The organism is Kitasatospora sp. NPDC088548 (genome assembly GCF_044753005.1).
GTDB lineage: Bacteria > Actinomycetota > Actinomycetes > Streptomycetales > Streptomycetaceae > Kitasatospora.
The window spans coordinates 287873-345543 of record NZ_JBIVMI010000002.1 but is presented as its reverse complement, the minus strand read 5'-3'; the positions used below and the strand labels follow the sequence as shown (position 1 = coordinate 345543).

General features: G+C 73.8%; 38 protein-coding genes and 1 pseudogene (2 of these 39 running past the window's edge). 19 read left to right on the top strand and 20 right to left on the bottom strand.

Features of this window, described 5'->3' with window-relative positions:
• From ACIP82_RS04520 to ACIP82_RS04495, 6 genes are all read left to right on the top strand, one after another.
• Positions 1–390 carry the 3' portion of an acyl-CoA dehydrogenase family protein gene (locus ACIP82_RS04520; protein ID WP_363608453.1) on the top strand. The gene continues 819 nt to the left of window position 1, outside the view, so 390 of the gene's 1209 nt are visible here — the last part of the coding sequence; the start codon falls outside the window, past its left edge; its stop codon occupies positions 388–390.
• Positions 391–527: 137 nt separating this feature from the next.
• Complete coding sequence (locus ACIP82_RS04515) at positions 528–1595, top strand: zinc-binding dehydrogenase (RefSeq protein WP_400650762.1); 1068 nt, start codon at positions 528–530, stop codon at positions 1593–1595.
• Positions 1596–1660: 65 nt separating this feature from the next.
• Positions 1661–3235 carry a trehalose-6-phosphate synthase gene (locus ACIP82_RS04510; protein WP_400650759.1) on the top strand — a complete coding sequence of 525 codons (1575 nt, stop codon included), beginning with the start codon at positions 1661–1663 and terminating at the stop codon, positions 3233–3235.
• 72 nt (positions 3236–3307) lie between these two features.
• Entirely contained in the window at positions 3308–3808 is a 501-nt protein-coding gene (locus ACIP82_RS04505; protein ID WP_400650756.1) for a flavin reductase family protein, read from the top strand.
• Between the two features lie 67 nt (positions 3809–3875).
• Complete coding sequence (locus ACIP82_RS04500; protein WP_400650754.1) at positions 3876–4871, top strand: Gfo/Idh/MocA family protein; 996 nt, start codon at positions 3876–3878, stop codon at positions 4869–4871.
• A gap of 88 nt (positions 4872–4959) precedes the next feature.
• A complete protein-coding gene (locus tag ACIP82_RS04495; RefSeq protein ID WP_363608463.1) occupies positions 4960–5955 on the top strand; it encodes a methyltransferase in 996 nt (331 codons plus the stop codon).
• Between the two features lie 108 nt (positions 5956–6063).
• Here the strand turns inward: ACIP82_RS04495 and ACIP82_RS04490 are convergent, their stop codons facing one another.
• Positions 6064–7146 carry an LLM class flavin-dependent oxidoreductase gene (locus tag ACIP82_RS04490; RefSeq protein ID WP_400650751.1) on the bottom strand — a complete coding sequence of 361 codons (1083 nt, stop codon included), beginning with the start codon at positions 7144–7146 and terminating at the stop codon, positions 6064–6066.
• A gap of 86 nt (positions 7147–7232) precedes the next feature.
• A complete protein-coding gene (locus ACIP82_RS04485) occupies positions 7233–7589 on the bottom strand; it encodes a helix-turn-helix domain-containing protein (RefSeq protein ID WP_363608467.1) in 357 nt (118 codons plus the stop codon).
• Positions 7590–7811: 222 nt separating this feature from the next.
• On the opposite strand from ACIP82_RS04485, the gene ACIP82_RS04480 reads away from it, so the two are divergent.
• Both ACIP82_RS04480 and ACIP82_RS04475 read left to right on the top strand, forming a co-directional pair.
• Positions 7812–9284 carry an MFS transporter gene (locus tag ACIP82_RS04480; protein ID WP_363608469.1) on the top strand — a complete coding sequence of 491 codons (1473 nt, stop codon included), beginning with the start codon at positions 7812–7814 and terminating at the stop codon, positions 9282–9284.
• A gap of 247 nt (positions 9285–9531) precedes the next feature.
• Positions 9532–10515, top strand: a complete 984-nt coding sequence (locus ACIP82_RS04475; protein WP_400650746.1) for a carbohydrate kinase family protein — start codon at positions 9532–9534, stop codon at positions 10513–10515.
• 163 nt (positions 10516–10678) lie between these two features.
• Here ACIP82_RS04475 and ACIP82_RS04470 read toward each other — a convergent pair whose 3' ends face one another.
• The 5 genes from ACIP82_RS04470 to ACIP82_RS04450 all read right to left on the bottom strand — a co-directional run bounded on the left by ACIP82_RS04470 (position 10679) and on the right by ACIP82_RS04450 (position 15119).
• Positions 10679–11476, bottom strand: coding sequence for an ABC transporter ATP-binding protein (locus ACIP82_RS04470; protein WP_363608473.1), 798 nt, complete (start codon positions 11474–11476; stop codon positions 10679–10681).
• Positions 11449–12273, bottom strand: coding sequence for an ABC transporter permease subunit (locus ACIP82_RS04465; protein WP_400650743.1), 825 nt, complete (start codon positions 12271–12273; stop codon positions 11449–11451). The genes ACIP82_RS04470 and ACIP82_RS04465 overlap by 28 nt, the downstream gene beginning before the upstream one ends.
• On the bottom strand, positions 12270–13361 hold the full coding sequence (locus ACIP82_RS04460; RefSeq protein ID WP_400650740.1) for an ABC transporter substrate-binding protein: 1092 nt from the start codon (positions 13359–13361) through the stop codon (positions 12270–12272). The genes ACIP82_RS04465 and ACIP82_RS04460 overlap by 4 nt, the downstream gene beginning before the upstream one ends.
• A gap of 64 nt (positions 13362–13425) precedes the next feature.
• Complete coding sequence (locus ACIP82_RS04455) at positions 13426–14502, bottom strand: LLM class flavin-dependent oxidoreductase (protein WP_400650737.1); 1077 nt, start codon at positions 14500–14502, stop codon at positions 13426–13428.
• Positions 14502–15119, bottom strand: a complete 618-nt coding sequence (locus ACIP82_RS04450) for an OsmC family protein (RefSeq protein WP_400650734.1) — start codon at positions 15117–15119, stop codon at positions 14502–14504. Before ACIP82_RS04450 ends, ACIP82_RS04455 begins: the two co-directional genes overlap by 1 nt.
• Positions 15120–15421: 302 nt before the next feature.
• On the opposite strand from ACIP82_RS04450, the gene ACIP82_RS04445 reads away from it, so the two are divergent.
• The 3 genes from ACIP82_RS04445 (at position 15422) to ACIP82_RS04435 (ending at position 18322) form a co-directional block, all read left to right on the top strand.
• Positions 15422–15772, top strand: coding sequence for a putative leader peptide (locus tag ACIP82_RS04445; protein ID WP_400651149.1), 351 nt, complete (start codon positions 15422–15424; stop codon positions 15770–15772).
• A 167-nt stretch (positions 15773–15939) separates the two neighbouring features.
• Positions 15940–16971, top strand: coding sequence for an LLM class flavin-dependent oxidoreductase (locus ACIP82_RS04440; protein WP_363608482.1), 1032 nt, complete (start codon positions 15940–15942; stop codon positions 16969–16971).
• Positions 16972–17107: 136 nt separating this feature from the next.
• Positions 17108–18322, top strand: a complete 1215-nt coding sequence (locus ACIP82_RS04435) for a CMD domain-containing protein (protein WP_400650732.1) — start codon at positions 17108–17110, stop codon at positions 18320–18322.
• Here the strand turns inward: ACIP82_RS04435 and ACIP82_RS04430 are convergent.
• Positions 18282–18635, bottom strand: a complete 354-nt coding sequence (locus ACIP82_RS04430; protein WP_400650730.1) for a hypothetical protein — start codon at positions 18633–18635, stop codon at positions 18282–18284. The genes ACIP82_RS04435 and ACIP82_RS04430 overlap by 41 nt on opposite strands.
• Before the next feature lie 184 nt (positions 18636–18819).
• Here ACIP82_RS04430 and ACIP82_RS04425 point away from each other — a divergent pair, with 184 nt between their 5' ends.
• From ACIP82_RS04425 to ACIP82_RS04410, 4 genes are all read left to right on the top strand, one after another.
• Positions 18820–19353 carry an EF-hand domain-containing protein gene (locus ACIP82_RS04425; protein ID WP_363608486.1) on the top strand — a complete coding sequence of 178 codons (534 nt, stop codon included), beginning with the start codon at positions 18820–18822 and terminating at the stop codon, positions 19351–19353.
• Between the two features lie 28 nt (positions 19354–19381).
• Positions 19382–20473 (top strand): isocitrate/isopropylmalate family dehydrogenase, encoded by a 1092-nt coding sequence (locus tag ACIP82_RS04420; RefSeq protein WP_400650728.1) that lies wholly within the window; start codon positions 19382–19384, stop codon positions 20471–20473.
• On the top strand, positions 20470–21069 hold the full coding sequence (locus tag ACIP82_RS04415; protein ID WP_400650726.1) for a cysteine hydrolase family protein: 600 nt from the start codon (positions 20470–20472) through the stop codon (positions 21067–21069). The genes ACIP82_RS04420 and ACIP82_RS04415 overlap by 4 nt, the downstream gene beginning before the upstream one ends.
• Positions 21070–21193: 124 nt before the next feature.
• On the top strand, positions 21194–22078 hold the full coding sequence (locus ACIP82_RS04410; protein WP_400651147.1) for a class I SAM-dependent methyltransferase: 885 nt from the start codon (positions 21194–21196) through the stop codon (positions 22076–22078).
• Here ACIP82_RS04410 and ACIP82_RS04405 read toward each other — a convergent pair.
• Both ACIP82_RS04405 and ACIP82_RS04400 read right to left on the bottom strand, forming a co-directional pair.
• Positions 22072–22308: pseudogene (locus ACIP82_RS04405) on the bottom strand (response regulator transcription factor); the annotation flags it as partial. The gene ACIP82_RS04410 and the pseudogene ACIP82_RS04405 overlap by 7 nt on opposite strands.
• Positions 22309–22358: 50 nt before the next feature.
• Positions 22359–22799 carry a hypothetical protein gene (locus tag ACIP82_RS04400; protein WP_363608491.1) on the bottom strand — a complete coding sequence of 147 codons (441 nt, stop codon included), beginning with the start codon at positions 22797–22799 and terminating at the stop codon, positions 22359–22361.
• A gap of 345 nt (positions 22800–23144) precedes the next feature.
• On the opposite strand from ACIP82_RS04400, the gene ACIP82_RS04395 reads away from it, so the two are divergent.
• On the top strand, positions 23145–23876 hold the full coding sequence (locus ACIP82_RS04395) for a CocE/NonD family hydrolase (protein ID WP_400650724.1): 732 nt from the start codon (positions 23145–23147) through the stop codon (positions 23874–23876).
• A gap of 47 nt (positions 23877–23923) precedes the next feature.
• Here the strand turns inward: ACIP82_RS04395 and ACIP82_RS04390 are convergent, their stop codons facing one another.
• The gene (locus tag ACIP82_RS04390) at positions 23924–25345 is read right to left on the bottom strand and encodes an MFS transporter (RefSeq protein WP_400650722.1); all 1422 of its coding nucleotides are present in this window, start codon (positions 25343–25345) and stop codon (positions 23924–23926) included.
• Between the two features lie 211 nt (positions 25346–25556).
• Between ACIP82_RS04390 and ACIP82_RS04385 the strand changes: the two genes are divergently transcribed.
• Both ACIP82_RS04385 and ACIP82_RS04380 read left to right on the top strand, forming a co-directional pair.
• On the top strand, positions 25557–26132 hold the full coding sequence (locus ACIP82_RS04385; RefSeq protein ID WP_400650719.1) for a TetR/AcrR family transcriptional regulator: 576 nt from the start codon (positions 25557–25559) through the stop codon (positions 26130–26132).
• A gap of 300 nt (positions 26133–26432) precedes the next feature.
• A complete protein-coding gene (locus tag ACIP82_RS04380) occupies positions 26433–26705 on the top strand; it encodes a hypothetical protein (RefSeq protein WP_400650717.1) in 273 nt (90 codons plus the stop codon).
• Positions 26706–26861: 156 nt separating this feature from the next.
• Here the strand turns inward: ACIP82_RS04380 and ACIP82_RS04375 are convergent, their stop codons facing one another.
• The 8 genes from ACIP82_RS04375 to ACIP82_RS04340 all read right to left on the bottom strand — a co-directional run bounded on the left by ACIP82_RS04375 (position 26862) and on the right by ACIP82_RS04340 (position 56486).
• On the bottom strand, positions 26862–29102 hold the full coding sequence (locus tag ACIP82_RS04375) for an Ig-like domain-containing protein (RefSeq protein ID WP_400650715.1): 2241 nt from the start codon (positions 29100–29102) through the stop codon (positions 26862–26864).
• Positions 29103–29710: 608 nt separating this feature from the next.
• The gene (locus ACIP82_RS04370) at positions 29711–35461 is read right to left on the bottom strand and encodes a beta strand repeat-containing protein (protein WP_400650713.1); all 5751 of its coding nucleotides are present in this window, start codon (positions 35459–35461) and stop codon (positions 29711–29713) included.
• A gap of 542 nt (positions 35462–36003) precedes the next feature.
• The gene (locus ACIP82_RS04365) at positions 36004–36420 is read right to left on the bottom strand and encodes a nuclear transport factor 2 family protein (protein ID WP_363605150.1); all 417 of its coding nucleotides are present in this window, start codon (positions 36418–36420) and stop codon (positions 36004–36006) included.
• A gap of 28 nt (positions 36421–36448) precedes the next feature.
• Entirely contained in the window at positions 36449–37558 is a 1110-nt protein-coding gene (locus ACIP82_RS04360; protein WP_400650710.1) for an alpha/beta fold hydrolase, read from the bottom strand.
• A complete protein-coding gene (locus ACIP82_RS04355; protein WP_400650708.1) occupies positions 37555–40401 on the bottom strand; it encodes a type I polyketide synthase in 2847 nt (948 codons plus the stop codon). The genes ACIP82_RS04360 and ACIP82_RS04355 overlap by 4 nt, the downstream gene beginning before the upstream one ends.
• 50 nt (positions 40402–40451) lie before the next feature.
• Positions 40452–42719 carry a zinc-binding dehydrogenase gene (locus ACIP82_RS04350; protein ID WP_400650705.1) on the bottom strand — a complete coding sequence of 756 codons (2268 nt, stop codon included), beginning with the start codon at positions 42717–42719 and terminating at the stop codon, positions 40452–40454.
• Positions 42716–56011: a type I polyketide synthase gene (locus tag ACIP82_RS04345; protein ID WP_400650702.1), complete on the bottom strand. Its 13296-nt coding sequence runs from the start codon at positions 56009–56011 to the stop codon at positions 42716–42718. The genes ACIP82_RS04350 and ACIP82_RS04345 overlap by 4 nt, the downstream gene beginning before the upstream one ends.
• Positions 56012–56261: 250 nt before the next feature.
• Positions 56262–56486 carry a DUF5988 family protein gene (locus ACIP82_RS04340; RefSeq protein ID WP_363605143.1) on the bottom strand — a complete coding sequence of 75 codons (225 nt, stop codon included), beginning with the start codon at positions 56484–56486 and terminating at the stop codon, positions 56262–56264.
• Positions 56487–56976: 490 nt separating this feature from the next.
• Between ACIP82_RS04340 and ACIP82_RS04335 the strand changes: the two genes are divergently transcribed.
• Positions 56977–57246 carry a hypothetical protein gene (locus tag ACIP82_RS04335; protein WP_363605141.1) on the top strand — a complete coding sequence of 90 codons (270 nt, stop codon included), beginning with the start codon at positions 56977–56979 and terminating at the stop codon, positions 57244–57246.
• Between the two features lie 71 nt (positions 57247–57317).
• On the opposite strand, the gene ACIP82_RS04330 is transcribed toward ACIP82_RS04335, so the two are convergent.
• Positions 57318–57671 carry the 3' portion of an LLM class flavin-dependent oxidoreductase gene (locus ACIP82_RS04330; RefSeq protein ID WP_400650698.1) on the bottom strand. It continues 564 nt past the right edge of the window, so 354 of the gene's 918 nt are visible here — the last part of the coding sequence; its start codon lies off the right edge, out of view; it ends in the stop codon at positions 57318–57320.

The following is a 57671-nucleotide window of genomic DNA, read 5'->3' as shown; positions in this document are numbered from 1 at the left end:
GCCGCGGGCAAGACCAGGACGGCCGGCAGCAGCACCCTCGCGCAGAGCCACGTCGTCCAGGAGAAGCTGGCCCGGGCGGAGTTCCAGGTGTACGCGGCGCGGGTCCTGCTGCTCGACACCGCCCGCCGGGTCCAGGAGTTCGGCCCGACCGGCGGCGACCCGCTGAGCGCCGTGGCCCGGCTCACCGCCGCCACCGTCGCCGAGCAGGCGGTCGCGGCCGTGGACGCCGCGTACGACCTCGCCGGGGCCACCTCGGTCTACGAGACCAGCCGGCTCGAACGCTGCTTCCGCGACGTCCACTCGGCCGTCAAGCACATCACGCTCTCGCCGACCCACTTCGAGATGGCCGGCCAGTACCTGCTCGGCGGCGGTCTCCAGATGCGGCGGTAGCACCGCGCCACCGTCCTGCCCGTGTCACCGCACCGCCGCTTCGCCGTTCCGCCGCGCCACCGCACCGCCCGTGTCACCGCTGCCCGTGTCACCGCTCCCACCCTCCGCCTTCGGACAACTGAGATGAGGAAACAGGCATGGAGACGATGAAGGCCGTACAGCTTCTGGCCCCGCGCAAACCGGTACTGGCCGAACTGCCCATCCCGAAGACGCCCGCCGACGGGCTGCTCATGAAGACCCGCTGCGTGTCGATCTGCTCCACCGACATCTCCTTCTTCGAGGGCCATCTCTTCCCCTCCGAGTACCCGGTGATCCTCGGTCACGAGTACCTGGGCGAGGTCATCGACATCGGCCCCGAATTCGACCAGCACGGCGCCGACATCGCCGTCGGCGACCGCGTCGTCTACTGGGGCCAGACCGACTTCGGCGGGTTCGCCGAGTACCGCACCGTGCGGCCGATCTTCTCCGGGCAGGTGAAGGAGGACGTCTTCGCCGCCGACCGCAACTTCCACGACGACCACCGGGCCGCGGCGGTGAAGATCCCGCAGGAACTGAGCGACCTGGAGGCGTCGTTCATCGAGCCGGTCACGGGCGCGCTGCGCTCGGTGCTCTCCAACCCGCCGCAGGTCGGTGACCGGGTCCTGATCCTGGGCACCGGCCCGATCGGTGTGATCGCGGGGAGCATCATCCGCCGGCTGCTGGCCCCCAACTCGGTCGTCTCGGTGGACGCCAACCCGGCCCGCAACGAGTTCGCCGAGCAGCAGTTCTCCCAGCGCTCCTACCTGCCGGACGAGTTGATCGAGAGCGTCGAGGACGGCGCCTTCGACTACGTCTTCGACGCGCTGCCCACGGTCAAGGTCTCCGACGAGACCAAGGACCCACGCCGGGTGGCGATGCGCAAGCTCCGGGCTGGCGGCCAGTACGTGCTGTACGGGGCCTCGCAGGAGATGCAGAAGTTCGACACCTGGCTGATGCTCGCCAAGGGCATCACCATCCGGTCCGCGCCCTTCGACGTGACCAGCTTCCCGATGCACAAGAGCGCCAATGTGATCGCCTCGGCCATGCAGATGCTGCTGTCGGGCGTGGTGAACGGCAAGGCCCTGCTCTCCACCGTGCACAAGTTCAGCGACTACGACGGTCTGGTGGACATCTTCGAGAACTACCGGAGCACGACCGATCTGAAGACGATCGTCGACTTCCGCTAGGACTTCTCCGAGACAGCCACCCCCGCCCCGTCCACCGCCGCGATTCCCCGAGAGAGGTACGTCGGATGCACGAGCAGAGGAGCGCGGCGCCGCCCGGCGGGGCCGGACTCGTGGTGGTGGCCAACCGGTTGCCGGTGAGTCTGGAGCGCGACGCGGACGGCACCGAGCGGTGGCGGCACAGCCCGGGCGGGCTGGTCAACGCCCTCGAACCGTTCCTGCGCGCGCACCAGGGGGCCTGGGTGGGCTGGCCCGGCGCGAGCGGTGCGAGCGCGGCGCCGCCCCCGCAGGACGACGGCCTGCGACTGCACCCCGTCGAGCTGACCGCCGAGGACGTCCGCGACTTCTACGAGGGCTTCTCCAACGCGACGCTCTGGCCGCTCTACCACGACGTGGTGATGCCCCCGGAGTACCACCGCCACTGGTGGGACGCCTATGTCCGGGTCAACCGGATCTTCGCGAAGGCCGCCGCCGAGGTCGCCGCCCCCGGGGCCACCGTCTGGGTCCAGGACTACCAGCTCCAGCTGGTGCCCGCGATGCTGCGGGAGCTGCGGCCGGACGTCCGGATCGGGTTCTTCCTGCACATCCCATTCCCGCCGGTGGAGCTGTTCATGCAGCTCCCCTGGCGCACCGAGATCGTCCGGGGCCTGCTCGGCGCCGACCTGATCGGATTCCAACGCCCGGGCGGTGCAAGGAACTTCCATTGGCTGGCCGAGCGGCTGGCCGGTCTGCGGCCGGACCGCGAAACCCGCGACCCGGCGGACGGGCCCGGGCGGCTGCGGGTCCACGGGCGCGGCGTCACGGTGGGCGCCTTCCCGGTCTCGGTGGACGCGGCGGCCCTGGGCCGGCTGGCACGGAGCCCCGGGGTCCGGCGCCGGGCCCGGCAGATCCGCGCCGAACTCGGCAACCCGCGCCGGATCGTGCTCGGCGTGGACCGGCTCGACTACACCAAGGGCATCGATGTCCGGCTCCGGGCCGTGCACGAGATGCTGGCGGCGGGCCGGATCAGGCCGGAGGAGGTGACGATGGTTCAGATCGCCACCCCCAGCCGGGAACGCGTCGACCACTACGTCCGGATGCGGGAGGACATCGAGCGCACGGTGGGGCGGATCAACGGGGAGTTCGGGCGGGTCGGCTACCCGGCCGTGCACTATCTGCACACCTCGGTCGGGCCGGAGGAACTCGTCGCCTTCTACTGCGCGGCCGACGTCATGCTGGTCACGCCGCTGCGGGACGGCATGAACCTGGTCTGCAAGGAGTACGTGGCCTGCCGGTACGACCTCGGCGGCGCCCTGGTGCTCAGCGAGTTCGCCGGTGCCGCAGCCGAGCTGGAGGCGGCGTTCCAGGTCAACCCGCACCACCTGGACGAGGTGAAGTCGGGTCTGGCCCTGGCCCTCGACGTCCCGGCGGAGGAGGGGGCCCGGCGGATGGCGCAGTTGCGCCGGCAGGTGCTCGGCCATGACGTCGGCCACTGGGCGCAGTCCTTCCTGAGCGCCCTCGACGGGACGGCCGGGCCGGCCGGCGGCCCGGCCGCCGCCACGACACCGGCGACCGCGCCGACCGTCCGCGCGCCGTCCCCCGACTCGCCCGCGAGCACGATGACCTGGGGCCCGACGTCCGCTCCCGGCCGCACGACCACGTGACCGGGCCGGCGTCCGCCGCCCGACGGCCCGCGCGCGGGCCCGCTCCTGAACCGACCGAGAACGGAGGCCCCGATGCCCGTCAACCAGGCCGACTTCACCCTGGCGATGTCCCGTGTCCCCTCGCCCGTCACCGTCGCCACGACGGTGGACGCGGCCGGCCGCCACTGGGGTTTCACCGCGAGCTCCTTCACCTCGCTCTCCCTCGACCCGCAGCTCGTCCTGATCTGCCTGGACAAGGCCGCCAGTACCCACGCCGCCTTCCTGGCGGCCGAGCACTTCCTGGTCAACGTCCTGGCGCACGACCAGGCCGAGGTGGCCCGGCGGTTCGCCACCTCGGGCATCGACCGCTTCGCGGCCGGCGACATGGTGCCCTGCGAACTGGGGCTCCCCGGGCTGGCCTCGGCGTCGGCCCGGGTCGCCTGCGCCACCCACCGGATCCTGGACGGCGGCGACCACAGCATCCTGGTCGGCCGGGTGGAGCGGACGCACGCCGGCAGCGGCCCGCCCCTGGTCTACAGCGACCGGGCGTTCACCCGGCCCGAACCGGCCGCCCGGCTGGCCCGGGCCCGGTGACCGGCCCGGTCGCCGCGGTCTGCCCGCTCTGCCTGGTCGGCCTGCCGCGCCCGGCCGGGCGACGCCGGTGAAGCGCGTCCGGCTGGCCGTCCTCGGTACCGCCCACGTCCACCTCGCCGACCACCTCGACGTGGTGGCCGCGGACCGGCACACCGAACTGGCCGCCGTCCACCGGGGATCGGGCCCCTGGCCGCCCCGGCTGGCCGGTGTACGGCCGGCGACCGCCGACGAGGCGCTGGCCGGGGCCGATGCCGCACTGGTCGCCTCGACCACGGCCGAACACGGCCCCCTGCTGCGCCGGGTGGCCGCCGCCGGGCTGCCGGTGCTGGTGGAGAAGCCGCTCGCCGGCTCGGCCGCGCAGACCGCCGAACTGCTCGCGGTGCTGGCGTCCGGCGGCCGTCCGGCGACCACCGCGATGTTCCTGCGCTGCGCCCCGGCGTTCGGACGGCTGCGGGCTCTGCTGGCCGCCCGGGCGTTCGGCGAACTGGCCTCGGTGGAAGCCGGGTTCAGCCATCCGGGGCTGCCGGACGGCCTGTTCGACGGCCCGGCCGGCTGGATGCTGGACGCGGCGCACGGCCCGGCCGGCGCCTTCGCCGACCTGGCCGTCCATCTGGTGGACCTGCTCGGCTGGCTGGCGCCCGGGGCCGGCCTGCGAGTGCGCGGGGCGGTGCTCCGGCACCGGCCGGGCCTGGCCGCGGACGTCGGCGGGGCGGCGCTGCTCTCCTGGGGCGGGGTGCCGGTCTCGGTGCGCGCCGGGTGGGCCTCCCGCCCCGGGGGTGTGTCGGTGCGGGTGGAGGGGGAGCGCGGGACGGCCCGGGTGGACGGTGGCCGGCTGACCCTCACCGGCGCGGGTGAGCGGGTGGAGGAGTATCCGCCGCCGCGGGCCGGTGCGGCCCTGGAGGGGTTCCTGGCCGGCCTGCGCGGTGAACGGCGCTGGGCGGCGCCGACCTGCGCCGAGATCCTGCGCGGCGCCCGGGTCATGGACGCGATCGGACGGCGGACTTCCCAAAGTCTCATCGATCCGGCCCCGAGCACCCCACAACCGGCCTGCCATCCTAAATAATACGTATTGTCGTACGGAGCCTGCTCTGGGCGCCGGGAACACAACCGGAGGAGAATCAATGTCTTCGCCCCTATCCCCAACCCCGTTGATGGACCTGACCCTGGGCGTGTACGCGTTCAAGGGGCTGGCGCTGGCGACCGAGCTCGAGGTCTTCACCGAGCTGGCCGGCGGCAAGGGCGTCACCCTGGACGCGTTCGCGCGGCGGCACGGGATCCACGAGCGCCCGGCCGAGCTGCTGCTCACGGCGCTGGTCTCGCTCGACCTGCTGGTCCTCGACGACGAGGGGTTCTACCGCAACTCGGCGGTCTCCGAGGAGTTCCTGGTCAAGGGCAAGCCGCGGTACTTCGGCGGCTGGGTGACGCTGGTCGACAAGCACGAGTACCCGGCCTACATCAAGATGCTGGACTCGCTGCGCGGCAACCACCCGACCACCTGGGACGTGGAGAACCAGAAGTCGCTGTTCCAGCCGGACGACCCGGTGGTCAAGGAGCACTTCTGGGACGCGATGCACTCGCTGTCCGCCTACACGGCCGGCCGGCTCGCGGAGTCGATCGACTTCAGCGGGATCAAGCGGCTGCTGGACGTCGGCGGCGGCGGCGCGGCGTACGACATCGAGCTGTGCCGTCGTCACCCGCACCTGAAGACCACCGTGTTCGACCTGCCGTTCGTCTGCGAGCTCACCAGGCCCCGGGTGGAGGCGGCCGGCCTGGCCGACCGGATCGACTTCGCCAGCGGTGACTTCTTCGAGGTCGGCGGGGTGCCCGGCGGCTACGACGCGATCCTGCTCTCCAACATCCTGCACGACTGGGGCATCGAGGACGCGCGCAAGATCCTGCGGGCCTGCGCCGAGGCGCTGCCCTCCGGCGGTGTGCTGCTGGTGACCGAGTCCTTCGTGGACGACGACAAGCGCGGGCCCGCGCCGGCGGCGCTGATGAGCCTGAACATGCTGGTCGAGACCTGGGGCCGGAACTACACGGCGGCGGAGTACGGGGAGTGGGCGGCCGAGTTCGGGCTCAAGCCCGAGGGCGTCGTCCCGTTCGAGGGCCAGGGCGCCAACGGCGTCTGGGTCGCCCGCAAGCCCTGAGCCACCCCGGTGGCCGCAGCGACCGCTCGCACCCGGTCGCGGGCACCGCACCCCGAAACGCCCGGCCGGTTCTCCCCGGCCGGGCGTTTCGGTGCTGTCCGGCTGTGCTCAGCGCAGCAGCGCGGCGCCGCTGCCGACGGCCGGGTGGACCGGCGGCGGTGACACCTGCGCCGGCCGCCCGTCCGCGAACTCCTTGCGCAGCACCGGGACGACCTCCTCGCCGAGCAGGTCGAGCTGCTCCAGCACGGTCTTCAGCGGCAGTCCGGCGTGGTCCATGTTGAACATCTGCCGCTGGTAGTCGCCGAAGTACTCGCGGAAGCGCAGGGTCTTCTCGATCACCTGCTGCGGGCTGCCGACCGACAGCGGGGTGATGTCCATGAACTCCTCCAGCGACGGGCCGTGCCCGTACACCGGGGCGTTGTCGAAGTACGGCCGGAACTCCCGTACCGCGTCCTGGGAGTTCTTGCGCATGAAGGCCTGGCCGCCGAGGCCGACCACGGCCTGTTCGGGCGTGCCGTGGCCGTTGCGGGCGTAGTGCTCGCGGTAGAGCGCGATCAGCTCCTGGAAGTGCTCCTTGGGCCAGAGGATGTTGCTGGCGAAGAAGCCGTCGCCGTAGTAGCCGGCCTGGATGGCGATCTCGGGGCTGCGGATGGAGCCGTGCCAGACGAACGGCGGGACGCCGTCCAGCGGGCGCGGGGTGGCGGTGAAGGACTGCAGCGGGGTGCGGAAGCGGCCCTCCCAGTCCACCACCTCCTCGCGCCACAGGCGGTGCAGGAGCGCGTAGTTCTCGATCGTGAGCGGGATGCCCAGGCGGATGTCCCGGCCGAACCAGGGGTAGACGGGCGCGGTGTTGCCGCGCCCGAGCACCAGGTCGACGCGGCCGTCCGCGAGGTGCTGGAGCATCGCGTAGTCCTCGGCGATCTTCACCGGGTCGTTGGTGGTGATCAGGGTGACGGCGGTGGAGAGGATGATCCGCTCGGTGCGCGCGGCGATGTAGGCGAGCAGGGTGGTGGGAGAGGTCGGCACGTGCGGCGGGTTGTGGTGCTCGCCGGTCGCGAAGACGTCGAGCCCCACCTCCTCCGCCTTGGCGGCGATGGCCACCATCGCCTTGATGCGCTCGTGCTCGGTGGCGGCGCGGCCGGTGGTCGGGTCGGGCGTGCAGTCGCCGACGCTGTAGATCCCGAACTGCATGGGTGTCCTCGCAGGGGTGGCAGTGGCAGGTCGTGACGCGCCGGCCACCCGGCCGCGGGGGCCGTGCGGGGATCCGGTGCGTGGGTTCAGCCGGCGGAGTCGGGCCGGTGGCGGGCCGCCTGGACGGCTTCGTCGTCCAGGGCGCCGGCCAGGATGGCGTCGAGCAGCCCGGGGTAGCGGGCGTCCAGGTCGGTGCGGCGCAGCGAGAGCAGGTTCTCCCGCCCGGACGGCTCCTGCCGGATGACGCCGCTGTCGCGCAGGACGCGCCAGTGGTGCGTCATCGTCGACTTGGCCGTCACGCCGAGGACGTTCAGGACGCTGCCGCAGTTGTGCTCTCCGCCGGCGTCGAGGACCCGGACGACGGCCAGCCGTACCGGGCTGCCCAGGGCCGACAGGACACTCTCGATCCGGATCTGGTCGCGTTCTGGGTGGCGAAAACTCATGCTGCCACAGTACCGCGACAGTCCAACAGTGCTCAGCCCCCACCGGACGCCCTTTCCCCGTCTCGTTCCGTCCCCCGCTCCGGCCGGGGGCCGGAACGAGGTTGCCGAACAGTCCTAGAGTACGCAAAGATACAAACAGTCGTACTCAGGACGGGCATTCCTGCCCGAGATTCCCCCCGGCCCCGGGCCGCCCGAGACCGGATCCGAGAAGGGTGCACTCCCATGTCCACTTCGTCCGCGCCCACGGGCCCCGCCCAGGGGGGCGCCCGGCACCTGGGCTGGACCCTGGCGCTGCTGGCACTGGCCCAGCTGATCTACGCGCTGGATCTCAACATCGTGTTCGTCGCCCTGCCCGAGATCGGTTCCGACCTCGGGTTCCCCGGCCAGACCCAGCAGCTCGTGGTCAGCGCCTACGTCGTCTTCGCCGGCGGCTTCCTGCTCTTCGGCGGGCGCGCCGCCGACCTGCTCGGGCGCCGCCGGATGTTCGTGCTGGCCCTCACCGTCTACGCGGTCTCCTCGCTGGCCGGTGGCCTGGCCGGCAACCCCGGCGTGATCATCACGGCCCGGGCGATCCAGGGCATCGGCGGCGCGCTGCTGCTGCCGGCCACGCTCTCCCTGATCAACACCCTGTTCGACGAGGGCCCCAAGCGGAACCGCGCCCTCGCCGTCTGGGGCGGCGCGGGCGCCAGCGGTCTGACCCTCGGCGCACTGCTCGGCGGCGTCCTCACCGAGAACTTCGGCTGGCCGGCCGTCTTCTACGTCAACGTCCCGCTGGCCGGCCTGGTCGCCCTCGCCGCGCTGTTCGTCATCCCGCGCGACGCGCCCCGCACCGAACGCCGCCGCTTCGACCTGCCCGGCGCCCTGAGCGTCACCGGCGGCTCCACGCTGCTCGTCTTCGCCCTCGTCCAGGGCCCCGAACTCGGCTGGCTCAGCGGCTGGGTGGTCGGCGCGTTCGTCCTCGCGGTGGCCCTGCTCGGGCTCTTCGCGCTGATCGAGACCCGCAGCGCCGACCCGCTGCTGCCCTTCCGCGTCTTCCGCAACCGCAACCTGACCGGGGGAGCGGCCATCACCTTCATCTACATGGCCACCTTCGGCGTGCTGCCCTACTTCCTCACCGTGCTGCTGCAGACCGTCCACGGCTACAGCGCCCTGGAGACCGGCCTCGCCTTCCTCGTCCCGTCCCTGGCGATCGCCACCGGCACCCAGCTCGGTGAACGCCTCACCACCCGCAACGGCCTGCGGCCCACGCTGATCGGCGGCTTCGTGGTCGGCGCCGTCGGCACCGCGGCCCTCGCCTTCGGCTTCGACGCGGACGCCGGCTACCTGGCGCTGCTGCCGGGCCTGATCGTCTCCGGCGTCGGCCAGGGTGTCGTCTGGACCGCGATGTGGATCGCCGCCGCGACCGGCACCCCCGACCACGAGCAGGGCGTCGCCAACGGCGCCGCCTCCACCGCGCTCAACCTCGGCAACGCCATCGGCCTGGCCGTCTTCACCGCCATCGCCGACGCCGGCACCGGCGGCAAGACCGGCCACGACCTGCTCTCCGCCACCGCAGACGGCGAGTTCCTGGTCGTCCTGCTCACCGCGGCCGGGATGCTCCTCGGCCTGCTGATCACCCTCACCCTGCGCGGCGGCCGGGCCCAGCCGCCCGCCGCGCCCACCACCCCGACCGAGGAGGCGCTCGCCGCCCACTGATCTCGGGGCCCGCCGATCTCCGGACGGCGGGCGGTGGACCCGGCCTCCCCGGCGCCGGGCACCGCCCGCCGTCCGGTTGGCGTGCCCGCCCGCCGGGTGCCGCGCGAACCTCCCGAAGTCTCCCCGGACCGTTCCCCGATGATTGCCGACCGTCCGACGATACGAAAGAGTACGTACTGTTCGGTCGGTCCGCCCCCGGCACCGGCCGAGGACCGCCCCGGCCGCCCCGGCCCCGAGGAGACCCCAGATGCGGATAGCCGTCACCGGCTCCATCGCCACCGACCACCTGATGACCTTCGCCGGACGGTTCGCCGACCAGCTGCTGCCGGACCAACTCGCCCACGTCTCACTGTCCTTCCTCGCCGACGACCTCAAGGTCCACCACGGCGGGGCGGCGGCCAACATCGCGTTCGGGCTCGGCCGCCTCGGCCTGGCCCCGCTGCTGGTCGGCGCCGCCGGCACCGACTTCGCCGACTACCGCGCCCGGCTGGACGCCCACGGCGTCGACACCGGCGCCGTCCACGTCAGCGAGACGCTCCACACCGCCCGCTTCGTCTGCACCACCGACGCCGACCAGAACCAGATCGCCACCTTCTACCCCGGCGCCATGTCCGAGGCCCGCCGGATCGACCTCGCGCCGCTCGCGGCCCGCCCCGGCGGCCTCGACCTGGTCCTCGTCGCGCCCGACGACCCCGCCGCGATGCTGCGCCACACCGACGCGTGCCGCGCGCTGGACATCCCCTTCGCGGCCGACCCCTCCCAGCAACTGGCCCGCCTCACCGGGCCGGAGGCCCGCCGGCTCGTCCTCGGCGCGACCCTGCTCTTCACCAACGAGTACGAGGCCGCCCTGCTCCAGCACCGGACCGGCCTGGCCCGCGCGGAGATCCTCGCGCAGGTCGGCACCTGGGTCACCACCCTCGGCCCCGGCGGGGTGACCCTCTCCCAGGACGGCCGGCCCGACCTCACCGTCCCCGCCGTGGAGACCACCGCCGTCGTCGACCCGACCGGCGCGGGCGACGCCTTCCGCAGCGGCTTCCTCACCGGCCTGTCCTGGCAGTGGTCCAGGGAGGCGTCCGCCCAGCTGGGCTGTGCGCTCGCCACCACCGTCCTGGAGTCGGCCGGCAGCCAGGAGTACAAGCTGTCCGCCGCCGACCTCGCCGCCCGCACCGAACGGGCCTACGGGCCGCGGGCCGCCGACGCGCTGCGCCGGCGCCTGGAGGACGTCCTGTGACGTGCCGCCACGCCCACCGCACGCCCCGGACGCCCTGAGCCGGGGGACCTGGCCGACCGCGTCGGCGTTCCGGCCAGGGCCCGCCGGGCCCACAGCACAGCACACGGGGCCCGCCCGCCGCAGCGGACGGGCCCCGTGTGCTGTGCTGTGGTCCGGACGGTGCTCAGGGAGCCGGCGGACCGGCGTCCGCGGCCCCCGGAACGGCCACGCCGAGCCCGCCGAGCAGCCGCGACCGCAGCCGCCCGAACTCCGGATCGGTGACCTCGCGCGGGCGGGGGAGCCCGACCCGGACCTCGTCCGCGATGCCACCGTCGGCCATCAGCAGCGCCCGGTCGGCGAGCAGCAGCGCCTCGTCCACGTCGTGGGTCACGAAGAGGACGGCGGGCCGGTGGAGCCGCCAGAGGTCGATCACCAGATGCTGGGCCTTCAGCCTGGTCAGCGCGTCCAGGGCGCCGAACGGCTCGTCGAGCAGCAGCAGATCGGGGCGGCGGACCAGGGCACGGGCGAGCGAGACACGCTGGGCCTCGCCGCCGGAGAGGTCCTTGGGCCAGGCATCGGCGCGGTGGCCGAGACCGACCTCGGCCAGGGCCCGGTCGGCGACGGCGCGGTCGGCGCGGCCCGGCAGACCCAGCACCACATTGCGCCAGACCCGTTTCCAGGGCATCAGCCGGGGTGCCTGGAAGGCCACGGCCCGCCGCTCGGCGACCTCGGCCTCCCCCTCGACCTCGGGGTCGAGACCGGCCAGCACCCGCAGCAGGGTGCTCTTGCCGCAGCCGCTGGCGCCGAGCAGGGCCACGAACTCGCCGTGCGCCAGTTCGAGGTCCAGATGGTCGATGACGGCGCGTTCGCCGAACCGCCGGACCAGACCGCGCACCCGGGCCGCCGGGGGAGCGGCGGTCCGGGCGTCGGGGCCGACGGCCGGCGGTGCGGTCGTCAGGTGCCGCTGAAGGCCGGTCGCCATGACAGCAGGGTCCTTTCCAGGAGGCGGACGAGGACATCGGCGCCGAGGCCGAGAAACGCGTAGACGACGAGGGCGACCACGACGATGTCCGTCCGGTAGACCTCGCGGGCGTGCGTGATCAGATAGCCGATGCCGCTCTGCGCGTTGACCTGCTCGGCGAAGACGAGGGCGAGCCAGGCGGAGCCGAGCGCGTAGCGCAGGCCGACCAGGGTGCCGGCCGCGGCGCCCGGCAGGATGACGTGGCGGACCATGGCCGGCCGGCCCAGGCCCAGCGTGCGGGCGGCCTCGACGAGCGTGGTGTCCACGTTGCGGATGCCCGCGTAGACGTTGAGATAGAGCGGGAAGGCCACCGCGAACGCCACCAGGGCGATCTTGGGCTGCTCGTCGATGCCGAACCAGATGATGAACAGCGGGATCATCCCGGCCCAGGGCAGGGTGCGGAGCATCTGCATGGGGGCGTCGACCAGGTCCTCGCCGAGCCGGGACAGGCCCGCCGCCAGCGCCAGCAGCAGCCCCAGGGCGCCGCCGATGGCCAGACCGAGGGCGACCCTGCGCAGCGAGGAGACCATCGCCTCGCCGAGCGAGCCGTCACCGATCAGGTCGCCGAAGGTCCCGGCCATCGCCCACGGCGAGGGCAGCACGTCCGGGGCCAGCACGCCGGCGGCCGAAGCGAGTTGCCAGAGCGCCAGGAGCAGCACGGGGCCGGACGCCTTGCGCAGCCAGCGCGGCGGGGCCGGCACCCGGCGCCGGGCCCGTGCCGCGGCGGGGCGCAGGACGGGAGCGGAGGTCTCGGTCACGAGTGGCTCCCGGAGGGCGTGGCCGGCCCGGGTGAGGCGCCGGCGGCCGCGGCGACCCTGGCCAGTTCGTCGGTGATGACGGCGTCGAAGCCGGGCTCGATCCGGTCGGCGATCCGGTAGCTCTGCTTGATCTGGTTCTGGCCGCGGAAGTACTCGATCTCGTCCTGCCAGCCCGCCTGGATACCGGCGTCGGCCGGCTGGAGCTGCGCCTCGGACCGGTCGGCGGCCAGCTTCGCCGAGTCCGCCGGGATCTGGGCGAGCCTGGACAACTCGTCGGCCCACTGCCCGCGGTGGCTGTTGACCCAGGCGAAGGCGCGCACCGAACGGCGGGCCAGGTCCTCCAGCGCGGCCCGCTTGGCGGGGTCGGAGGTGGCGCGGGCCGAGGCGTACAGGGCGCTGTAGGTCTGGAGGTCCTGGCCGAGTTCGTGGATGATCCGGGCGTCGTTGTGGAGCTGGGCCACGGCGGCGTTCGGGTCCCAGATGACGAAGGCCGCCACGTCACCGGAGTTGAAGGCGGCCAGGCCGTCGGTCGTGGTGAGGTTGACCGCGTTCACGTCGGACCACTTCAGGCCGGCCGCCTCCAGCGACCTGGCGAACTGGTAGTGCTGCGCGGTGTAGAAGGGGACGGCGACCTTCTTGCCCCGGAGGCCGGCCAGATCGGTGACCGGCGAGTCCTTCTTCACCAGGACGACGGTGCCGCCGCTGCGGTGCTGGGCGACCGCGCCGAGCAGCCTGATGTCGGCGCCGTTGCCGATGGCGAACAGCACGCCCGTCTCGCCGCCCTGGGCGACGTCCACCTTGCCGGCCTTGAGGGCCTCGACCAGGGTGGGCGTCGAGTCGAAGTCGGCCCAGTTGATGCGGTACGGGGCGCCCCGGTCCTCCCCGGACGCGATCAGGAGCCGCTTCAGGCAGGCCTTGCACGGCGATCCGATGGTCAGGGTCACCTGGGCGGCCTCGGCGGTGCCGCCGCCCGCGGAGCCGCCACTGGCGCAGGCGGTGAGCAGGACGGCCAGGAGCAGGGCGGTCAGGACGGCGGCCGGCCGCCGCGGCTGCCGCTGCGGACGGGGGGTGGTGCGATGGGCGCGCAAGGGGATCCTCCGGGTGAGGGGTGGTGCGGGGCGTCGGGTGGCACCGGCGGACGGCCGGGCGCGGTCAGGGCCGGGGCCGCAGGCCCAGCGCGGGGGCGACCCGGGTGGCGATGGCCTCCAGCGCGCCGACGGCGCTGCCGAAGGACGGCAGCCCCGGCTGGAACTGCACGATCAGGTCGGTGGCGAGGGCGAGCGCGGGGTCGGCGGCCAGGCCGGCCGTGACGGCCTCCACCGGGCCGGCGTGGATGTCGTGGCGGCGCAGCAGCGCGTCGTCGTCCGACTCGGTGGCGGCCAGGTCCCTGCCGGCCCACTCCGTCGCCGCCTGGGCCAGCCAGGACCGGGCGCCGGGGGCGAGGTCCCGGACGGCGGTGGCGCGGTCCGCCACCGGGTAGACGGTGCGGGAGACGCCGAGCCTCGGCCGGGTGCCGCGGCTGGTGTCGAACTCCTTGAAGTACGCCTCGGCCGTGGGCACTTGCGCCTCGCCGACGGGCGAGGACGGGTCGGTGGTGGTGCGGGAGAGCAGCAGCCCGTGGCCGGCCGCGGCGGCCAGGCGGGCGCGTTCGGTCCCGGAGACGGCGGCCTGCCAGATCCGGTCGGCCAGGCCGGGGGCGGGCGGGTGCAGCGGGGCGCCGCCGGGCAGCGGGCCGCCGCGCAGCGTGTCCTCCAGCACCCGGGCGGCTCGCTCCTGGTCGGCCCGGCGCTGCTCGAAGTCCCGCCCGAAGGCCTCGAAGGACGGCCGGTGGGCGCCACTGCCGATGCCCAGCTCGATCCGCCCGCCGCTGAGCAGGTCGGCCTGGGCGGCGTCCTCGGCGACCCGGACCGGGTCCTCCAGCGGAAGGGTGACGACGGCCGTGCCGAGGCGGATCCGGTGGGTGCGCGCGGCCACGGCCGCCAGGAAGACGAACGGGGACGGGACCACCCCGCTCTCCGCGCCGAGGTGGTGCTGGGCGATCCAGAAGGAGTCGTAGCCGAGCTCCTCGGCGACGACGGCCAGCCGCAGGTGCTGGTCGAGCACCGTGCGGGGGTCGCCCTGCCCGGCGACGTGGACCAGCAGCCCGAGCCGTTCCAGCCCGGGCCGTTCCAGGCCGGTCCGTTCGAGGCCGGGGCGTTCCCTGGTCGCGGCGTTCGCGTTGGTGGCCATTACGCTCCTCCGTCCGGGCGCGCGGCATCGCCGGAGAGCGTGTGCACGACCTCGCCGGTGACCTTCTGCGGTTCGCGCAGCAGGTTGTAGATCGGGCAGTTGCGTTCGACGGAGGCGTGCAGCTCCTCGATCCGGGCACGGGCGGCCGGTGAGGTGACGCGCACGGTGTAGCGGATGTTGTGCGGGTAGATCGGGACGTCCTCGAAGCCGGGTGTGCCCGCGCGGCCGTCGTGCTCCGCCGCCACCTCGACGGTCAGGGCGTCCAGCGGGATCCGCAGGTCGGAGGCCTGGATGAGGTAGATGTGGGTGAGGCAGCTGGACAGCACGCCCAGCTGGAGCTCGGGCGAGGTGGGCCCGAGGTCGTAGCCGGCGAAGTCCAGCGGGGAGTCGCTGATGACGGTGTGCTCGCGGATGCGGATCCGGCGGACGCCGCTGCGGTGCTCGGCCGTGGTGCGGACCCGCAGGGTGGGCGCGGGCGCGGTGGCGTCGGCGGCCCCGTCGCGTTTCGCCAGCAGGGCGGCGCGCTTGACGGTGAGGTACTCGCGCAGGCCGGGTTGTGGGTCCGGGGCGGTCTCCAGGAGGGGTTCGGGGGCGTTCGGGCGCGTGGTCGCGGTCATGTCCGTCCTTGCGCGATGGAGGAGTTCGGTGATCGGAGGTGATCGGGCAGTTCGGTGATCGGGGGTCCGGAGAGGCGTGGATCCGGTTCGGGGGACGGCCCCGCACGGTCGCGACGGGGCGGCGGTGCGCATGCGGTCGTGGCACGGCCGTGGCGGTGCGGCGGTGCGTACGGGCGGGATCCGCGGGGGAGCGGCGGAGGGGGAGAGGGAGGCGCGCCGAGACGAGAGGGTCAGCCGCGCGCGGGACACAGGGCACTGGCGACGCGACAGAAGTCGACGTGGCCGCGAATGCTCTGGTCGGGATGCACGGGACGAATCTAGGAGTGAATCTGAAAGGCTGTCAATCGTCTGCCCCAAAAGGCCAATTAGTTGTGACGTTGGGGAGATCGGGGCAAGCCGGGCCGGTGGGACCGGCTCTGTGCGGCCCCGTCGGCGACGCCGGCCGGAGGGCCGGACGGGATTATGGCGGGGTCGGGTCAAACCGCTCTCCGGCCCGCCGCCCGGCCGGTGGAGTATCCCAACGCGACAATGGCAGCTGGCAATTGACAATGCATCGCTTTGTGTTCCAAGGTTCAGGCATGAAGACGCCGACGCGCCTGACCGCGCGGCGCCACGTGGACCTGATGCGCGTGGCCTCCGCAGGCTGTCACTGACCGTCCGGGCCCCTGCGCCCGGGCCGCCCGGCCGTCGCGCCGCCCCGAGCGCGACGGCGCCGGCCGCCCCCTGCCCCGAGAGTCACCAGCGCGGTGCGCCCTTTCTGCGCGCCCGTGCCGTCCCCGCGGCCACCGTCTGCCGCCGAACCTCCGGGAGAACGAACGCGATGAGCCTGCGACTGGGTTTCCTGACCCACGTCAACTCCGACGACGGCGGCCCGGCCACGGCCTCCGAACTGTACCGCCGAACCACAGAACTCTTCGTTGTCGCAGAGGAGTTGGGATACGACAGCGGCTGGGTCGCGCAGCACCACTTCGCCTCCTCGGCCGGCCGCCTGCCCGCCCCGCTGGTGCTGCTCGGCGCCATCGCCCAGCACACCCGCACCATCCGGCTCGGCACCGCCGTCCTGCTGATCGCCGCGGAGAACCCCGTCCGGGTCGCCGAGGACGCGGCCGTTCTCGACGCCCTCAGCGACGGGCGCCTGCACCTGGGTCTCGGCACCGGAGGCGACCCGCGGACCTTCACCGCCTTCGGGGTGGACCCGGAGCGGCGCCGCGAGCAGTACGCCGAGGCGGTGTCCCTGCTCCGGGCCACCCTGGCCGGCCGGCCGCTGCCCGGCGGGGGCCGGCTGGAGCCCGAGCGCCCGGAACTCCTCGACCGGCTCTGGCAGTCCACCACCGGTGCGGAAAGCGCGGCCCGGATCTCCGCCGAACACGACGGCCTGCTGCTGGCCAAGGCCGCCTTCCGGACGGAACTCCCCACCGGTCAGGCCCAGTTGCCGTTGGTCCAGAGCTATCTCGACGGCTGGCGCGGCTCCGGCCCGCCCCGGATCGGGGTCTCCCGGACGGTCTATCCGGCCGTCGACCGGCGGACCGCCGTCGCCCAGCTGCGGGAGGGCGTGATCGACAACGTCGACCAGAGCGTCGGCGCCGGTCTCTTCCCGCCGGTGACCTCGCTGGACGGCTACCTCGCCCGCGCCCATGTGCACGCGGGCCACCCGGACGAGGTGGTCGCCTCGCTGCGGCGCGACGAGGTCGTCCCGCACGCGAGCGAGCTGATCGTGCAGACCCACCCCGGCCGGCTCGGCCACGACCAGACCATCGCGGCCCTGGAACTGATCGCCACCCGGGTCGCCCCGCACCTGGGCTGGCGGCGGGCCGAGCCGAGGCGGCCGGCCGTCCGGACCGGCGCGGCCTGACCTGCGGGCCGCCGTCCACGGGCGGCCACGACGGCCGTCACCGGTGACGGCCACCGACGGGCGGCTCCGGCGGATCCTTCGCCGAGCCGGACCGCGGACCCACCGAACGTCCCCCACCGCACCCACTGGAGCGCCGATGACCTCCACCGCCCCCGGCGGCACCACGAACGCCGGTACCGACGAAGCCGACGAAGCCGACGAGCGAGGCGCCGACCTGATCGCCGCTCTCGTCCCCCATCCCGCGGACGGCCCGCTGGCCGCCGCCCGGGCCCGGCGCCCCGACGTGGTCAGCGGGACCCAGGACAGTTACACCGCACTGTTCGACCCGCGGCTCGCGCAGACCACGCTGACCACCGTCGAACGGCTCCAGGCCGCCCTGCGGGTGGCCACCCTGCACGACGGCGGTCCGGCCACCCGCCGGCTGGCCGGGCACTACCGGGCCGCACTGGTCGCGACCGGTGCCCCCGAGGCGTTCGTCGACGCCGCCGCGACCGGAGCCGGCCGGGCCGACCGGGGTGCCCCCGGCGACCGCTCCGCCGCGCTGCTGGACCACGCCACCCTGCTCGCCCGTGCGCCGCTCGCCGCGACCGCCGACCACCACCGCCGGCTGGCCGACGCGGGCCTGAGCGCCGACGAGGCCGTGACCCTCTCCCAGGTCGCCGCCTACGTCTCCTACCAGGCCCGCCTGGTGCACGGCCTGGACCTGCTCGCCCAGCACCCCGGGCCGGGCCAGGACGGACCGGCGGGCCCGGTCCCGGACGGTGCCGAACTGCCCGAGGGCGAGATCCCGTTCACCCTCGACACGCTGGAATGGGACCCCTGGCTGCCCCCGCTCGACCCGGACTGGGCCACCGAGGAGCAGTCCGCCGGCCTGGCCGCCTCGCCCGACGCGAGCTGGCCCTACTTCCGTCTGCTGGCCCGCGATCCGCACATCCTGCGGCACCGCACCGGCACCGACCGGGGCATCTTCCGCGGTGCGGGAGGCCTGCCGCGCGCCGAGCGGGAACTGGCCGCGACGGTGGCCTCGCGGGTCAACGGCTGCGTGTTCTGCGCCTCCGTGCACAGCCGGCTGGCCGCCCGGCTGGCCGACCGCCGCGCCGACGTCCAGCGCCTGCTCGACCACGGCCCCCGGGCCGGCTTCGGAGCGCGCTGGGACGCGCTGGTCGCCTTCGCGGCGCGCCTCAGCACCACCGCGCCGACGGCCGACGCCGGCGATCTGGCCCGGCTGAGGGCCCTCGGCCTCTCCGAACTGGAGATCGTGGACCTGGTCCAGGCGACCGCCTTCTTCGCCTGGGCCAACCGCCTCATGCTCACCCTCGGCGAGCCCCGGCGGGTGCCGCACGCCGCCTGACCCGCGCCGCCCGACCCGGCCCGACCCGCCGGCCCCGGGCCAGGACCTCCTCGACGACGGCCACGACGCTGTCGTGGAACCCGGGGCCGCCCCGGACCGGGGGGCGGGTCTCCTCCGGGCCGAGGTGGCCGGCGACCAGGCGCCCGACCGGGTCGGCACACCGGTGCCGCCAGTCGTCCACGGTCACACGTCCACGGCCCCCGCGCAGGCGGGGGCCGTGGACGTGTTCGGCGTTCGGCGCCTCGACGATCCGGCGGCCGGGCCGCCCGTGCTCGTCGGGCATCCGGCGGCGCAGCCGGATCGACGGCTGCACTGTGCCGACCGACGCACAACTTTGGTGGATGCCCGGGACCGGCGCGCCCAATTCCCTCGATCGAGTGAATTGAACCGGATTCCTCCGGGGTAGACCGGTGGCCGGCTGGATAGTGAGACAGATATTTCACCATTCCATCCGCGCTGCCCCGCAACGGGTCGGCCAAAAGAAAGGCGGCGGATCTGTGCGCACAGAGGCGGTCAGTCGCGTCAAGCTCGTCTTCTCCCTGCTCGACGCCAACGGAAACGGCCTTCTCGAGGCAGATGATTTCGCTCTTATGGCAGGTCGTGTGGTCGAGGCGGCACCCGATTCAGACGGTGCGGCGAGAGACGCGATGCTGGCCGCCTTCCGGCGGTACTGGACGACTTTGGCCACCGAGCTGGACTCCAACCGCGACGGCCGGATCACCTTCGACGAGTACGCCGCCTGCGTGCTCGCGCCGCAGCGTTTCGACGCCACGATCAGCGAGTTCGCGGAGTCGCTCGCCGCGCTGGGGGATCCGGACGGCGACGGGCTCATCGAGCGCCCAGCCTTTGTGGCGCTGATGGTGGCCATCGGCTTCGAACGCGCGAACATCGACGCCCTTTTCGACGCTTTCGCTCCCACGGATTCGGACCGGATCGAGGCGGCGACGTGGGCCGACGGCATCAAGGACTATTACCGTCCGGACAAGGCCGGAATTCCGGGTGACCATCTGGTGGGGCGCGTGGCGCGCTGATGAAGGAATCCGAGGACGAAGGAGAGCAATGAAGTCGGTTATCGGACTTGCGGTCGGCCGCGGCACCGGGGCGGAAGTCGCGGCCGTTTTCGAACGGGTCCTGGCCAGGCTCGCCCAGCTGCACGCGGTCGACATCGAGGTCGTCCGTTCGCCGCGAACGTATCACTCGTACGCCTCGTTGCGGGCCGAGGGCGGGAGCGATCGGGTCCGTGAGCTCACCCGGGAGGACGCCGAGCACTACGAGGGGTTCTGCCGGGCCCAGGCGGACAGCGGTGTCCCGGTGATCTTCCGTACGGCGATCAACGCCCAGTCCCTGTACCTGGTCCGGCAGCGGCTGCAGGCGGTCAAGGTCGATCTCATAGCCACCGGCGGCGGATCACTGCTGCTGGTCCGGGACGAGGCCCAGGGCTTCTACACCGGTGAGAACCAGCACTCCCCGGGCCTGGTCACCCGCACCATGACGTTCAGCCGGGAGATCACCGAGAAGGTCATCTCCTACGCCCTGCGGCGCGCGCGGCAGGAGTGGCCCGACGGCGAGGTCGGCCAGGTCGTCATGGCCTACAAGTTCCATCTGCTGGACGGCGCTCTCGACACCTGGGTGGCCGAGAGCGCCGGGCGGCACGGCGTGGACATCCGGCTGTTCCAGCCGGACACGGTGAACCGCAATCTGATCGAGCACGGGCCGTCGGCGCGCACCGTGATCGTCGCGGGCAACGAGTGGGCCGACATCATGCACGTGGTCCTGCTGGACCGCTTCGGCTCCGAGCGGCAGGAGAACTGCTGCACGGAGAACGTCTACCTCCACCCCGACCTGGCCGGACTGGTCGAGTACCAGACCGTGCACGGCTCCGCCGACGCCCTGGAGGGGCGGGACACGGTCAATCCGGTGGCGACCGTGCGGGCCGCGGCGGCGATCGCGGAGCGGCACGCGGGCTGTACCGGCGCGGTGCGGGCGGTGGAGCAGGCGCTCGAGTCCGTCGTGAAGCGGGGTGTTCTCACCCCGGACGCCGGCGGACGGAACTCCACCACCGAGGTGGTGGAGGCGCTGCTCGACGCGCTGGAGCCGGACGGGCCCGACGGGCCGCCGGCCGCCGGTGCCACCCGGGTCTCCGGGTCATGACCTCTCGGGAGGGCACGACGCTGGTCGTCGTCGATGTCCAGAACGACTTCTGCGCGGGCCCGACCGCCCTCGCCCGCTACCGCGGCGACCCCGCGACGCTGGACGCCGTGACGACGAACGCCGCGCGAGCCGTCGACCTGGCACGGGAGCACGGCACGGAGGTCGTCTTCGTGCGGTTCGTCGGGGACGTCGCGCACCAGGGGCCGAGCTGGCGGCAGCGGGACGCCGCCCTGGGCAAGAAGCCGAAGTGCCTCGACGGTTCGTGGGGCGCCGAGTTCCACAAGGTGTCACCGGCGCCCGGCGAACGGGTCTTCACCAAGCGGGCGTGCTTCGACGCCTTCCTCAGCGACGGATTCGAGCAGCACCTCGTCCGGCGCGGCACCGGGCATCTCGTGTTCGCCGGCCTGTACACCGACGTCTGCGTGGACTCCACGGCCCGGACGGCGTTCCAGAAGGGTTTTCACGTGACGGTGCTGACGGACTGCACCACCAGCCTGCACCTGCCGGACGACGAGGTCCTGCGGTTCATGAGTCTCGTCTACGGCGCCCGGTGCACCACCCATGAACAGCCGGCCTCGTGGTCCCGGCTCACCTGAGGGGAGGACAGTCATGATCGGCACAGCGATTCGCACCCCCGTGGCGCCGTCCTCCGGGGTGGCACGGCCTTCCGGACCGGCCCTGACCGCCGGGGTGGAAGGGGGCGTCGGCCTGACCGCCCTGATGGTCGCCGCGGCCCGGGCGATCGAGAGTCACCGTCACAACGCCCTGGCGAGGGATGTCTACGCCGAGCACTTCGTGCGCTCCGCACGGGCCTCCGCCGACTGGCCGGTCCGCCTGGAGCACGTTCCCGGCGGGGACGCGAACCCGCTCTGGGGGCGGCTGGGGCGCTACTTCGGCCTGCGGACGAGAGTCCTCGACGACGCCCTCCTCCGCTCGGTGCGGGCCGGCGCCCGCCAGGTGGTCCTGCTCGGGGCGGGGCTGGACAGCCGGGCCTTCCGCCTCGACTGGCCCCCCGGCTGCACGGTCTTCGAGGTCGACACCGAGGACGTCCTGGCGTTCAAGCACCAGGTGCTCGACGGGCTCCGCGCCGCCCCGAAGACGGTGCGGGTGCCGATCGCGGCGGATCTGTGCACCGACTGGGCCGGGGCGTTGACCGGCGCGGGCTTCGACCCGACCGCCCCGAGCGCCTGGCTGGCCGAGGGGCTGCTGCTCTATCTGCCCAACGCCGCCGAGCGGTACCTCATCGACGCGGTGGACGGGTTGAGCGCCGCCGGCAGCACGCTGGCGTTCGAGGTCAAGCTCGGCGGCGAGTCGCCGGAGGTCCGCGACAACCCGGTCTACCGCTCGACGAAGCAGCAGATCGGCGTCGACCTGCTCGACCTGTTCGACGGGGAGCCGCGGCCCGACTCGGCCGGCGCGCTGGCGCGCCGGGGCTGGGCCACCTCGCTGCACACCCCGTTCGACTTCACCCAGCACCACGGGCGCGGCCCACTCCCCGAGCCGAACGACGCGTTGGCGAGCAACCGGTGGGTGTTCGCGGACAAGCCCCGGGCGGTGGCGGTACGCCCCCCGGCCGGGCCGGGAGGAGTGCGGCTTCTTCAGTAGCCGGTCGGGCGCACCAGCCCCGTCCCGTAGGCGAAGACCGCCGCCTGGGTCCGGTCGCGCAGCTGGAGCTCGACCAGGATGCGGCTCGCACGGGACTTCACGGTCTGCTCCGCGACGACCAGCCGGGTGGCGATCTCCGCGTTCGACAGGCCCTACGCGATCAGCGTCAGTACCTCGGTCTCGCGCTCCGTCAGGTCGTCGCCGACCCGCTCCTTGTGCGGGGCACGGGGGTAGGGGCGGGCGGTCGCCCGCCCCTACCCGGTGTGGTGTCGGGCCCGGCTCAGCAGCTCACGACGGTCGAGGCGGTCGCCGTCGACGGCGGCCAGCCCCACTGGTCCACGCTGAACTCGACGGTCACCGTAGCTCCGCAGGGCGCGGTGGTGGTGATGCCGCTGACGTAGTTGCCGCCGGCGGTCACCAGGGTGGTCGGGTTGACGCCGCCGAACGGGGGGCTGCCGATCACGGCGCCGCTGAGCTTGAACCTGACCTGCTGGTCCTGCCAGCCGGGGCTGGTCGGGGCGGCGTGCCCGTAGAGGTTCACCTGGTTGCCGGTGACCTCGATGCAGGCCTTGGTCAGCAGGAAGCCGGGCGCGCCCGGGCTCCCGCAGGTGATGACGCCGGTGAACTCCGGCCCGGAGACGGGTGCGGCGACGGCGGTCTGAGTGCCGATCAGGGCTGCCAGGCCGGCGGTGCCGGCCAGTACGGCGGCGAGACGCTTCATGGGTTCCTCCCTCGTTCGTGCGCCCGGCGGACACCGAGAGCACTGTGACATGTCACATCGTTCTTCGGGCATCATGGCAGGCTCCGCCGGGCGGTCCACAGGTTTCCGGCCGAGGGGGCACCCTCGCGCCGATAACCGGCCGTCAATTGGCCTGATCCGCCTGTCATGAGCGGCCCAGGACGGCCGGCGCCCGGCGTCCGGCCACTCGGGTTGATGGCGGGCCGAGGCGCTGAGGTGGCGTCATTCACACTGGGACGCAAGGTCGTTGAGGAATCCGCTCACCGGCTTCGCGCCACTGACCGGGGGGCGGCACACCGTTCACCCCGCAGCTCGGGCGGTGACCGGGTGCTGCACTACTACACCCTGAACGAGGGCACCTGGCGCGCCACCACCCGCTGGCCGGTGGCCGGCACCCGGACCGAGCGGCTCTACCTGGCCGACGGGAACGCGCTCACCCGGCAGCGCCCGACGGCCACCGCCGCCGGACCGGACGCCGACCTGCTGCGCCTCAGCCCGACCGCGGGCACCGGCCCGTCGGACCGCTGGAACACCAACCTCAGCGGCGCCCCGGTCAGTTACCCCGACCGCGCCGCCGTCGACCGTGAACTGCTCAGCTACGACAGCCCGCCGGTCCGCCAGGACACCCGGGTGACCGGCCTCGGGCGAGTGACCCTCGACGTGACCGGCATCAGCGGCGCGAGCGACGGCGCACTGCACGTCTACCTGGAGCACGTCGCACCGGACGGCCGCGTCACCTACCTCACCGAAGGCCAACTCGCCCTCGCCGACCGGGCGACCACCTCCCGCCGGGAGAACCCGGACTGGCGCCGGCTGCGCACCGCCCGCGGCTACACGAGCACCGACGCGGCGCCGTTCCCGCAGGGCAGGCCCCGGCAGGTGACCCTGGACCCGCAGCCGACCTCCGTCCTCTTCCGGGCCGGCGACCGGATCCGGCTCACCGTCGCGGCCGCCAACCCCGACTCCTTCGAGCTGCGGCCGGCCGACGGCCGGGCCGCCTACACGATCGGCCACGGCGCCGTGCGGCCCTCCTTCGTGGAGCTGCCGGTGGTCGGTTAGCGCCTGCCCCTGTCCTGCCGCTCCCGCCCCGGGCGGGAGCGGCGCGGTCAGTTCCGCACACTCTCCGGCTTCGGGGCCGAGCCGGCGACCACGACCGGGACGGCACGGTGGGCCGGCACGAGGAAGGCGGCCAGGGCGGCCGCCAGACAGAAGAGCGCGAGCAGGGCGAAACCGTTGGTGTAGCCCGAGGCGTAGGGGTGACCGGAGGGCTGGAGCCGGCCGGTGACCAGACCGGTCATCAGGGCCGTGCCGACCGAGCCGCCGATGGTGCGGATATTGGCGTTCATCCCGGTGGCCGCGCCGGTCTGCGCCGCGGGCACGCTCTGGACGATGAGGATGCTCATCGAGGCGTAGGCCAGACCGATGCCGATCCCGAACACGCCTGCCGCCAGGGCGATCTGCCACGGCCGGCCGTGCCAGGCGGCGAGCATCCCGCAGGCCGCCGCGCCCAGCACGGCGCCCACGGTGAGCTGCGCCTTGGCGGGGAAGCGGCCGGCCAGCCGGCCGCTGAGGACGCCGGCGGCGAACATGGTGACCAGCATCGGCAGCATCAGGAGCCCGGCGCCGGTGACGCTCGACGCGAAGCCGTAGCCAGCCGACGAGGGGGTCTGGGTGAAGCCGGGCAGGAACGCCCAGACCGCGTACATCCCGCCACCGAAGAGCAGCGCGGCGGTGTTGGTCGTCCAGACCGCCGGCAGGCGCATGACGCGCAGGTCGATCAGCGGGTGGCGGGAGCGGGCCTCGACCAGGGCCCAGAGGGCGAAGAGGACGACGGCCGCCAGGAGCAGGACGATCACGGCGGGGGAGCCCCAGCCCCACTTCGAGGACTGGCTGACGGGCAGCAGCAGCGCCACCAGCCAGCCCGAGAGCAACACGGCGCCGAGCCAGTTGACGCTGCCCTCGGCCTGGTGCGGCGACTCGGGGACGAAGCGGTGGGCGATGACGGTGGTGATCGCGACGATGATCACGGGGAACCAGAACAGCCAGCGGTAGTCCAGCGCGCCGACGATCGGTCCGGCCAGCACCATGCCGAGACCGCTGCCCACCGCGATGACGGCGGAGAGGTTGCTGATGGCCGTGGGCACCCGCGCGGCGGGGAACTCGTCGCGGATGATGCCGAAGGAGAGCGGGAACAGTGCCCCGGCGATGCCCTGGACGACCCGGGCCACGATCAGCACGGTGATGTTGGGGGCGAGGGCGGCGACGAGGCAGCCGACCAGGAGCGCGACGAGTGCCGCGACGAGGGTGCGCTTCCGGCCGACGAGATCGCCGATCCGGCCGAGGATGGGCGTGAAGATCGAGGCGGAGAGCAGATAGGCGGTCATCACCCAGGTGGCCGTGGCCTGCGAGGTGTGCATCGCCTGCTGAACGGTCGGCAGGGCGGGCGCGATCAGCGACTGGAGCAGGGCGAACACACCCGCGCCGGTGGCGAGAACGCCGAAGGTACGGCGGTTGGACTGGCGGTTCATCGAACCTTCTCGGGACGTGGGACGCGGGAGGCGGGACGCCGGAGGGGAGGGGATGCCGGAGAGTCGGGCAGGGGCGGCGTGTGGTGGCCGACGGCGGTGGCCGCACGTGGCGGCAGGGCGAAGCCCGGGCCTCACTGGTAAAGTTGAGGCATGCCTCCACATTAGTGGAGGTGAACCTCCGCTTCAACCCGTTGTCCGAAAAGAGACCCCCGTGACGGAACAGGTCGTCAGCGAGTTCCTCGCGGCCCGGCGTCCGCGCCGCACCGACGCCGCGCGCAACTTCGACGCGCTGCTCGCCGCCGCCCGCGAGGCCTTCGCCGAACACGGGGCCGAGGCGTCCCTGGAGGACATCGCCCGCCGGGCCGGCGTCGGCATCGGCACCCTCTACCGCAACTTCCCCACCCGCCGGCACCTCTTCGAAACGGTCTACGCCGACGAGGTCGGCGAACTCAGCCTGGCCGCCGAGGAATTGTCCGCCGAGCCGCCATGGGAGGCGCTCTCCGACTGGCTGCGCCGCTTCGTCGCCCACGCCCTGACCAAGCGCGCGATCCGCGAGGCCCTGGCGGGCGAGGAGACGGAGGTCTTCGTGGCCTGCCGCAGGTTGATGTACGACGCGAGCGCACCGCTGCTCCACCGGGCCCAGGCGGCCGGCGAGGTGCGCGCCGACATGAGCATCGACGATCTGCTGCGCCTCGTCTCCGGCGTCGGCTCGGTCTCCTTCGCCGACGAGAAGCAGCGCGACCGCGTCCTGTCCATCGCCCTGGACGGCATCCGCACCACGGCCTGACCCCTCGCCCGAGCACCACGGCCGCCCGCCCGCCGTCGCGCCGGTCCCTGCCCGGCCCCGGATGCGGCGGACGCCGCCGTTCGGGTGGTGGTGCGGGGTTCTTCCGGCCCCGCGACCCCGCCGCCGGACCGGGTCGCGGGGCCGAACGGGGGAGTCTGGCCCGGATTGGCGCCAATCGGGTGCCCCGGACGGCGGTCTCCGGTGGCAGCCCGTATGCGCGCGTGCGTAGATAGTGAAGGGTCGCCAGTTCGCGGCGATCTGACTGCTCATCAACTTCAATGCCTGGAAGGGCTTTTCCTCATGCGCACTGTGCACCGCGTCCTGGCCGTCTCCGCTCTCTCCCTCCCGCTCGTCATCGGTGGGGCGACCATCGCCTCGGCTCACGAGGCCGACCACATCCCCGTGGCGAACTTCGACAAGGGGGCATTCGCCGTCGGCCCGAACGGTAGCGCCATCCAGATCACCGATGTCGACTTCGGCCCCGGCGGTGCCTCCTTCCTCAGCGCCGCCCTGGCGATCGGCGCCAACGGCGTCGGCGGCAACTTCACCGAGACCGGCATCAGCGGCGGCTGACCTTCTCCCACCTCCCCATGGCTGCCCCGGGCCTCGGCCCGGGGCAGCCGCGCGTCGTCCGGGCACCCCCCCCGGCGCACGCGGAGGGGCGGCCCGGAGGCGTGAAGCCCCCGGGCCGCCCCGGTGCTGTCCCGACTGTCCGTCAGGGGGTGATTGCTACCTCTCGTCGGAGTGGAGCGACGGGCGGCGCCGTCCTCGGGCGGACACGGCCAGCACGCCGAGGGCGAGCAGCAGAGCCGCCGCGGTCCCGTACAGCAGCGTGGTGGCGCCGGTGCTCGGGAGCGACCCGACGGGCGGCACCTTCGCCGTGACCTCGGCGTTGGAGGGCGGGGAGGTGACGGGGGCGCCGCTGGGCGGAGTGCCGGTGGCGATGGCGGTGTTGAGGATGGTGCCGGCGGAGATGTCCGCCCGGGTGACGGTGTAGGTGGCGGTGCAGGTGGTGGAGGCGCCGGGGGCGAGGGTGGTCTGCGGGCAGGTGGCCGTCGGGGCGGTGCCGGTGCCGGAGAAGGCCGTTTCGGTGACCTCGACGCCGGTGAGGGCGACGTTCCCGGTGTTGGTCACCAGGAAGGAGTAGGTGACGGTCTGGCCGGCGGCGGACACCGTCGTGGGCGTCACCGACTTGGCGATCGTCAGCATCGGCGTCCGCACCGCCGTGACCTCGGCGTTCGAGGGCGGGGAGGTGACGGGGGCGCCGCTGGGCGGAGTGCCGGTGGCGATGGCGGTGTTGGTGATGGCGCCGGCGTCGACGTCGGCCTGGGTGACGGTGTAGGTGGCGGTGCAGGTGGTGGAGGCGCCGGGGGCGAGGGTGGTCTGCGGGCAGGTGGCCGTCGGGGCGGTGCCGGTGCCGGAGAAGGCCGTTTCGGTGACCTCGACGCCGGTGAGGGCGACGTTCCCGGTGTTGGTCACCAGGAAGGAGTAGGTGACGGTCTGGCCGGCGGCGGACACCGTCGTGGGCGTCACCGACTTGGCGATCGTCAGCGCCGGAGCGGCCGGGGGCGTCGATGCGTTGAAGTTGTCGGAGCCCGTGACCTGGGCGCCCGAGGTGTCGGTGGCGGTGACCGTCGCGGTGTCGGTCTCCTGCGTGCCGGGCGGCATGCCCGGCACGGTCCCCGTGCAGTTGAACGTCGTGCCGGCCAGGAAGGGCCCGGCCCAGGTTGTGCCGGTGGCCGGACCGCCCAGGGCGGAGAAGTCACAGGTCAGGCCGGTCAGCGCCGGCCCGGAGCTGGTCGTGTCGGTCACCGTGACGTTGTTGAGGCTGGTCGAACCGATGTTGGTGATGGTGATCGTGACGGGAATCGGGGTGTTGGGGTCGACCGGCTTGCCGGGGGCGGTGTCGTAGTCGCCCGCCGTCGGGCCGTCCGCGGTCGAGAACTTGATGACCGAGATGCTGTTCCCGTTCCCGGTGTTGTTCCAGCTCGGGTTGTCGAGCGCGGTGCCGGTGCTCGTCGGGCTGCCGTTCCCCATGGTGATCACGACGGTGTTCGAGAACTGCTGGAGGGCGTTGTCGGTGACCGTCACCGGGATGAGGATGCCGACACTCGTGTTCGCCGGGACGGTGACGGTGACCGAGAGGCCGGCCGCCGTGCACGAGTTCAGGGTCGCGGTGCCGGTGTAGGTGACGTCACCGCCCAACTGGTTGGTGGTGGTGTTGAGATTCTGCTGGCTGATCGTGGAGGCGGGGTTCGTCGAGTAGGGGAGCGTCAGCCCCGGGACGAAGGCGGCGCAGTTGAAGGCCTGGCCCGCCTGGGCCGTGTCCGTGATGAGCGCGGTGGTGGCCGTGGTGCTCGCCGGGGTGTGAATCACCCAGACGATGTTGGTGGCCGGGAAGGCCGTGCCGTTGTAGATGATCCCGTACTTCTGTGGCTGGGTGGGGTCCCGGGGCGGATTGGGGATGATGGTGACGGGGGTGGTGAAGCTCACCCCGGCGTTCGTCGTGTAGACCAGGTTCTGCGAGCCGGTCTCACCGGTCGACAACTGCGCGCTGGCCGTGGTCGTCCCGCAGACGTCCGTGTGCGTCTCCACGTACGAACCCATGGTGTACGTGATGACGGCGGGGTTGCCGGAGATCGTCGCGGTACCGATGACCGCGCCGGTGCTGTCCAGTACGTTCTGCGTACCGGAGGGGAAGTTCACCAGCTCCGGCGGCATGGCGATCGAGAACGTGTCACCCGCGTGGCTGCCGTTCGGAACACACCAGGTGATCTGGCTGGTGACCGGCGTCCCGTTCTGGAGCGGAGCCGAGGGCGAACCGGGCCAGGTGGTGGTGACGCCGGTGATCGCGTTGATCGATGCGCTGAACGCAGGCGTCTGCCCGCCGTAGATCAGCATGGCCGCGACCGCGGTCAGTACGACGACGGCCCGTCTGTATACGGGCCGCATCATCGCCAGCAAGGGCATCGCTTCTCCTAGGGATATCCAGCAATGTCCGTCCCCGGCTGTTCGACCGTCAGTGGCGCGGTCGAGCGGCGGAACGGGGCGGAGGTTGTCACTGTCCGATTTCGCCGACCCGAATTGCTCGGATGGCCTGTGCGCGCGTCTCGGCGCGCCGGCGGCGCCGGTCAGGCTATGGAGAATCTCGTGATCATTTGTGCATCCTCAGGCCGGTACACCCAGGGCGGTGCTTTCGGGATCCGGACTTGACCGCGGCTCCCTCCGGGGGAACTGGCGGTCGATTCGGATCGCACGAGCGCAGCGAACGCGACTATTCGCATGAATTGGCTGATCTGCGGTTTTAACGCGCAGATATGCCAGACCTTGAACAGTGCACGCACGATTGTACTGAGGAGAGCATGATCGCTCGTCAATTCCCCATACCCGGCGTGCCGCCCATGCGCAAGTCGGGGCCGCCATCCATTCCACGAAAACCGAAAACCGGCCCCGGCCACAGGGAAGCGCCGGAGCCGGGCCCGGGGCGAACCGGCCGCCGGGGGCCCGGCACGACGACGGCGGCCCGGAGACTGTTCGTCTCCGGGCCGCCGGTAGGGCCGTTCAGTGGATCACTCGGTCTACTCCGTTCCCTCCTCGGCGGCGGCCCGCAGGCGGCGCCGCCTCCTGGTGCTGACGATCAGGAGCGGCCCACCCACACCGAGCAGCACCGCGCCCACGGTCACGGCCAGCGGGATGCTCCCGGCGCCGGTCGGGGGCAGGTGCTCCGGCGGGACCGGGTGCTTGGTCGGGCGGGGCGAGGGGACGTGCGCGGTGACCGTCACCGTCGCCGACGAGGGGCTCGACGTGACCGTCTGCCGCCCGGGAGTGAGGCCGGTGGCAACGGCGGTGTTGGTGATGCACCCTTCCCTGATGTCCGCCTTGGTGACGGTGTAGCTCGACGTGCAGGTCATCGACGCGCCGGCCGCCAGCGTGGTGGAGGGGCAGGAGATCGCCGGGGGAGCACCGCTTCCGGAGAACGCCGTGTCCGTGACCGCGACATTGGTGAGGTTCTCATTGCCCGTGTTCGTCACGACGAACGAGTAGTCGATGGTCTGGCCGGCCCAGCTCACGGTCGTCGGCGTGGCCGTCTTCACCACGGTGAGCCCCGCGCTCGGCGAGGTCGGCGAGGTGGTCACGGTGGTGGTGGAGGGTGGGCTGGTCACCGGGCTGCCGTTGGGCGGGGTGGCGGTGGCGGTGGCGGTGTTGGTGATCGAGCCGGAGTCGATGTCGGCCTGGGTGACGGTGTAGGTCGCGGTGCAGGTCATCGACGCGTTGGGTGCCAGGGTGGTGGCCGGGCAGGAGACCGACGGGGGAGTTCCCGTCCCGGAGAACGCGGTGTCGGTGACGCTCACGTTGGTGAGGTCGACGTCGCCGGTGTTGGTGACCACGAAGCTGTAGTTGATGGTCTGGCCGGCGGCGGTGACGGTCGACGGGGAGGCTGACTTCGTCAGGGTGAGGGTGGAGGTCTGGGTGAGGGGGACGGTGGCGGTGGACGGCGGGGAGGTGACCGGGCTGCCGGTGGGTGGGGTGCCGGTTGCGGTGGCGGTGTTGGTGACGGAGCCCGCGTCGACATCCGCCTGGGTGACGGTGTAGGTCGCGGTGCAGGTCATCGAGGCGCCGACGGCGAGGGTGGTGGAGGGGCAGGAGATCGACGGTGGGGTGCCGGTGCCGGAGAACGCCGTCTCGGTGACGTTCACGTTGGTCAGGTCCACGTTGCCGGTGTTGGTGACCACGAAGCTGTAGTTGATCGTGTCGCCGGCTGCGCGGTTCGTCTTCAGCGCCGGGCGGGAGTTGCCGCCGCTGCTGCCGCCGCCGTTGTTGCCACCTCCGTTGTTGCCACCTCCGTTGTTGCCGCCGCCGTTGTTGCCGCCTCCGCCGTTGTTACCGCCGCCTCCGCCGTTCACACTGCCGGTCTTGACCACGGTGAGGGCGGGGGTTTGGGTGAGGGGGACGGTGGCGGTGGAGGGCGGGCTGGTGACGGGGGTGCCGCTGGGGGGTGTGCCGGTTGCGGTGGCGGTGTTGGTGACGGAGCCCGCGTCCACGTCCGCCTGGGTGACGGTGTAGGTCGCGGTGCAGGTCATCGAGGCGCCGACGGCGAGGGTGGTGGAGGGGCAGGAGATCGACGGCGGGGTGCCGGTGCCGGAGAACGCCGTCTCGGTGACGTTCACGTTGGTGAGGTCGACGTTGCCGGTGTTGGTGACTACGAAGGAGTAGTCGATGGTGTCGCCGGCTGCGCGGTTCGTCTTCAGCGCCGGGCGGGAGTTGCCGCCGCTGCTGCCGCCTCCGTTGACGGTGCCGGTCTTGGTGACGGTGAGTGCGGGGTTCTGGGTGGCGGTCACGGTGGCGGTGGAGGGGGGGCTGGTGACGGGGGTGCCGGTGGGTGGGGTGGCGGTGGCGGTGGCGGTGTTGGTGACCGAGCCGGAGTCGATGTCGGCCTGGGTGACGGTGTAGGTGGCGGTGCAGGTGACCGAGGCGTTGGGTGCCAGGGTGGTGGAGGGGCAGGAGATCGACGGTGGGGTGCCGGTGCCGGAGAACGCGGTGTCGGTGACGCTCACGTTGGTGAGGTCGACGTCGCCGGTGTTGGTGACCACGAAGCTGTAGTTGATGGTCTGGCCGGCGGCGGTGACGGTCGATGGCGTGGCCGACTTGGTCACGGTCAGGGTGGAGGTCTGGGTCAGGGGAACCGTCGCGGTGGACGGCGGGGAGGTGACGGGGCTGCCGGTGGGTGGGGTGCCGGTGACAGTGGCGGTGTTGGTGACGGAGCCCGCGTCCACGTCCGCCTGGGTGACGGTGTAGGTCGCGGTGCAGGTCATCGAGGCGCCGACGGCGAGGGTGGTGGAGGGGCAGGAGACCGAGGGTGGGGTGCCGGTGCCGGAGAACGCCGTCTCGGTGACGGTGACGTTGGTCAGGTCCACGTTGCCGGTGTTGGTGACCACGAAGCTGTAGTTGATCGTGTCGCCGGCTGCGCGGTTCGTCTTCAGCGCCGGGCGGGAGTTGCCGCCGTTGTTGCCGCCGCCGTTGTTGCCGCCGCCGTCGCCGCCACCGCCGTTGTTTCCGCCGCCGCCTCCGCCGTTGACGGTGCCGGTCTTGGTGACGGTGAGTGCGGGGTTCTGGGTGGCGGTCACGGTGGCGCTGGAGGGCGGGCTGGTGACGGGGGTGCCGCTCGGGGGTGTGCCGGTGGCGGTTGCGGTGTTGTTGATGGCGCCGGAGTCGATGTCGGCCTGGGTGACGGTGTAGGTGGCGGTGCAGGTCATCGAGGCACCGACCGCGAGGGTGGTGGCCGGGCAGGAGATCGACGGCGGGGTGTTGGTGCCGGAGAACGCGGTGTCGGTGACGCTCACGTTGGTGAGGTCGACGTCGCCGGTGTTGGTGACCACGAAGCTGTAGTTGATGGTCTGGCCGGCGGCGGTGACGGTCGACGGGGAGGCTGACTTCGTCAGGGTGAGGGCGGGGGTCTGGGTGAGGGGGACGGTGGCGGTGGACGGCGGGGAGGTGACGGGGCTGCCGGTGGGTGGGGTGCCGGTTGCGGTGGCGGTGTTGGTGACGGAGCCCGCGTCGACATCCGCCTGGGTGACGGTGTACGTCGCGGTGCAGGTCATCGAGGCGCCGACGGCGAGGGTGGTGGAGGGGCAGGAGATCGACGGCGGGGTGCCGGTGCCGGAGAACGCCGTCTCGGTGACGGTGACGTTGGTCAGGTCCACGTTGCCGGTGTTGGTGACTACGAAGGAGTAGTCGATGGTGTCGCCGGCTGCGCGGTTCGTCTTCAGCGCCGGGCGGGAGTTGCCGCCGCTGCTGCCGCCTCCGTTGTTGCCACCGCCGTTGTTTCCGCCGCCGCTTCCGCCGTTCACGCTGCCGGTCTTGGTCAGGGTGAGTGCGGGGTTCTGGGTGGCGGTCACGGTGGCGCTGGAGGGGGGGCTGGTGACGGGGGTGCCGCTGGGGGGTGTGCCGGTGGCGGTTGCGGTGTTGTTGATGGCGCCGGAGTCGATGTCGGCCTGGGTGACGGTGTAGGTCGCGGTGCAGGTGACCGAGGCGTTGGGTGCCAGGGTGGTGGCCGGGCAGGAGATCGACGGCGGGGTGCCGGTGCCGGAGAACGCGGTGTCGGTGACGCTCACGTTGGTGAGGTCGACGTCGCCGGTGTTGGTGACCACGAAGCTGTAGTTGATGGTCTGGCCGGCGGCGGTGACGGTCGATGGCGTGGCCGACTTGGTCACGGTCAGGGTGGAGGTCTGGGTCAGGGGAACCGTCGCGGTGGACGGCGGGGAGGTGACGGGGCTGCCGGTGGGTGGGGTGCCGGTGACAGTGGCGGTGTTGGTGACGGAGCCTGCGTCGACGTCGGCCTGGGTGACGGTGTAGGTCGCGGTGCAGGTCATGGACGCGCCGACGGCGAGGGTGGTGGAGGGGCAGGAGACCGAGGGTGGGGTGCCGGTGCCGGAGAACGCCGTCTCGGTGACGCTCACGTTGGTGAGGTCGACGTCGCCGGTGTTGGTGACGACGAACGAGTAGTCGATGGTGTCACCGGCTGCGCGGTTCGTCTTCAGTGCCGGGCGGGAGTTGCCGCCGCTGCTGCCGCCGCCGTCGCTCACGCTGCCGGTCTTGGTCAGGGTGAGGGCGGGGGTTTGGGTGAGGGGGACGGTGGCGGTGGAGGGCGGGGAGGTGACGGGGCTGCCGGTGGGTGGGGTGCCGGTTGCGGTGGCGGTGTTGGTGACGGAGCCCGCGTCCACGTCCGCCTGGGTGACGGTGTAGGTCGCGGTGCAGGTCATCGACGCGCCGACCGCGAGGGTGGTGGAGGGGCAGGAGACCGAGGGGGGAGTACCCGTCCCGGAGAACGCCGTCTCGGTGACGCTCACGTTCGTCAGGTCGACGTCGCCGGTGTTGGTGACGACGAACGAGTAGTCGATGGTGTCACCGGCTGCGCGGTTCGACTTCAGTGCCGGGCGGGAGTTGCCGCCGCTGCTGCCGCCGCCGTCGCTCACGCTGCCGGTCTTGGTCAGGGTGAGGGCGGGGGTTTGGGTGAGGGGGACGGTTGCGGTGGAGGGCGGGCTGGTGACCGGGCTGCCGGCGGGTGGGGTGCCGGTTGCGGTGGCGGTATTGGTGACGGAGCCCGCGTCGACATCCGCCTGGGTGACGGTGTAGGTGGCGGTGCAGGTCATCGACGCGCCGACGGCGAGGGTGGTGGAGGGGCAGGAGATCGAGGGCGGGGTGCCGGTGCCGGAGAACGCCGTCTCGGTGACGTTCACGTTGGTCAGGTCCACGTTGCCGGTGTTGGTGACGACGAAGGAGTAGTCGATGGTGTCGCCGGCTGCGCGGTTCGTCTTCAGCGCCGGGCGGGAGTTGCCGCCGCTGCTGCCGCCGCCGCTGCTGCCGCCGCCGTTGTTGCCACCGCCGTTGTTGCCGCCTCCGCCTCCGCCGTTCACGCTGCCGGTCTTGGTCAGGGTGAGTGCGGGGCTCTGCGTGGTGACCACGGTCGCGGTGGAGGGTGGCGAGGTGACCGGTGGGCCGGTGGGTGGGGTGCCGGTGGCGGTGGCGGTGTTGTTGATGGCGCCGGAGTCGATGTCGGCCTGGGTGACGGTGTAGCCGGCGGTGCAGGTCATCGACGCCCCCACCGCGAGCGAGGTGGAGGGGCAGGAGATCGACGGCGGGGTGCCGGTGCCGGAGAACGCCGTGTCGGTGACGCCCACGTTCGTCAGGTCGACGTTGCCGGTGTTGGTGACGACGAACGAGTAGTCGATGGTCTGGCCGGCGGCGCTGACGTTCGACGGCGTGGCCGACTTCACCACGGAGAGGGCGGCGCTCTGCGCGGCGGGCACGGTGACGGTGGACGGCGGAGAGGTGGCCGGGAGGCCGGCGCTCGGCTGCCCGGTCGCGGTGGCGGTGTTGGTGATGCTGCCGGCGTCGACGTCCGCCTGGGTCGTGGTGTACGACGCCGTGCAGGTCATCGAGGCGCCGGGTGCCAGGCTGGTGGACGGACAGGAGATCGATGGGGGAGTACCCGTTCCGGAGAACGCCGTCTCCGTGACCGCGACACTGAACAGGGGATCGGTGCCGTTGTTCGTTACCAGGAACGAGTAGTCGATCGTCTGGCCGGCCGCGCTGAAGGACGACTGCGCGGAGGTCTTCACCAGTGCCAGGGACGGCGCACGGACCGCGGCCGGCACGGTCGTCGGGAAGACGACGACGAGTGCCGCCGCCATGGCCACGGTCGTCACCAGCGCCGCGAGGCCCCGGAATGTGGTGGTCGTGGTTCTGACCAGGCTCGCCAGACGCTCGGCCACGGCGGTGACGCCGTTCGCCGAGGCTCTTGACGACCCTCGCACCTTGCCGACTCTCATCGAGGTTCTCCTCAACTCGTCATGAACGCGGGGGCGGCCGGCAAGGGCAGCGCAACCCGCGTGGATTTCTATGAAGGCCGCCTTCGCGCCGACCGTTGGCGGCCCCCACGATTGCTCTGGGCCGGGTGCCTTCCCGTAGCACGCGAAACGCCGATCTCAAGCCGTATCCACCCCGGCCGTACCAGTCGGCTGTCAGGGCGGAAAGAAGCACAGCGCATTAGCTATGGGCTTCTCGGCCTGCTGTGCTATCGCACCGGTGGGGTCGGGCCACCTATTCGGGCGCAGAAATTCATATCAACGGCGCTGGGGTGGGGCTGCTTGCCGTGCTTGCCGCACCGGACCGGTCGGAGGGTTTGCCGAATGGCGGTACCGGGCCCACCCCGTCGGCCGACTGACGCTTCGTCGGCCCGGGGCCGGCCGGATGCCGGGGCGTCCGAACGTGCGGCAGGGCCCCGCCGGCATTCGGCGGGGCCCTGTGGGGGTGGTGCTCGGCGGTGCGGCCCGGAGCAGGTGCGACTCCGGATCGCGCCGTCCGTGGCGGATCAGCCGGGAATCTGTCCGAGTTGGGAGAGCATGGTCATGGTGTCCCAGTGGTAGACGGCCTCTGACATGAGGCCGTCGGAGTCCAGCCTGGCGATGACCGCGACCGGTACCGAGAATGTCCGGCCGACGCTGTCGGCAGGCCACAGGCCGGCGATTTCCTTGACGACGGTGGCGGTCATGGTGAACACGAACGCGCCCCGGTCCCCGGCGGTGAAGGCGTCGTCAAGTCTGGCCTTGAGATCGGCGTTGGTGAGCCAGGACGTGTACAGCCGGTGGACCTGGTCGCGGCCGTGGAGGTCGCAGTTGATCCCGGGCTCCGCGTAGTGCACGTCTTCGCTGTAGCAGTTGGCCGCGCCATCGATGTCCTTGTCGTTGACGGCGTCCATCAGCCGTCCGAAGATCTCGGTGCCGGTCATCGGGGCTCCTCCTGGGAGGGGGCGGGGGTCAGATCCACTGGGCGGTGAGGTCCGCGGCGTCGGCCGCGTGGGTGACCATGATCGAGTAGTGGTCGGCCGCCACGTCGGCGCTCTTCAGGCTGTCGGGCCAGCGGTTGTTCAGCCGGACGCCGTCGGTGTACGGGAGGGGCTCGGTGGCCCGGATGGAGAAGACGGGGGTGGTGACCGCGGGGAGCGGTTGGCCCCGGAGCATGCTGTAGTGCCAGCCGAAGGCCGTGAGTGCCGGGGTCTCCAGCGAGACGACGTCCGGCCAGGAGGCCAGCAGGGACTTCGTCCCGCCGTTGAAGACCTCGTCGGAGAGGTCCTCGGGGACGGGGGTGTCGATCAGCACGATCGCCTCCGGCCCGGCGCCGCGGGATTCGAGTTCGGCGGCCACCAGCAGGGAGGCCCAGCCGCCGGAGCAGTACCCGACGAGCACGAACGGGGCGCCGTCGGCGCAGCGCTCCACCGCGGGGGCCATGGCCTTGCCCAGGGCGGCGGGCGACTCGGGCACCGGGTCCGACCCCGCGTAACCCGGGTAGCGGAGCGCGTAGAGGTCGTGCGTGCCGAGGAAGCGTTTGGCGAAGCGCCCGTAGGTGAAGTTGCCGACGAACGGGCCCAGCGAGTCCAGGCAGATGATCTTCTTGCTCTCGGTGCCGCGGGAGAGACGGGCCGGGGGTGGCGGGGGCCCCGCGTCGTCGGCGCCGGTGTACCGGGGGCGCAGCCGGGCGGCGGCGGCCAGGAAGTCGAGCGCCTCGACCGCTCGGCCCGCGTCGACGGTCTGCCGGAAGAGCGCGCCGATGCCGTCGGCCTGCGGTGGCGGGGCGGCCGGCTCGGGCTGCTCGCGCCGGGCGAGGGCCGCGCAGAGGAAGGCGGCGAGGTCGGCCGGGGTGGGGTTCTCGCTGACCACGCCGAGTTCGAGGGTGAGCCCGGTGCTCTGTTCGAGGCTGTTGACCAGCCGGACCGTCATCAGGGAGTCGAAGCCGAGTTCCGGGAAGAGCTGGTGGCTGTCGATCTGCTCGACCGGGAGGTCGGAGATGGCGGAGGCGTGTGTCTTCACCAGGGAGATCATCAGGCCCAGTTGCATGGGCGCGGACGTGGCGGCGGATTCCTGGTTCATGGTCTGCCTTCTATGCGGTCGGGGGCGGTGGCACGGTTGCGTTCAGGTGGCAGGGGGGCTCCGGGGGTCAGCCAGTAGGCGTGGTGCTGGAACGGGTAGGTGGGGAGGTCCGCCGGGAGGACGGAGCCGCCGGGGAGCGCCGGGGTCCAGTCGACCGTGGCGCCGGCCGCCCAGAGGGTGGCCAGGGCCAGCAGGAACTCGGCGGGTTCGTCGCTGTCGCGGCGCAGCGTGCCGGTGACGGTGACCGGATCGCCGCGCCCCGTCGCGGAGTGGGCGGCGCGGTAGGCGTGGTAGGTCTCGGTGACGGCCGGGACGAGGATGGGCTGGGGGCCGAGGTCGACGAAGTAGCGGTAGCCCGCGGTCAGCAGGGCGCGGATGCTCTCGTCGAACCGGACCGGCTCGCGCATGTTGGCGTACCAGTAGGCGGCGTCCAGGAGTTGGTGGTCGATCTGTTCGGCGGTGATGGTCGAGTGCAGGGGAATGGTGCCCTTGCGGGGGTGCAGGCCGGCCGCGGCGGCCAGCAGTTCGGGCCGGACGGCCTCGATGGCCGAGGTGTGCGCGGCGACGGTGACGAGGAGGCGCTGGGCACCGATCCGTTCGGTCCGGCAGTGGTGGAGGAGTTGCTCCAGGTCGTCGTCGGGGCCCGCGACGACCACCGAGGCGGGGCTGTTGACCGCGGCGACGGACAGCGAGGAGCGCCACGACGCGAGCAGGGCCTCGGTCCGGTCGAGGGACAGCGGGAGCGTCACCATGCCGCCGGTGCCCGCGATCCGGCCGAGCGCCCGGCTGCGCAGGGCGACCAGCGCGGCCGCGTCGTCGAGGGTGAGGGCGCCGGCGGTGTACGCGGCGGCGATCTCGCCCTGGGAGTGCCCGATCACGAGGTCCGGCTCGACGCCGTGGCCGCGCCAGAGTGCCGCCAGCGCGACCATGGTGGCGAACAGCAGTGGCTGGACGATGTCGGGTTGCGCGAGGTCCACCGTGGGCGGGTCGGTGCCGAACAGGTCGCTCAGGTTCCACCCGATGTGCGGGCGCAGGGCCCGGTCGCAGGCCTCGAACTGCTCCCGGAACGCGGCCGAGCTGTGGAACAACTGCCGCCCCCCGGTGGAGGACTGGGCGCCCTGGCCGGGGAAGACGAAGACCGTGCCGCCGGGTTTGCGGCCGGCCGTGCCGATCACCAGGCGCCGGTGCGGGTGGCCCTCGGCGAGTGCGCGCAGGGCGCCGAGGAGCTGGGTGCGGTCCGCGGCGACGACGGTCGCCCGGTGCCGCAGCAGGGCGCGGGTGGTGGCGAGGTCGGTGGCGGCGTCCGCGGGCCGCAGCCCCGGGTGGGCCTCGGCGTAGTCGGCCAGGCGTGCGCCCTGGGCGTGCAGGGCGGCGGTGTTCCTGGCGGAGATCAGCCAGGGTACCGGGCCGTCGTGGTCGTGGGTCCGGGTGGCCGGGGCTTCGGCGGGCGGGGTCTCGACCGGGGGAGCCTCTTCGACGATGAGGTGGGCGTTGGTGCCGCTGATGCCGAAGGAGGACACCGCCGCCCGCGCGGGGTGGCCGCTGTCCGGCCAGGGCCTGGCGGCGGTGACGAGTTCCACGGCGCCGGCGGACCAGTCGATGTAGGCGCTCGGCCGGTCGGCGTGCAGGGTGCGGGGGACGGTCCGCCGCTGGATGGCCAGGACCATCTTGATGACGGAGGCGACCCCGGCGGCGGCCTGGGCGTGGCCGATGTTGGACTTGAGCGAGCCGAGCAGCAGCGGGCGGTCGGGCGGGCGGCCCTGCCCGTAGGTGGCGAGGACGGCCTGCGCCTCGATCGGGTCGCCCAGCTTGGTTCCCGTCCCGTGCGCCTCCAGGACGTCGACCTCCGCGGGGGTCAGCCCGGCGTCCGCCAACGCCCGCCGGATGACCCGCTGCTGGGCCGGTCCGTTGGGGGCGGTGAGGCCGTTGCTGGCGCCGTCCTGGTTGAGGGCGGAGCCCCGGAGCAGGGCGAGCACGGGGTGGCCGTGGCGCCGGGCGTCGGAGAGCCGCTCCAGGACCAGCAGGCCCGCGCCCTCGGCCATGCCCATGCCGTCGGCGGCGTCGGAGAACGCCTTGCAGCGGCCGTCGGCGGCCAGGCCGCGCTGGCGGGAGAAGCCGATGAAGGGGCGCGGGGTGGCCATCACGGTGACGCCGCCGGCGAGGGCGAGGGAGCACTCGCCCTCGCGCAGGGCCTGGCGGGCGAGGTGGATGGCGACCAGCGAGGAGGAGCAGGCGGTGTCGACGGAGAGGGTGGGGCCCTCCAGCCCGAGCAGGTAGGCGATCCGGCCGGAGACGACGCTGACGGCGCTTCCGGTGACGAGGTGTCCTTCGACGCGGCTGTCGCTCCAGGAGCCCTCCCCGTAGTCCTGCCAGGACACCCCGGCGTAGACGCCGGTGTTGCTGCCGCGCAGTGAGGCCGGGTCGACGCGGGCGTGTTCGAGGGACTCCCAGGCCACTTCGAGCAGGATGCGCTGCTGTGGGTCCATGGCGAGGGCCTCGCGCGGGGTGATGCCGAAGAAGCTCCCGTCGAAGTCCTGCGGGCGGGAGAGGAAGCCGCCGTGCCCGGTGGAGGAGGTGCCGGAGTGGTCCGGGTCGGGGGAGAACAGCGTGTCGAGAGGCCAGCCCCGGTTGTCGGGGAACGGGGTGACGGCGTCGCGGCCGTCGACGACCAGCTGCCAGAGGTCGGCCGGTGAGGCGACCCCGCCGGGGAGCCGACAGCCGAAACCGATGACGGCCACGGGGTCGTCGCGGCCCGCCTCGGCGGCGCTCAGGCGCTCGCGGAGCCGTTCGATCTCGGCGACGGCGCGTTTGAGGTAGGTGCGGATTTCCTCCTGCTCCGCCATGGTTCGGTCCTTTCCGGTTGCCGGGTGTCGGTGGGCGGCTGCTGGTGCGGTCAGCCGCCGTCGTGGGGGTCGCTCCGGGCGGTGGGCCGCCCGTCCGGCGCCGCCCCGGCCACGGTCAGCACGGGGGCGTCGGTGTGGCGGGCGGTGTCGTAGAGGGAGGTGAGGACGGTGGGCCGGGCGCCTTCGGGCGGCAGCACGACCAGGGTGGCGGCCAGGCCCAGCGAATGGCGGTGCCGGACCAGGGACTCCAGCCCGGGGTGGCCGCGGGTGGGGTCGCCCGGGTCGTGGCCCCGGCTGTCGGACCGCGCGGTGGCGATCAGCAGGAAGGTGTCCAGCGGAAGCTCCCCGGTCAGCCGGTGCAGCAGCTCGGCGGCCCCGCCGGGCTCGTCTGGCTCATCGGGCTTGTCGGCAGCCGGGGCCGGGCGGGCGTCGGCGGCGGCGTGGACGACGGCGGTCAGCGGAGCCTCGGCCGGCACGGCCTCGACGGCCCGCCGCAGCGCTTCGGGGTCGGCGGGGTCGGCGTCCACCGGGTGGAGCTCGACGGGCAGGCCCTCCAGCTGGGACCGGAGCCGCGCGAGGGCGCGGCCGTCCCCGTCCGGCGGCCCGAGCAGCCAGAGGTGCCGGGCACCCTGTCCGGCGGCGATGTGCCGGGCCAGCGGTGCGGTGTGGGCGAGCGGGCCGGCGAGCAGGACGCTGCCCTGCCCGCCGTCGGGCGGCGGAATGCGCAGGACGAGCTTGCCGGTGTGCCGGGCCCGGCTCATGTGGTGGAACGCGGCCGCGGCGTCCTGGACGTCGAAGACGTGGACGGTGGGCGGGTGGAGCACCCGGGTGGCGAAGAGCCGTTGGAGGTCGCGCAGGATCCCGGCCAGCCGCTGCGGGCCGGCCGCCTCCCTGAGGTCGAAGGCGAGGTAGGCGACGCCCGGGTGGTCCCGGGCGATGTCGGCCGGGTCGCGCGGGTCGGTCTTGCCCATCTCCACGAACCGGCCGCCCGGGCCGAGCAGGCGCAGGGAGGCGTCGGTGGCCTCGTGGGCCAGGGCGTTGAGGACGACGTCGACGCCCTGCCCGGAGGTGGCGTCCCGGAACTCCCGCTCGAAGCCCGTGGTGCGGGAGGACGCGATGTGGTCGTCGTCCAGGCCCAGCCGCCGCAGCTCCGGCTGCTTGGGCGGGCTCGCCGTGGCGAACACCTCGGCGCCCGCGTGCCGGGCGAGCTGGACGGCGGCGCTGCCGACCCCGCCGGTGGCGCAGTGGACGAGGACGCGTTCGCCGGCCGTCAGCCGGCCGAGGTCGAACAGCCCGTAGGAGGCGGTGGCGAAGGCCGCCGGGACGGCGGCGGCCCGGGCGGCCGGCCAGCCCGGGGGAACGGGGACCAGCAGGTGTTCGTCGGTCACGGCGACGGGGCCGAAGGCGCCGGTCAGCAGGCCCGTCACGTGGTCCCCGGGCTTCAGGACGGTGGCGTCCGGGCCGGTGTCGAGCACGGTGCCGGTGCCCTCGGCGCCCAGCGGTCCCGGGTCGCCGGGGTAGAGCCCGAGGGTGTCCAGGACGTCCCGGAAGTTGACCCCGGCGGCCTGCACGGCCAGCCGGACCTGGCTGCCCACCAGCGGTTCGGCGACCTCGTCGCAGAGGTCCAGGGCGAGGTTCTCCAGCGTCCCCTTGCCGATCAGGGTGAGCCGCCAGGGCGGTGGGCCCGGCAGGGCGAGCCGGACGTGGCCGGCGGGCAGGGGCAGCAGGGCGGCCGGGGCGCTCTCCGGTGCGAGGACGGTGCCCGTCCTGATCGCCAGCTGGGAGCGGGTGGAGCCGAGGGCCGCGGCGACGGCCGTGAGGGAGGCCGGGTCCGCGTCGAGGTCGATCAGGGTGAACCGGCCGGGCCGTTCGGCGGCCGCGGCCAGCACCAGCCGCCGCAGCGCCTCCTGTTCCGGATCCGTCGCCGGGTCGGTGTCACGGGCGGACACCGCGCCCCGGGTGAGCAGGGCCAGCCGGGCGCCCGGCCGGTCCGGTGCGGCGAGCGCGGCCCGGACCAGGGCGAGGGCCTGCTCGGGCGCCTCGTCGGCCGGCACCGCCAGGACGGCCGGTGCGGCCGGTCCGGCGGGTGCGCCGGAGGCCGACAGGGGGATGCCCGGGTGGGCCGCGCGCAGTTCCTCGGTCAGGGCCGAGGGCGCGGCCGTCGGGGTGAGAACGGACCAGCCGGGTGGTGGTCCGGTGACCGGGACGGGTTCCCAGCGGACCTGGAGCAGCGGCGGCCCGGACAGCACGGGGCCTGCCGTGCCGACGGCGCCGGCGGTGGTGCCGAAGGGGCGGACGCGGGGCGTGGTGGTGGTCATTCCTGGATCCCATCGATGGCGGCGAACAGCTCGGCGTCCTCGGCGGTGTCGGCCCAGTGGGCGGCCGGTTCGGGCTCCGGTTCGGGGGCGGGCGGCTCCGGCTCGGCGGCGTCGGGCAGCAGGTCCGCCAGGAGACGGGCGGCGAGCGCCGCGGGTGTCGGATGGTCGAAGACGGCGGTGACCGGCAGGGTCGCCCCGGTGGCCCGGTTGATCCGGTTGCGCAGCTCGACGGCGGTGAGCGAGTCGAAGCCGAGGTCGGCGAAGGCGGCGTCGGGGTCGATGTCGTCCACCGAGGAGTGGCCGAGCACCTGGACGACCTCGCCGCGCACCAGGTCGGTGAGGATCGTCCGGGCCTCCTGCGGCCCGGCCTCGGCGAGCCGGCCGGGGAGCTGCCGCTCGTCGGCCTCGGTGACCGCCGCGGACCGCTCGGACTGCTGCCGGGGCCGGATCAGGTCGCGCAGCAGCGGCGATGTGTCGTTGCCGTGCAGGGCGGCCCCGCTCAGCCGCAGCGGCAGCAGGACGGCCTCGTCGAGGCGCTGGGCCTCGTCGAGCAGCGCGAGGTTGTGTGCGGCGGGCAGTTCGGCGATGCCCAGGTGCTCCAGGCGGCGCAGCGCGGTGGCGTCCAGGTGGCCGGTCATGGCGCTGCGTTCGGCCCACAGGCCCCAGGGCAGCGAGAGCGCGGGGAGGTGCCGGGCACGCCGGTACTCGGCGAAGGCGTCGAGGAAGCAGTTGGCCGCCGCGTAGTGGGCCTGCCCCGGTGTCCCGAAGGTGCCGGCGGCGCCCGAGAAGAGGAGGAAGACGGCCGGGTTCCGGGCCAGCGTGGCCAGATGGAGGTTGAGCGCGCCGTCGGCCTTGGGCCGCAGCACCGCATCGACCTGACGGTCCGTCAAGGTGGTGACGGTGCTGTCGTCCAGGGTGCCGGCGGCATGGACGACGGCGCTGAGCGGCCGGTCACCGAGGTGGGTGGCGAGGACGGCGTCCAGGGCGGCGCGGTCGGCGGTGTCGCAGGCGGCGACGGTGCACTGCGCGCCGAGCGCGGCGAGCTCGTCCCGGAGGGTGTCGGCGCCGGGGGCGGCCGCACCGCCCCGGCTGAGCAGCAGCAGGTGCCGGACGCCGTGCTCGGTGACGAGGTGGCGGGCGAGCAGCCGGCCGATGGTGCCGGTGCCGCCGGAGATCAGGACGGTGCCGTCCGGGTCGTAGGGGAGTGGCGCGGGCGGCGGGGTGGCGGCCCGGGTGAGCCTGGGCGCGTACAGCAGGCCTTCGCGCAGGGCGAGTTGGGGTTCGGTGCCGAGCGGGAGCGCGGCCAGGGCCGGCGCGTCGGGCTGCCCGGGGCCGGGGTCGGCGACGTCGAGGAGGGTGAACTGGCCCGGGTTCTCGTTCTGCGCGGAGCGGACCAGCCCCCAGAGCGCGGCGCCGACCGGGTCGGTGGTCTCGCCGGGGAGCGCCGCGACGGCCCGGTGGGTGAGCAGGACCAGCCGGGTGGTGGCCAGTTTCTCCTGGGCGAGCCAGCTCTGCAGCAGGGCCAGGGTGCGCTGGACGGCGGCGTGCACGGCCGGGGCGAGGTCGTCCGGGCCGGGGGCCGGGTCCTCGGCCGGGGTCAGGGTGTGCAGCACGAGGTCGGGGGCGGGCCGGTCGGGGCCGAGGCTCTCGGCGAGCGCGGCCGGGTCGGCGTACAGCGGCCACGGCCGGTCGCCGTTCGGCGGCTGGGCGGGACCGGTGCCGAGGCCGGCCGGGCGGAGCGGCCGGGCGGGTGCGGGGCCGGGGGCGACGGGCTTCCAGGAGAGGCGGTAGAGGCCCTCGCCGCCGAGCAGGTGACGCGGCGCCTGGGTGCCGGCCGACCGCATGGTGAGGGTCTCGATCCGGGCCACCGGGCGGCCGCCCCCGTCGGTGATGTCGACGGTGACGCTCTGCTGGTCCAGCGGCCGGATGCGGGTGCGCAGGGTGGTCGCGCCGCTGCCGTGGAACTGGACACCGCCCCAGTGGAAGGGCAGTTCGACGGTGGTGGGGCGGCGGACCAGCAGGCCCTGGAGGGCCGCGTCGAGCAGCGCGGGGTGGAGGTCGAAGGCCGGGTCCTGGTGGTCCAGCCCCTCGGGCATCCTGGCCTCGGTGAAGATGTCCTGGCCGCGCCGCCAGATGCCGGTCAGCCCCTGGAAGGCCGGGCCGTAGCCGTAACCGCGCACGCCCGCACCGGCGTAGAACTCGTCGACGTCCACCGGGACGCTGTGCTCGGGCGGCCAGGGGGCGGCCGCCGGGGTGTCGGTCGCCGGGGTGTCGGCCGAGGGGGCGGAGGGGGCGGACGGGGAGAGCAGGCCGCGCGCGTGCAGGGCCCACGGCTCCCCGGTGAGGGCGGTGTGCGGGCGCGAACGGATGGTGACGTTCCGCCGGCCCGCCGGGTCGGGGCCGCCGACGGTGAGGTGCAGCTGCGTGCCGTCCTCCTCGCCCAGGTGGAGCGGGGCGAGCAGGGTCAGCTCGGCCAGGTGCGGGCAGCCGGTCTCGCGGCCCGCGCGCAGGGCGAGGTCGACGAACGCGGTGCCGGGCAGCAGGAGGTCTCCGCCGACGGCGTGGTCGCGCAGCCAGGGGTGGGTGCGCGGGCTCGCCCGGCCGGTCAGGACGATGCCGTCGTTCTCGGGGTCGGGCAGGCCGATGTCGAGGATCGGATGGTCGGCGGAGGTCGCGCCCAGGGTGGCGGCCAGCTCCTGCCGGGTGCCGCCGCGGGAGGTGTCGACCCAGTAGCGCTGGCGCTGGAAGGCGTAGGTGGGCAGGGCCGGCGGCTCCTCCCCGGGGCGGTGGGGGTTGAGCGCGCCGGTGTCGACGGGGACGCCCTCGACGTGGGCCCTGGCGAGGGCGGCCGTGAAGTGGCGCAGCCCGCCCTCGTCGCGGTGCAGGGTGGGCAGGGCGGCGGCGGGCCGGGCCTCGGCGTCCGCGGTCTCCAGCACGGCGCCGCACAGCAGCGGGTGGACGCTGGGTTCGACGAAGAACCGGTGGCCGTCCTGGAGGAGGGCCCGGGTGGCCAGATCGAACCGGACGGGCTCGCGCAGGTTCCGGAACCAGTAGGCGGCGTCCAGCGTGCTGGTGTCGAGGGCGGCTCCGGTCACCGAGGAGTAGAACTCCTGCTCCCCGGTCGTGGGGGTCACCGGGGCCAGCGACTCCAGCAGGGCGGTGCGCAGTTCGTCGACCTGCGGCGAGTGGGCGGCGTAGCTGACCCGGATCCGGCGGGCTCTGACCTGCTCGGCCTTGCACTCCGCGTACAGGGCGTCGAGCGCGGCCGCCGGACCGGCGACCACCACGGCCCGGGGGCTGTTGACGGTGGCGACGGTGAGCGCGGGGTACCGGTCGAGCCGCCGCAGCACCTCCTCGTGGGAGAGCTGGAGGGCGAGCAGACCGTGATCGCCCTCCAGCCTGGTCAGCACCTTGCTGCGCAGCGCGACGACGCGGCAGGCGTCCTCCAGGGAGAGCGCCCCGGCGAAGCAGGCGGCGGCGATCTCGCCCTGGGAGTGGCCGACCACGGCGGCCGGCCGGACCCCGGCCGCGGACCAGAGCCGGGCCAGTGACAGCTGGACGGCGAAGAGCGCGGGCTGGACCACGTCGACGCGGTCCAGCGCCTCGGCGCCGGCCCCGGGCCGCAGGACGTCGTCCAGCGACCAGTCGGTGTGCGGGGCCAGGGCGCGGGCGCAGTCGGCGATGCCGGCGGCGAAGACCGGGCTCTCCTCGATCAGCCGGGCCGCCATGCCGGGCCACTGGGAGCCCTGCCCGGCGAAGACGAACGCCGTCCGGCCCTCGGCGGCCCGGCCGGTGATCAGGTCCGGGTCACCGGCTCCGTCGGCCAGCGCGCGCAGCGCCCGCAGGCAGCCGTCCAGGTCGGGTGCGGTGATGGCGGCCCGGTGGGTCAGCTGGGCGCGGGTGGTCGCCAGGGCGTGGCCGACGGCCTCGGCGGAGGGCGGCGGCGAGGCCGTCAGGTGGGCGTACAGGCGCTGTGCCTGGGCGCCCAGGGCGGCTTCGGTGTGCCCGCTGAGGAGCCAGACGGGCGGCGCCACGACGGGCCGTCCGGCGGCCGGTTCGGAGGCGGGCCCGGGTGCGGGTCCGGGGGTCTCCGGGGCCTCCGGGGCCTCTGGGACCGCGGCGGCCTCTACGGCCTCGGGGGCCTGCTCCATGATCACGTGGGCGTTGGTGCCGCTCACCCCGAAGGCGGAGACGGCGGCCCGGCGCGGCCGGCCGGTGTCCGGCCAGGGGGTGGTGGCCGAGAGGATCCGGACGGCGCCGGTGCCCCAGTCGACGTGCGGCGTGGGGGTGGCGGCATGCAGGGTCATCGGCATCGTGGCGTGCTGGAGCGCGAGGACGGTCTTGATCAGCCCGGCCACCCCGGCGGCGGCCTGGGTGTGGCCGATGTTGGACTTGAGCGAGCCGAGGTGGACCGGCCGGTCGGCGGCGCGGTCGCGGCCGTAGGTGGCCAGCAGGGCCTCGGCCTCGATCGGGTCGCCCAGGGTGGTGCCGGTGCCGTGGGCCTCGATCAGGTCGACGTCGCCGCCGCCCAGCCCGGCCCGGCCCAGCGCCTGGCGGATGACCCGCTGCTGGGACTCGCCGTTGGGGGCGGTCAGGCCGTTGCTCGCGCCGTCCTGGTTGATCGCGCTGGCCCGGATCACCGCGAGCACCGGGTGGCCGTGGCGGCGGGCGTCGGAGAGCCGCTCCAGGACGACCATCCCCGCGCCCTCGGCGAACCCGGTGCCGTCGGCCTCGGCCGCGAAGGACCGGCAGCGGCCGTCGGGGGAGAGCGCCCGTTGCCGGGAGAACTCGATGAACAGGCCCGGGGAGGCGATCACGGTGACCCCGCCGGCCAGCGCCAGGGAACTGTCGCCCTGGAGCAGCGACTGGCAGGCCAGGTGGACGGCCACCAGGGAGGACGAGCAGGCGGTGTCGACGGAGACGGCCGGACCCTGCAGCCCGAGAACGTAGGCGACGCGCCCGGAGATGACGCTCAGCGGCTTCCCGGTGGTGAGGTAGCCCTGCATCTCCGTGGGCGCCTCGTGCGAGCGTGCGCCGTAGTCCTGGTAGACCGCCCCGGCAAAGACGCCGGTGCTGCTGCCGCGCAGCGAACCGGGGTCGATCCCGGCCCGCTCCAGTGCCTCCCAGGACGTCTCCAGCAGCAGCCGCTGCTGTGGGTCCATGGAGAGCGCCTCGCGGGGCGAGATGCCGAAGAACTCGGCGTCGAAGTCGGCGGCGGCGTCCAGGAACCCGCCCGTGGTGGCATAGCTCTTGCCGGGCACGGCGGGGTCGGCGTCGTACAGCTCCGTGAGGTTCCAGCCGCGGTCCTCCGGGAACGGCGAGATGGCGTCGGTGCCGGCCGCCAGCAGTTCCCACAGCTCCTGCGGGGTGTCGGCGCCGCCGGGCAGCCGGCAGGCCATGCCGAGGACGGCGATCGGCTCGTCGGCGGGCCGCGCCGTGGCGGTCGCCCGCGGGCCCTGCTCGGCCGGCTGCTCGGACCGGCCCGCGGCGGCCAGCCGGGCGTGCAGATGGGCGGCCAGGTCGGTGGGGGTCGGGTGGCTGAACGCCAGGCCGGTCGGCAGATGGAGGCCGGTCGCGTGGGCCAGCCGGGTGCGCAGCTGGACGGCGGCCAGCGAGTCGAGGCCGAGCTCCTTGAACGGCCGGTTCGGGGCGACCGAGTCGGGCGCGTGGTGGCCGAGGACGGCCGCGGCGGTGGAGCGGACCAGCTCGGCGAGGACCTGCCGCTGCCGGGCGGCCGGCAGCTGCGGGAAGTCGGACGGCAGGCCGGCCGCGGGCCGGGCGGTGTCGCCCGCCTGCTCCTGCTGGTCCTGCCGGGCCTGCTGGACGGGCGGGAGGTCGTCCAGGAACGGGATGGGGCGGTCGGCCGCCCGGCCGGACAGGAAGACCGGCCAGTCGAAGCGGGACAGGACGATCCGGGGTTCGCGGCCGGCGGTCAGCGCGGGCAGCTCGGCGACGGCCCGGTCGCTGTCCAGCGCGAGCAGTCCGTGCTCGGCCGTCCAGTCGCCGCCGCCGGCACCGAGGCCGCCGGGGAAGTAGCCCCAGGAGACGGAGGTGGCGGGCAGGCCGCGGGCGCGGCGCCGGTCGGCGAGGCCGTCGAGGTAGGTGTTGGCCGCGCAGTAGGCGGTGTGGCCGCCCATACCGACGGTGCCGATGACGGAGGAGTAGAGGACGAAGGCGTCGAGGTCGTCCCCCTCGGTGAGGTCGTGCAGATGGCGGGCGCCCAGCGTCTTGACGGCCAGCACCCGCTCCAGGTGGTCCGCCGTCAGGTTGTCGATGGTGGCCGTCTCCAGCACACCGGCGGTGTGCACCACGCCGGTCAGCGGCTCGTCCGGGGGGACGGCGGCGAGCACGGCGGCGAGCGCGTCCCGGTCACGGATGTCGCAGGCGGCGAAGGTCACCCGGGCTCCCCGGTCGGTGAGTTCGGCCGCCAGCTCGGCCGCGCCCTCGGCGTCCGCGCCGTGCCGGCTGAGCAGCAGCAGGTGCGGTGCCCCGGCGGCGGCCAGGGTCCGGGCCGCGTGGGCCCCGAGGAAGCCGGTGCCACCGGTGACGAGGACCGTCCCGCGCGGCCGCCAGCCGGGCCCGGGCGGCACGGCGGCCTCCCGCAGACGGCAGGCGTACGTGCCCCGGGCCCGGACCGCGAGCTGGTCCTCGGCACCCGGCAGGGTCAGGGCGGCGCAGGCCCGGCGCAGGCTCTCGGGGTCGGGCTCGGCGGGCAGGTCGAGCAGCCCGGCCCAGCGGTCGGGATACTCCTGGGCGGCGGTGCGGCCGAGGCCCCAGAGCGCGGCCTGCGCCGGATCGGTGTCGGTGTCGTGCGCGTCGACGCGCACGGCGTCCCGGGTGACGCACCAGAGGGAGGTCTCCCAGTCCAGGTCGTCCAGCGCCTGGAGCAGCGCGGCGGTGTCGGCGAGGGAAGGCTCCGGCTGTCCGTCGCCGTCGGTGTCCGGCCGGTGGGAGAGGAGCGAGACGATGCCGCCCGGGCGCCGGCCGTCGTCGCCGCCGACCAGCCGGGCGACCCCGGCGCGGTCCGTCCCCGGTGGCACGGCCACGGTGCGGACCTCGGCGCCGAGGGCGGCCAGGGCGGTGGCCAGGGCCTGCGGCCACGGCCCGGCTCCGGGTCCGGTTCCGGTTTCGGGGGTGACCAGCAGCCAGTCGGCCCCGGTGGTCGGCGCGCTGTGCTCGACCAGCGGCGTCCAGGCGGTGGTGAAGCAGAGGCCGGTCAGCCGGGCGCGGCTGCGCCGGGCACTGCGCCAGGCCGCCAGCGCCGGGAGCACCTCGCGGACCGGCGCCTCGTCGGCCAGGCCCAGCGTGGCGGCCACGGCGGCGGTGTCCTGCCGTTCGACGGCCTCCCAGAGCGGGCGCTCGGCCTGGTCCTCCTGGCGCCGGGCGCCGTCGCCACCGGGCTGGGGCGAGGCGGACAGCCAGTAGCGGCTGCGCTGGAAGGCATAGGTGGGCAGCGCGACCGGCCGGGCTCCGCCGAGCACCGGCACCCAGTCGACGGCCAGGCCGTGGCACCAGGCCCGGGCCAGTGCGAACAGCAGGTCGGCCGGCTCCCCGGTGTCCCGGTGGAGCGAGGGGAGCACGGTGATCTCCCGGGGCGGCTCCTCGCTGTCGGCGGTCTCCTGGATCCCGAGGGTCAGCAGCGGGTGCGGGCTCATCTCGACGAAGGTGTCGTGCCCGGTGGCGAGCAGGGCCCGGACGGTCGGCTCGAAGCGGACCGGGCTGCGCAGGTTGGTGAACCAGTACGCACCGTCCAGCAGCCGCGCCGGGTCCGTGTCGGCGGTGACGGTCGAGTAGAACGGGATCCGGGCCGGCCGCGGGGCGAGGCCGGCCAGGGCCTCGGCCAGCGGCTCGCGCAGGACGTCGACGTCGGCGCAGTGCGAGGCGTAGTTGACGGCGATCCGGGCGGTGCGCACGCCGTCCTTCTCGCACCGGGCGAGCAGCCGCTCCAGTTCGTCCCGCGGCCCGGAGACCACGGTGGCCGAGGGGCCGTTGAACACGGCCACGCCGAGACCGGGGTAGCCGTCCCGCAGCAGGCGCTCGACCTCGGCCGCGGGCAGCCGGAAGGAGGCCATCGCGCCGTCCGTGGCCAGCGTGCCGACCAGACGGCTGCGGGTCACGGTGGCGAGGACGGCATCCTCCAGGGTGAGGGCCCCGGCGGCCCAGGCGGCGGCGAGTTCGCCCTGGGAGTGCCCGACCACCGCGTCGGGCGTCACCCCGTGCGCGCGCCAGACCTCGGCGAGCCCGGTCATGACGGCGAACAGGGCGGGCTGCACCACGTCGTCCCGGTCCAGCGAGGGTGCCTGCGGCTCCTGGGCCAGCACCGACCGCAGCGACCAGCCGCAGTGCGCGGACAGGGCACGGTCGCAGGCCTCGATGTGCGCGCGGAAGACCGGGGAGGCGGCCAGCAGGCCGCGGGCCATGCCGGGCCACTGGGAGCCCTGCCCGGGGAAGACGAACACCGTCCGGTGGCCCGGGCGGGCCTCGGCCCGGATGGCCGTCCCGGTCTCGGGGTGGTCGGTCGGGGCCGAGCGGGCCAGGGCGTCCAGACTGTCCAGCAGCGCCTCCCGGGTGTCGCCGACCACGGCCGCGCGGTGGTCCAGCGCGGTCCGGGTGGTGGCCAGCGACCAGCCGACGTCCCGGGGGTCGAGGGCCGGACCGTCCCGCAGGGCCCGGGCCAGCCGCTCCGCCTGGGCCGGCAGTGCCTGCGGGCTCCCGGCGCTGAGCGTCCACGGCACGGCGGGCGCGTCCCAGGCCCGGGCGGGGGGCTCGGCGGCGTGCTCGGCGGGGTGGCCGTCCGGCCGGTCGGTGGAGTCGTCCGGGGCCTCTTCGTCGTCCGGGGCCTCTTCGAGGACGAGGTGGACGTTGGTGCCGCTGATGCCGAAGGAGGAGATGCCGGCCCGGCGGGCGGCCGGCCCGCGCGGCCAGCGGACGCTCCCGGTCAGCAGCCGCAGGCGCGCCGCGTCCCAGTCGATCCGCGTCGAGGGCGCGTCGATGTTCAGGCTGGCGGGCAGCTCCTCGTGCTGGAGCGCGAGTACCATCTTCACCAGGCCCGCGGCTCCGGCGGCCGCCTGGGCGTGGCCGATGTTCGACTTGAGCGAGCCCAGCAGCAGCGGGCGGTCCGCGTCCCGGCCCTCCCCGTAGGCCCGGCCCAGCGCCTGGGCCTCGATCGGGTCCCCGAGCGTGGTGCCGGTGCCGTGGGCCTCGACCACGTCCACCGAGGCGGCGCTCACGCCCGCCTCTGCGAGGGCGCGCCGGATCACCCGTTCCTGCGCCGGTCCGTTGGGGGCGCTGAGGCCGCTGCTCGCGCCGTCCTGGTTGACGGCGCTGCCCCGGATCACGGCCAGCACCGGGTGGCCGTGGCGGCGGGCGTCGGAGAGCCGCTCCAGCAGGACCAGGGCGGCGCCCTCGCTCCACGCCGTCCCGTCGGCCGCGGCGGCGAACGGCTTGCACCGCCCGTCGGGGGCCAGCCCGCGCTGGCGGGAGAACTCCACCCACATGCCCGGCGAGGACAGCACCGCCACACCGCCGGCCAGCGCCAGTCCGCACTCGCCCGCGGCGAGCGACCGGCAGGCCAGGTGCACGGCCGCGAGCGAGGAGGAACAGGCGGTGTCGACGGTCAGGGCCGGCCCGGTCAGGCCGAAGGTGTAGGCCAGCCGGCCGGAGGCGACGCTGGTGGTGGTCCCGGTCAGGGCGTAGCCGCCGGACTCGGCGGGCGCCTGGTGCATCCGCGGGCCGTACTCCTGGGCGGTCGCCCCGATGAACACACCGGTGGCGCTGCCCCGCAGCGAGTCGGCGGGGATGCCGGCGCGCTCCAGGGTCTCCCAGGCGATCTCCAGCAGCAGGCGCTGCTGGGGGTCCATCGCGCGCGCCTCGCGCGGGGAGATGCCGAACAGGTCGGCGTCGAACTGCGCGGCGTCGTAGAGGAAGCAGCCCTGGCGTACGTACGTCTTGCCGGGTGCGTCGGGGTCGGTGGCGAACAGTTCGTCGATGTCCCAGCCCCGGTCGCGGGGGAAGTCGCCGACGGCGTCCCGGCCGGCCTGGAGCAGCGACCACAGCTGCTGCGGGGAGGTGATGCCGCCGGGCAGCCGGCAGCCCAGCGCGACGACCGCGACCGGGTCCTGGCGCAGGTCCGGGGGAGTGGCGAACTCGCCGTCATCGGTGGGGAGTCCTTCGCTCCTGGCGGTGAGGAGCCCGGCCACCTCGGCGGCTGCCGCGCGCGGGGTCGGGTGGTCGTAGGTCAGTGTGTCCGGCAGCGGCCGTCCGACGGCCGCGCCGAGGGCGGTGGACAGCTGGACGGCGGTGAGGGAGTTCACCCCGAGGTCCTCGAAGGAGCGGCGCGGGTCGATCCGGTCCTCCGCCTCGTAGCCGAGGAGCGTGGCGGCGTGGCTGAGGAGCAGCTCCAGGACGGTCCGCTCCAGCTCCGGGCCGGAGAGGCCGGCGAGGTCGGAGGGGCCGGAGGGGCCGGAGGGGCCGGCGAGGTCCGGTGACGGCTGCGGTTCGGGCCGCGGCGCTTCGGGCTGCCGCGGTTCGGGGCGCGGTTCGGCCTGCGGCCCGGGGACGGGCTCGGGCCGGGTCCCGGGCCCGGTGCCGGCGGCGCCCGCGACCGGTGGCGTCAGCCAGTGGGCCCGGCGCTGGAAGGCGTACGTCGGCAGCGCGGTCCGCCGGGCGGGCAGCTGCTCGAACACCTTCGGCCAGTCCACCGGGACCCCGTGGACGAACAGTTCGGCCAGCGCGCCCGACAGCGCGGCCGGCTCCGGGACGGTGTCGCTGAGCAGCGCCAGCGTGCTCCGGTGCGGCTCGTCCTCCGGGGGCAGGCAGCGCCCCGCCATCGTGGTCAGGGTGGCGTCCGGGCCGAGCTCCACCAGGTGGGCGGCCCCGCCCTCGGCGGCGGTGCGGACCGCGTCGAGGAAGCGCACGGTGCCCCGCAGCTGCTCGACCCAGTAGTCGGCCGTGCGCAGCTCCTCGGGGCGCGCCCGGACGCCGGTCAGGGTGGAGATCATCGGCACCTCGGGCGGCCGGTAGGAGACCGACCGGGCGACCTCGGCGAAGTCCGGCAGCACCGCGTCCACCTGGGGGGAGTGGAAGCCCCGGCTCACCCGGAGGATCCGGGTACGGGCGCCGCGCCGCCTGAACTCCGCGGCCACCGCCCGCACACCGTCCGGCTCCCCCGAGACCACCACGGCCCGCGGGCCGTTCACGGCGGCGAGCGAGACCAGCCCGCCCTGCTCCGCCAGCAGGGGGGCGACCTCCTCCTCGGTCGCCTCGATCGCGGCCATCGCCCCCGTCGGGAGGCCGCTCATCAGCTGCCCGCGCCGCGCCACCAGCAGCGCCGCGTCCGGCAGGGACAGCACACCCGCCGTGTGCGCCGCCGCCAGCTCGCCGATCGAGTGGCCGAGCAGGACGTCCGGGCGGATCCCCCACGTGGTCAGCAGCCGGTGGAGCGCGACCTCCAGCGCGAACAGGGCCGGCTGGGTGTAGGCGGTGTCGTCCAGCAGCGCGGCCCCGGCGCTGCCCGCGTCGGCGAACACCACGGACTTCAGCGGGCGCGGGAGGTGGCGGTCCAGGGCCGCGGCCACCTCGTCGAAGGCCGCCGCGAAGACCGGCTGGTGCCGGTGGAGCTCCCGGCCCATGCCGGGCCGCTGGGTGCCCTGTCCGGCGAAGAGGAAGGCGGTGCCCGCCCGGTCGCACACCTCTCCCTGGTGCACGCGGGGGGACGAGGTCCCCTCGGCGAGGTGCGACAGCCCTTCGCGGAGCGCGTCGCGGTCCCCGGCGACCACGCCCGCCCGCCGGCCGAACCGCGTCCGGGTGGTCGCCAGCGAGTACGCCAGGTCGAGCGGCTCGGGCGGCCCATCGTTCGAGCCGTCGGGCCCGTTCGAGCCGTCGGGCCCGGGGTCGGCCCCGTCCGTGACCCGGGCCGCCGAGGTGAGCCGGCCGAGCAGGGCGCGGGCCTGCGCCTGCAGCGCCTCCCGGGTGCGCCCCGAGACCACATGGACGTGCTCGTCGTGGATCCACTCCGCCCGGGGCTCCGGCTCCGCCGTCCTGGGGGCCTCGGCGAGCACCACATGGCAGTTGGTGCCGCCCAGCCCGAAGGAGTTGACCGCCGCGACCAGCGGCGCGTCCCGTCGTGACCAGTCCTCGAAGGCGAGCGGCACCCGCAGGTTCAGCTCGTCCAGCCGGATCCGCCGGGACGGCTCACGGTAGTTCGGCTGGGGGACGATCGCGTGATGCCAGACGGAGAGCGCGGCCTTGATGAAGCCCGCGATCCCGGCGGCGGCCTCCAGGTGCCCGATGGCCGCCTTGACCGAGCCGACCACCACCGGGTGCCCGCTGTCGTGGGCCGCACCCAGCGTGCCGCCGACGGACCGCGCCTCCACCGAGTCGCCGGCCGGCGTCCCGGTCGCGTGGAGTTCGACGAACTGCACCGCGTTCAGGGTGCCCGCCCGGTCGTTCACCCGGCGCAGCAGCTCCTGCTGCGCCACGACGCTGGGGTGCGTCAGACCCGGCCCGCCGCCGTCGTTGTTGACGCCGCTGCCCCGGATGACGCAGTAGATCCGGTCCCCGGCCGCCAGCGCGGCGGTCAGGGGCTTGAGCAGGACGACGCCCGCGCCCTCGCCGGGCACGAAGCCGTTGGCGGCCTCGTCCAGCGGGCGGCACCGGCCGTCGGGCGACAGGGCTCCGAAGGACCCGGCCCCCGCGGCCCCGTCCTGGTCGAGCAGCAGATTGACGCCGCCCACCAGGGCCGCTTCCGACTCGCCGCGCAGAATGGACTCGCAGGCCAGGTGGAGGGCGACCAGGGAGGAGGACTGCCCGGTGTCCACCGTCATGCTGGGGCCGCCCAGCCGGAGCGCGTAGGACACCCGATTGGCGATCATGCTGCGTTGCAGCCCGGCGAACGTGTGCAGGCTGTAACGGTCCTGGCCGTGACGTCGGGTGAGCACGGCATAGTCGTCGCGCATGGCACCGAAAAAGACCCCGGTGTCGAGTTCACTCAGGGCGGCCGGCAGGATTCCGGCGTCCTCGACGCTTTCCCAGGCTACTTCGAGGGCCAGGCGCTGCTGCGGGTCGAGTGCGGCCGCCTCTTTCGGGGAGATGCCGAAGAAATCGGCGTCGAATTCCTCGGGGTTGGCGATGAACCCGCCCGAGGACGGTCGGTCGGAAAATTCTGCGAAGGAATTCTTGGGTGGTCCGGAAATTGCGCTGGTGCCGCCGGTCAGAAGAGACCAGTAGGATCGGATGTCAGGTGCGGAAGGAAAGCGGCAGCTCATTCCCACGACCGCTATGCTTGCGTCCACGAATTCGTCCTTCTCTCCCTGCGGCCCGGTTCCCGGGGAACCGGCCCGGGCGGGTGCCGTCCTGTTGTCCCGGTCGGGCCGGAGCGCGCGGTTGGGCGCGCGGACAGCCGGCGCGGCCCGGGCCGACCCCTGCCGGCTCCCGCCGGGATCCGGTCGTCCGCCTCTTCCGGCCGGCTGTCGGGTCATCCGGTTCCGGTTCTCCGGCGGGGCGGACAGGGCCCGCCCCGCCTCAGGCGTGGTGCGGTGCGCGCTACTCGGCGATCGCCGTGCTGTAGCTCCAGCGGAACACCGGCAGCAGCTGACCGTCCACGTACTCGGTTCCGCCGCTGCGCTCGAAATGGTGGTGCTGCCCGCAGCGGGTGACGACCACCTGGGCCCCGCCCGTGGCCGGGTCGACGTCCGAAGGGTCGGTGGGCAGGCTGTCGGGCCGGCCTTCCAGAACGACCGACCGCTCGGCTCCTGCTGAATCGGTCACAAAAATTCGCGTTGACATACCGTAGCCATCCTCCGGTGAGGAGCGCCGGTGCACTGCTACGCAGGGTGATGATTTCCGGGTTTTTCGGAGGACATCCGATGGGGGCCTCCTCCGTCTGCGAACACGCACGGTGAGAGCCGTCCGGTCCGCATGCGAAAGTCATTAGGGTGTGCCTGGAGTGCATCGAGGGAATATCCAGTTGGATTCAGTAGACCATGCCCGAATCGGGCATGCAACAATTTCCGGACGAGGCGGTTGGTGGAAAAGTAAACGACCGCGCGGACCGGTTCGGCCGCATCGTCCGGGGCCTGGATATCGCCGCTCGCACGGGAATCCGCGGGGTGCCGCGCGGGCGCGGCACCCCGCGGATCCACGGATGGCGCACCCCGGTAGCGCTCCGTGTGGGCGCGTGTGTAGATGGTGACGGGCCGCCATGCCGCGGTGGCCTGCTGAACCACGAACTCCACAGCCTTGGAAGGGCGCTTCCCTCATGCGTACTGCTCACCGCGTACTCGCCGTCTCCGCGCTCGCGCTCCCGCTCGTCATCGGCGGGGCGACGGTCGCCTCCGCGACCGAGTCCGTCCACGTCCCGAACGCCAACTTCACCCAGGGGGCGTTCGCCGTCGGCCCGAACGGCAGCGCCATCCACTTCACCGATGTCGACTTCGGCCCGAACGGTGCCACGTTCTTCGAGGGCACCCTGGTGATCGGTCCGACGGGCGTGGCGGGCAACTTCACCGAGACCGGCATCGGCGGCTGACCGGTCCCGTTCCACGACCGCCCCGGGCCGACGGTCCGGGGCGGTCGTGCGTCGTCAGGGCGCCTCAGGCCTCAGGCCCTCGGCGGTCCCGAGCGGACGCGGGCGCGGACGAGGTCGGCCGGGCCGCGGAACCAGCCGAGCTTCTCCACCCACCAGGTCAGCCCGGCCGCCCGGTACGGGGCGACGACGGCGGCGTCGGCCGCCGGCTCCAGCCCGGCGGTCTGCCCCTCCATGACGACCTCGAACGGCCGCCGGTCACCGTCCGGCCGGTCGCTGTCCGTCGGGTCACCGTCCGGCCGGTCGCCGTTCCGGTGGGCGCGGACGTACCCGACGACGGCCTCCAGGTCCGCCGGAGGCATCATCTCGGTGTGGCCGACCCCGGCCCGGGTCGGGAAGACGCCGTCCCAGCGAGCGGCCCGGCGCAT

Bases quoted from the DNA above. Each gene is read 5' to 3' on its own strand.
- ACIP82_RS04515 (WP_400650762.1), top strand. From the start codon at position 528: ATGGAGACGATGAAGGCCGTACAGCTTCTGGCCCCGCGCAAACCGGTA.
- ACIP82_RS04510 (WP_400650759.1), top strand. From the start codon at position 1,661: ATGCACGAGCAGAGGAGCGCGGCGCCGCCCGGCGGGGCCGGACTCGTG.
- ACIP82_RS04505 (WP_400650756.1), top strand. From the start codon at position 3,308: ATGCCCGTCAACCAGGCCGACTTCACCCTGGCGATGTCCCGTGTCCCC.
- ACIP82_RS04495 (WP_363608463.1), top strand. From the start codon at position 4,960: ATGGACCTGACCCTGGGCGTGTACGCGTTCAAGGGGCTGGCGCTGGCG.
- ACIP82_RS04490 (WP_400650751.1), bottom strand. From the start codon at position 7,146: ATGCAGTTCGGGATCTACAGCGTCGGCGACTGCACGCCCGACCCGACC.
- ACIP82_RS04485 (WP_363608467.1), bottom strand. From the start codon at position 7,589: ATGAGTTTTCGCCACCCAGAACGCGACCAGATCCGGATCGAGAGTGTC.
- ACIP82_RS04480 (WP_363608469.1), top strand. From the start codon at position 7,812: ATGTCCACTTCGTCCGCGCCCACGGGCCCCGCCCAGGGGGGCGCCCGG.
- ACIP82_RS04475 (WP_400650746.1), top strand. From the start codon at position 9,532: ATGCGGATAGCCGTCACCGGCTCCATCGCCACCGACCACCTGATGACC.
- ACIP82_RS04470 (WP_363608473.1), bottom strand. From the start codon at position 11,476: ATGGCGACCGGCCTTCAGCGGCACCTGACGACCGCACCGCCGGCCGTC.
- ACIP82_RS04455 (WP_400650737.1), bottom strand. From the start codon at position 14,502: ATGGCCACCAACGCGAACGCCGCGACCAGGGAACGCCCCGGCCTCGAA.
- ACIP82_RS04450 (WP_400650734.1), bottom strand. From the start codon at position 15,119: ATGACCGCGACCACGCGCCCGAACGCCCCCGAACCCCTCCTGGAGACC.
- ACIP82_RS04445 (WP_400651149.1), top strand. From the start codon at position 15,422: ATGCACGGGACGAATCTAGGAGTGAATCTGAAAGGCTGTCAATCGTCT.
- ACIP82_RS04440 (WP_363608482.1), top strand. From the start codon at position 15,940: ATGAGCCTGCGACTGGGTTTCCTGACCCACGTCAACTCCGACGACGGC.
- ACIP82_RS04435 (WP_400650732.1), top strand. From the start codon at position 17,108: ATGACCTCCACCGCCCCCGGCGGCACCACGAACGCCGGTACCGACGAA.
- ACIP82_RS04420 (WP_400650728.1), top strand. From the start codon at position 19,382: ATGAAGTCGGTTATCGGACTTGCGGTCGGCCGCGGCACCGGGGCGGAA.
- ACIP82_RS04415 (WP_400650726.1), top strand. From the start codon at position 20,470: ATGACCTCTCGGGAGGGCACGACGCTGGTCGTCGTCGATGTCCAGAAC.
- ACIP82_RS04410 (WP_400651147.1), top strand. From the start codon at position 21,194: ATGGTCGCCGCGGCCCGGGCGATCGAGAGTCACCGTCACAACGCCCTG.
- ACIP82_RS04400 (WP_363608491.1), bottom strand. From the start codon at position 22,799: ATGAAGCGTCTCGCCGCCGTACTGGCCGGCACCGCCGGCCTGGCAGCC.
- ACIP82_RS04390 (WP_400650722.1), bottom strand. From the start codon at position 25,345: ATGAACCGCCAGTCCAACCGCCGTACCTTCGGCGTTCTCGCCACCGGC.
- ACIP82_RS04380 (WP_400650717.1), top strand. From the start codon at position 26,433: ATGCGCACTGTGCACCGCGTCCTGGCCGTCTCCGCTCTCTCCCTCCCG.
- ACIP82_RS04375 (WP_400650715.1), bottom strand. From the start codon at position 29,102: ATGCCCTTGCTGGCGATGATGCGGCCCGTATACAGACGGGCCGTCGTC.
- ACIP82_RS04370 (WP_400650713.1), bottom strand. From the start codon at position 35,461: ATGAGAGTCGGCAAGGTGCGAGGGTCGTCAAGAGCCTCGGCGAACGGC.
- ACIP82_RS04365 (WP_363605150.1), bottom strand. From the start codon at position 36,420: ATGACCGGCACCGAGATCTTCGGACGGCTGATGGACGCCGTCAACGAC.
- ACIP82_RS04360 (WP_400650710.1), bottom strand. From the start codon at position 37,558: ATGAACCAGGAATCCGCCGCCACGTCCGCGCCCATGCAACTGGGCCTG.
- ACIP82_RS04355 (WP_400650708.1), bottom strand. From the start codon at position 40,401: ATGGCGGAGCAGGAGGAAATCCGCACCTACCTCAAACGCGCCGTCGCC.
- ACIP82_RS04350 (WP_400650705.1), bottom strand. From the start codon at position 42,719: ATGACCACCACCACGCCCCGCGTCCGCCCCTTCGGCACCACCGCCGGC.
- ACIP82_RS04335 (WP_363605141.1), top strand. From the start codon at position 56,977: ATGCGTACTGCTCACCGCGTACTCGCCGTCTCCGCGCTCGCGCTCCCG.